Origin of the sequence: uncultured Cyclobacterium sp. (assembly GCF_963977555.1) — a bacterium.
Classification (GTDB): Bacteria; Bacteroidota; Bacteroidia; order Cytophagales; family Cyclobacteriaceae; genus Cyclobacterium.
In genome coordinates, this window is sequence record NZ_CAXBPD010000009.1 from 57,672 (window position 1) to 115,342 (window position 57,671).

General features: G+C 40.7%; 60 protein-coding genes and 2 pseudogenes (2 of these 62 cut by a window edge). 6 read left to right on the plus strand and 56 right to left on the minus strand.

Translation table 11 applies throughout. The features are described from left to right. The 45 genes and pseudogenes from AAC073_RS12815 to AAC073_RS13035 all read right to left on the minus strand — a co-directional run. On the minus strand, positions 1-552 hold the 5' portion of the coding sequence (locus AAC073_RS12815; RefSeq protein WP_339924233.1) for a zincin-like metallopeptidase domain-containing protein. Its footprint begins 474 nt before the window's first position; the window shows 552 of its 1,026 coding nt (coding positions 1-552); it begins with the start codon at positions 550-552; its stop codon lies off the left edge, out of view. Continuing rightward, positions 542-697: a hypothetical protein gene (locus AAC073_RS12820; RefSeq protein ID WP_339924234.1), complete on the minus strand. Its 156-nt coding sequence runs from the start codon at positions 695-697 to the stop codon at positions 542-544. The genes AAC073_RS12815 and AAC073_RS12820 overlap by 11 nt, the downstream gene beginning before the upstream one ends. A gap of 55 nt (positions 698-752) precedes the next feature. Beyond that, entirely contained in the window at positions 753-2,735 is a 1,983-nt protein-coding gene (locus AAC073_RS12825; protein ID WP_339924235.1) for a type IV secretion system DNA-binding domain-containing protein, read from the minus strand. A gap of 254 nt (positions 2,736-2,989) precedes the next feature. Further along, positions 2,990-3,832, minus strand: a complete 843-nt coding sequence (gene traN, locus AAC073_RS12830; protein WP_339924236.1) for a conjugative transposon protein TraN — start codon at positions 3,830-3,832, stop codon at positions 2,990-2,992. A gap of 13 nt (positions 3,833-3,845) precedes the next feature. Further along, positions 3,846-5,042 carry a conjugative transposon protein TraM gene (locus AAC073_RS12835; protein WP_339924237.1) on the minus strand — a complete coding sequence of 399 codons (1,197 nt, stop codon included), beginning with the start codon at positions 5,040-5,042 and terminating at the stop codon, positions 3,846-3,848. Continuing rightward, entirely contained in the window at positions 5,032-5,472 is a 441-nt protein-coding gene (locus tag AAC073_RS12840; RefSeq protein ID WP_339924238.1) for a hypothetical protein, read from the minus strand. The genes AAC073_RS12835 and AAC073_RS12840 overlap by 11 nt, the downstream gene beginning before the upstream one ends. After that, a complete protein-coding gene (gene traK / locus AAC073_RS12845) occupies positions 5,450-6,061 on the minus strand; it encodes a conjugative transposon protein TraK (RefSeq protein ID WP_339924239.1) in 612 nt (203 codons plus the stop codon). Before traK ends, AAC073_RS12840 begins: the two co-directional genes overlap by 23 nt. A gap of 11 nt (positions 6,062-6,072) precedes the next feature. Further along, entirely contained in the window at positions 6,073-7,245 is a 1,173-nt protein-coding gene (locus AAC073_RS12850) for a plasmid transfer protein (protein WP_339924240.1), read from the minus strand. Continuing rightward, positions 7,242-8,042 (minus strand): hypothetical protein, encoded by an 801-nt coding sequence (locus tag AAC073_RS12855; RefSeq protein WP_339924241.1) that lies wholly within the window; start codon positions 8,040-8,042, stop codon positions 7,242-7,244. The genes AAC073_RS12850 and AAC073_RS12855 overlap by 4 nt, the downstream gene beginning before the upstream one ends. After that, entirely contained in the window at positions 8,039-8,698 is a 660-nt protein-coding gene (locus AAC073_RS12860) for a hypothetical protein (protein ID WP_339924242.1), read from the minus strand. The genes AAC073_RS12855 and AAC073_RS12860 overlap by 4 nt, the downstream gene beginning before the upstream one ends. Continuing rightward, positions 8,695-9,342, minus strand: a complete 648-nt coding sequence (locus AAC073_RS12865; protein ID WP_339924243.1) for a hypothetical protein — start codon at positions 9,340-9,342, stop codon at positions 8,695-8,697. The genes AAC073_RS12860 and AAC073_RS12865 overlap by 4 nt, the downstream gene beginning before the upstream one ends. 3 nt (positions 9,343-9,345) lie before the next feature. Further along, positions 9,346-10,005 carry a hypothetical protein gene (locus AAC073_RS12870; protein ID WP_339924244.1) on the minus strand — a complete coding sequence of 220 codons (660 nt, stop codon included), beginning with the start codon at positions 10,003-10,005 and terminating at the stop codon, positions 9,346-9,348. A gap of 11 nt (positions 10,006-10,016) precedes the next feature. Continuing rightward, the gene (locus AAC073_RS12875) at positions 10,017-12,515 is read right to left on the minus strand and encodes a TraG family conjugative transposon ATPase (protein ID WP_339924245.1); all 2,499 of its coding nucleotides are present in this window, start codon (positions 12,513-12,515) and stop codon (positions 10,017-10,019) included. Positions 12,516-12,522: 7 nt separating this feature from the next. Then, positions 12,523-12,798: a DUF4133 domain-containing protein gene (locus tag AAC073_RS12880; protein ID WP_339711900.1), complete on the minus strand. Its 276-nt coding sequence runs from the start codon at positions 12,796-12,798 to the stop codon at positions 12,523-12,525. After that, the gene (locus AAC073_RS12885) at positions 12,798-13,103 is read right to left on the minus strand and encodes a DUF4134 domain-containing protein (protein ID WP_014021284.1); all 306 of its coding nucleotides are present in this window, start codon (positions 13,101-13,103) and stop codon (positions 12,798-12,800) included. Before AAC073_RS12885 ends, AAC073_RS12880 begins: the two co-directional genes overlap by 1 nt. Before the next feature lie 54 nt (positions 13,104-13,157). Further along, positions 13,158-13,478 (minus strand): DUF4134 family protein, encoded by a 321-nt coding sequence (locus AAC073_RS12890; RefSeq protein ID WP_339711902.1) that lies wholly within the window; start codon positions 13,476-13,478, stop codon positions 13,158-13,160. 1 nt (position 13,479) lies between these two features. Then, complete coding sequence (locus tag AAC073_RS12895) at positions 13,480-13,824, minus strand: hypothetical protein (RefSeq protein WP_014021282.1); 345 nt, start codon at positions 13,822-13,824, stop codon at positions 13,480-13,482. A gap of 1 nt (position 13,825) precedes the next feature. Continuing rightward, positions 13,826-14,146: a hypothetical protein gene (locus tag AAC073_RS12900; protein ID WP_014021281.1), complete on the minus strand. Its 321-nt coding sequence runs from the start codon at positions 14,144-14,146 to the stop codon at positions 13,826-13,828. A gap of 8 nt (positions 14,147-14,154) precedes the next feature. After that, entirely contained in the window at positions 14,155-14,799 is a 645-nt protein-coding gene (locus AAC073_RS12905) for a ParA family protein (RefSeq protein WP_339711906.1), read from the minus strand. Between the two features lie 12 nt (positions 14,800-14,811). Next, on the minus strand, positions 14,812-16,314 hold the full coding sequence (locus AAC073_RS12910; RefSeq protein ID WP_339711908.1) for a relaxase/mobilization nuclease domain-containing protein: 1,503 nt from the start codon (positions 16,312-16,314) through the stop codon (positions 14,812-14,814). Next, on the minus strand, positions 16,314-16,694 hold the full coding sequence (locus AAC073_RS12915; RefSeq protein ID WP_014022473.1) for a plasmid mobilization relaxosome protein MobC: 381 nt from the start codon (positions 16,692-16,694) through the stop codon (positions 16,314-16,316). Before AAC073_RS12915 ends, AAC073_RS12910 begins: the two co-directional genes overlap by 1 nt. 130 nt (positions 16,695-16,824) lie before the next feature. Further along, positions 16,825-17,163 (minus strand): transposase, encoded by a 339-nt coding sequence (locus AAC073_RS12920; protein ID WP_041934817.1) that lies wholly within the window; start codon positions 17,161-17,163, stop codon positions 16,825-16,827. Between the two features lie 60 nt (positions 17,164-17,223). Continuing rightward, positions 17,224-17,430: pseudogene (locus AAC073_RS12925) on the minus strand (transposase domain-containing protein); the annotation flags it as partial. 449 nt (positions 17,431-17,879) lie between these two features. Further along, positions 17,880-19,328 (minus strand): matrixin family metalloprotease, encoded by a 1,449-nt coding sequence (locus AAC073_RS12930; RefSeq protein ID WP_014022474.1) that lies wholly within the window; start codon positions 19,326-19,328, stop codon positions 17,880-17,882. Between the two features lie 3 nt (positions 19,329-19,331). Next, positions 19,332-19,709 carry a hypothetical protein gene (locus AAC073_RS12935; protein ID WP_014022475.1) on the minus strand — a complete coding sequence of 126 codons (378 nt, stop codon included), beginning with the start codon at positions 19,707-19,709 and terminating at the stop codon, positions 19,332-19,334. A 361-nt stretch (positions 19,710-20,070) separates the two neighbouring features. Then, the gene (locus AAC073_RS12940) at positions 20,071-20,376 is read right to left on the minus strand and encodes a hypothetical protein (RefSeq protein ID WP_339924246.1); all 306 of its coding nucleotides are present in this window, start codon (positions 20,374-20,376) and stop codon (positions 20,071-20,073) included. Between the two features lie 423 nt (positions 20,377-20,799). Next, positions 20,800-23,889, minus strand: coding sequence for an efflux RND transporter permease subunit (locus tag AAC073_RS12945; RefSeq protein WP_014022476.1), 3,090 nt, complete (start codon positions 23,887-23,889; stop codon positions 20,800-20,802). 12 nt (positions 23,890-23,901) lie between these two features. Continuing rightward, positions 23,902-25,413 carry an efflux RND transporter periplasmic adaptor subunit gene (locus tag AAC073_RS12950; RefSeq protein WP_339924247.1) on the minus strand — a complete coding sequence of 504 codons (1,512 nt, stop codon included), beginning with the start codon at positions 25,411-25,413 and terminating at the stop codon, positions 23,902-23,904. A 21-nt stretch (positions 25,414-25,434) separates the two neighbouring features. Beyond that, positions 25,435-25,656: a hypothetical protein gene (locus AAC073_RS12955; protein WP_339759084.1), complete on the minus strand. Its 222-nt coding sequence runs from the start codon at positions 25,654-25,656 to the stop codon at positions 25,435-25,437. A gap of 19 nt (positions 25,657-25,675) precedes the next feature. Then, the gene (locus tag AAC073_RS12960; RefSeq protein WP_339924248.1) at positions 25,676-26,860 is read right to left on the minus strand and encodes a TolC family protein; all 1,185 of its coding nucleotides are present in this window, start codon (positions 26,858-26,860) and stop codon (positions 25,676-25,678) included. 76 nt (positions 26,861-26,936) lie between these two features. After that, positions 26,937-27,386, minus strand: a complete 450-nt coding sequence (locus AAC073_RS12965; RefSeq protein ID WP_339924249.1) for a hypothetical protein — start codon at positions 27,384-27,386, stop codon at positions 26,937-26,939. 477 nt (positions 27,387-27,863) lie between these two features. Further along, the gene (locus AAC073_RS12970; RefSeq protein WP_339711923.1) at positions 27,864-28,151 is read right to left on the minus strand and encodes an STAS/SEC14 domain-containing protein; all 288 of its coding nucleotides are present in this window, start codon (positions 28,149-28,151) and stop codon (positions 27,864-27,866) included. Between the two features lie 87 nt (positions 28,152-28,238). Then, positions 28,239-28,412, minus strand: coding sequence for a hypothetical protein (locus AAC073_RS12975; RefSeq protein WP_339924250.1), 174 nt, complete (start codon positions 28,410-28,412; stop codon positions 28,239-28,241). 65 nt (positions 28,413-28,477) lie between these two features. Further along, positions 28,478-29,113, minus strand: a complete 636-nt coding sequence (locus AAC073_RS12980) for a cation diffusion facilitator family transporter (RefSeq protein ID WP_339924251.1) — start codon at positions 29,111-29,113, stop codon at positions 28,478-28,480. 157 nt (positions 29,114-29,270) lie between these two features. Next, positions 29,271-30,065: a cation diffusion facilitator family transporter gene (locus AAC073_RS12985; protein WP_339924252.1), complete on the minus strand. Its 795-nt coding sequence runs from the start codon at positions 30,063-30,065 to the stop codon at positions 29,271-29,273. A gap of 6 nt (positions 30,066-30,071) precedes the next feature. After that, positions 30,072-30,452: a DUF3703 domain-containing protein gene (locus tag AAC073_RS12990; protein ID WP_339924253.1), complete on the minus strand. Its 381-nt coding sequence runs from the start codon at positions 30,450-30,452 to the stop codon at positions 30,072-30,074. Between the two features lies 1 nt (position 30,453). Beyond that, positions 30,454-31,122: a class I SAM-dependent methyltransferase gene (locus AAC073_RS12995; RefSeq protein WP_339924254.1), complete on the minus strand. Its 669-nt coding sequence runs from the start codon at positions 31,120-31,122 to the stop codon at positions 30,454-30,456. 15 nt (positions 31,123-31,137) lie between these two features. Further along, the gene (locus AAC073_RS13000; RefSeq protein ID WP_339924255.1) at positions 31,138-33,639 is read right to left on the minus strand and encodes a heavy metal translocating P-type ATPase; all 2,502 of its coding nucleotides are present in this window, start codon (positions 33,637-33,639) and stop codon (positions 31,138-31,140) included. A gap of 7 nt (positions 33,640-33,646) precedes the next feature. Continuing rightward, a complete protein-coding gene (locus tag AAC073_RS13005; protein WP_339924256.1) occupies positions 33,647-34,069 on the minus strand; it encodes a transcriptional repressor in 423 nt (140 codons plus the stop codon). A 446-nt stretch (positions 34,070-34,515) separates the two neighbouring features. Next, positions 34,516-35,736 carry an efflux RND transporter periplasmic adaptor subunit gene (locus AAC073_RS13010; RefSeq protein WP_339924257.1) on the minus strand — a complete coding sequence of 407 codons (1,221 nt, stop codon included), beginning with the start codon at positions 35,734-35,736 and terminating at the stop codon, positions 34,516-34,518. Between the two features lie 47 nt (positions 35,737-35,783). After that, positions 35,784-40,196, minus strand: a complete 4,413-nt coding sequence (locus AAC073_RS13015) for a CusA/CzcA family heavy metal efflux RND transporter (protein ID WP_339711943.1) — start codon at positions 40,194-40,196, stop codon at positions 35,784-35,786. Between the two features lie 336 nt (positions 40,197-40,532). After that, complete coding sequence (locus tag AAC073_RS13020; RefSeq protein WP_339711945.1) at positions 40,533-40,850, minus strand: DUF6660 family protein; 318 nt, start codon at positions 40,848-40,850, stop codon at positions 40,533-40,535. A 110-nt stretch (positions 40,851-40,960) separates the two neighbouring features. Continuing rightward, positions 40,961-41,404, minus strand: coding sequence for a hypothetical protein (locus tag AAC073_RS13025; RefSeq protein ID WP_339711947.1), 444 nt, complete (start codon positions 41,402-41,404; stop codon positions 40,961-40,963). 225 nt (positions 41,405-41,629) lie between these two features. Next, the gene (locus AAC073_RS13030; protein ID WP_244874473.1) at positions 41,630-42,190 is read right to left on the minus strand and encodes a hypothetical protein; all 561 of its coding nucleotides are present in this window, start codon (positions 42,188-42,190) and stop codon (positions 41,630-41,632) included. After that, complete coding sequence (locus tag AAC073_RS13035) at positions 42,165-42,290, minus strand: Rieske 2Fe-2S domain-containing protein (protein WP_244874474.1); 126 nt, start codon at positions 42,288-42,290, stop codon at positions 42,165-42,167. The genes AAC073_RS13030 and AAC073_RS13035 overlap by 26 nt, the downstream gene beginning before the upstream one ends. A gap of 91 nt (positions 42,291-42,381) precedes the next feature. Here AAC073_RS13035 and AAC073_RS13040 point away from each other — a divergent pair, with 91 nt between their 5' ends. From AAC073_RS13040 to merA, 6 genes are all read left to right on the plus strand, one after another. Further along, positions 42,382-42,606 carry a hypothetical protein gene (locus AAC073_RS13040; protein ID WP_014022501.1) on the plus strand — a complete coding sequence of 75 codons (225 nt, stop codon included), beginning with the start codon at positions 42,382-42,384 and terminating at the stop codon, positions 42,604-42,606. 187 nt (positions 42,607-42,793) lie between these two features. Next, positions 42,794-43,150, plus strand: coding sequence for a cation-translocating P-type ATPase (locus AAC073_RS13045; RefSeq protein WP_041934822.1), 357 nt, complete (start codon positions 42,794-42,796; stop codon positions 43,148-43,150). 86 nt (positions 43,151-43,236) lie between these two features. Further along, positions 43,237-43,614 (plus strand): metalloregulator ArsR/SmtB family transcription factor, encoded by a 378-nt coding sequence (locus AAC073_RS13050; RefSeq protein WP_014022503.1) that lies wholly within the window; start codon positions 43,237-43,239, stop codon positions 43,612-43,614. Further along, positions 43,611-44,237 (plus strand): mercuric transport protein MerTP, encoded by a 627-nt coding sequence (merTP, locus tag AAC073_RS13055; protein WP_014022504.1) that lies wholly within the window; start codon positions 43,611-43,613, stop codon positions 44,235-44,237. Before AAC073_RS13050 ends, merTP begins: the two co-directional genes overlap by 4 nt. Positions 44,238-44,644: 407 nt before the next feature. Then, entirely contained in the window at positions 44,645-45,991 is a 1,347-nt protein-coding gene (locus tag AAC073_RS13060) for an NAD(P)/FAD-dependent oxidoreductase (protein ID WP_014022505.1), read from the plus strand. A 33-nt stretch (positions 45,992-46,024) separates the two neighbouring features. Further along, a complete protein-coding gene (gene merA, locus AAC073_RS13065; protein WP_339924258.1) occupies positions 46,025-47,677 on the plus strand; it encodes a mercury(II) reductase in 1,653 nt (550 codons plus the stop codon). A 186-nt stretch (positions 47,678-47,863) separates the two neighbouring features. Here the strand turns inward: merA and AAC073_RS13070 are convergent, their stop codons facing one another. The 11 genes and pseudogenes from AAC073_RS13070 to AAC073_RS13120 all read right to left on the minus strand — a co-directional run. After that, positions 47,864-48,025 (minus strand): efflux RND transporter permease subunit, encoded by a 162-nt coding sequence (locus AAC073_RS13070; RefSeq protein ID WP_316928104.1) that lies wholly within the window; start codon positions 48,023-48,025, stop codon positions 47,864-47,866. A 130-nt stretch (positions 48,026-48,155) separates the two neighbouring features. Then, positions 48,156-48,368: pseudogene (locus tag AAC073_RS13075) on the minus strand (hypothetical protein); the annotation flags it as partial. A 1,196-nt stretch (positions 48,369-49,564) separates the two neighbouring features. Beyond that, positions 49,565-49,774 (minus strand): heavy-metal-associated domain-containing protein, encoded by a 210-nt coding sequence (locus AAC073_RS13080; protein ID WP_339924259.1) that lies wholly within the window; start codon positions 49,772-49,774, stop codon positions 49,565-49,567. Positions 49,775-49,807: 33 nt separating this feature from the next. After that, positions 49,808-52,072, minus strand: coding sequence for a heavy metal translocating P-type ATPase (locus tag AAC073_RS13085; protein ID WP_339924260.1), 2,265 nt, complete (start codon positions 52,070-52,072; stop codon positions 49,808-49,810). Between the two features lie 139 nt (positions 52,073-52,211). After that, on the minus strand, positions 52,212-52,784 hold the full coding sequence (locus AAC073_RS13090) for a helix-turn-helix transcriptional regulator (RefSeq protein WP_339924261.1): 573 nt from the start codon (positions 52,782-52,784) through the stop codon (positions 52,212-52,214). 122 nt (positions 52,785-52,906) lie between these two features. Further along, positions 52,907-53,359 (minus strand): hypothetical protein, encoded by a 453-nt coding sequence (locus AAC073_RS13095; protein WP_339924262.1) that lies wholly within the window; start codon positions 53,357-53,359, stop codon positions 52,907-52,909. A gap of 155 nt (positions 53,360-53,514) precedes the next feature. Beyond that, positions 53,515-54,150 (minus strand): DUF2911 domain-containing protein, encoded by a 636-nt coding sequence (locus tag AAC073_RS13100; RefSeq protein ID WP_339924263.1) that lies wholly within the window; start codon positions 54,148-54,150, stop codon positions 53,515-53,517. Between the two features lie 5 nt (positions 54,151-54,155). Beyond that, positions 54,156-54,929 carry a DUF6503 family protein gene (locus tag AAC073_RS13105; protein ID WP_339924264.1) on the minus strand — a complete coding sequence of 258 codons (774 nt, stop codon included), beginning with the start codon at positions 54,927-54,929 and terminating at the stop codon, positions 54,156-54,158. Continuing rightward, positions 54,920-55,369 (minus strand): hypothetical protein, encoded by a 450-nt coding sequence (locus AAC073_RS13110; RefSeq protein ID WP_339924265.1) that lies wholly within the window; start codon positions 55,367-55,369, stop codon positions 54,920-54,922. Before AAC073_RS13110 ends, AAC073_RS13105 begins: the two co-directional genes overlap by 10 nt. A 25-nt stretch (positions 55,370-55,394) precedes the next feature. Then, a complete protein-coding gene (locus AAC073_RS13115; protein ID WP_339924266.1) occupies positions 55,395-56,447 on the minus strand; it encodes a class I fructose-bisphosphate aldolase in 1,053 nt (350 codons plus the stop codon). Between the two features lie 24 nt (positions 56,448-56,471). After that, positions 56,472-57,671, minus strand: the 3' portion of a protein-coding gene (locus AAC073_RS13120; RefSeq protein WP_339924267.1) for an MFS transporter. Its footprint extends 36 nt past the window's final position; 1,200 of the gene's 1,236 nt are visible here — the last part of the coding sequence; its start codon lies off the right edge, out of view; its stop codon occupies positions 56,472-56,474.

The following is a 57,671-nucleotide window of genomic DNA, read 5'->3' on the forward strand; positions in this document are numbered from 1 at the left end:
GGGTGAGTAATAGGCTCTATTTCCATGGACATGTGCAATGCTGGCACCGGTGTTTTTTACCAGGCTTTCTACCCTGTTTAGTTTTTCCCATTGGCTGATCTCTTGGCTTTTTGCTATCGGTGGTACCCCCTTGATCTGTTCGGCGTTAAAAACCCAGGCTTTGGTGACCATGGGAGGATTTAATGTACTACGTACTTTGACAGGCTTCCCGTTTTCATCCAATACCTGTTTGCCCTTCTCATCTTTTTTCGGATAAAACTGGTGGGTTTTGACAAAGTTGATGGCCATTCCTTTTGCGCCCTTTTGTACCTGCCAACCCTGTGACTGTGCTTGCTTGAATGTAGCCCATCTGGGATCTTCAAAGGGAGAAAAAAGTTGAAGGTATAAAGCGTTTAAACCTCTATAGGCTTTATCGGTGACTGCATTTTGCGGCTTATCAAATGCTGCTGTCGATTTTTCCCAAGGTAGTTGCCAGGGAGCCGTTCCTTCTTTCAGTTGGGCAATGATTTTCTCTGCTACAGCTTCGTGCATTTTTTGGATTTCAGCTGCCATTCTCGAGAGGATTAAAGGGTTCAACATGGTCTTCCGGGGGAAGTTCATCCTGTGCATCAACCTGATACATTCGGGCCTCCTCAGTTGTCAATTCAACTTGCTTTTCTGTCTCAAGGCGGTCCAGTTTTCTCATTAAAGACTGCATTGTTTTTCCTTCTTTTAAATTCACGAAATATGTGTTTTTTTAAAGTTTAATTTACTTAAGCAGATGCGGTATAGTAATCAATGATGTTCTCTACTTCTTCCCTGATCCGCATAAAATTCCGGGTCAGCACTTGTTCTTTTTTTCCTTTAAAGTCATAGCATTTCGGAATGGGTCGGTAATTTCTTTCCTCGTGTTTTATTTCCTGAGGATCAAGATTAACCCTGCAGTGAATATTGGAGGTTTTATAGCTGCCATTGAATTTACTAGCATCAGCCGCCAATAGCCCCACCAGCTCTCCTGTCTGCATACCGGCAATTTTTCCTGCTGGAATCAGGGGATCGTATTTTTCACTCAATGAAATGGAAGTTTTGGTACGGTCAATAGAAACACTTTCTCCCAGTTGTTTTCGTTTTCCAAACATCCGTTCAAGCCATTCTAATGTTTCCTTGTTCCGCACTGACCCGCTCAACACATTGCCGATTACGGCTGTCATGGTTGTGGCAGTATCCTTGCCCTGAAGTTGCTTGAGCTGAGGAAGTTCTTGCAAACCCAATAACACGGCTACCTTATTGCTTCTGGCGGTAGAAATCAAATTCTCCACCCGATGGATATAAAGGGTTGGTGCTTCATCTGCCACAATGGCTACTGGTAAATTGCCTTTGGTATTGATTAGCCGTGTCAGTCGGTTTACTATCACCGAATAACAGGTGGAATTGATGTTTTGAGTGGATGGGCTGTTGGCGAGCACCAATATGGCCGGAGATTTGGGATCTGAAATTTTCAGGTCGAAATCATCTCCGGAAAACACCCAAGCTGTTTCTTTAGTATTCAATCTTGATATAAAGATTTTCAAGGTACCCACTTGACCTTCCAACTGCTCAAAGGCTCTTTTTTCCAGGGCACTTCGAAAAGGACTCAGCAGGGATTCCAGCTCCGGCAATGTCGATAAACAGGTAAATATTTCTTCATAAGTCCTATTTAAAAAAGCAAGGAGGTGTGCAAAAGTGGAGTATTTACCTTCCTGATGCCTTGAAACAAAATAAATGGCTGAGGCCAAGAAATTGACAGCAGATTGGGTGAAAAACTTATCCGAACCGCCGGATGATTCCGTTTTCTGTAGAGATTCCACAATGGCTTCTGCAGTCTCTGAAGCATCTGCCAAGGTTTGAAGGTATTCACGTTTAAGAGGATTGATCCGCTTAGAATACTCTACCTGATCCATATTCACTACTAAAAATCTATGATTTTGGATTTTCCCTTGCTGCTTGGCCAATAAATAATGATGGTAAGCAATCTGTCCCAAATCCGGAAATTTAAAGTCATAAAGACACATGGTATAGCCTTTGGCTATCATTTGTCGGATGAAAGGATTTACCACACTGTATGACTTACCACTTCCCGGGGTTCCTATCAGCAGGGTACCTCTGAAAGGATTGACAATATTGATCCAACCATTCCGAATCCGCTTTTTATAATAAAACTGCATGGGTATATTGACCGAGTAGGGCGTATTAAGTTTCTCCTTCTCCTGCATAAAAGACTCTCCTTCAATGTTCCATTCATCTTTTCCAAGTCCACTCTTGATCAGTTTGGAAACATTGTCTAAGGAGGTATGGATCAATACCGTTCCCAGAAGGGATGAAAAGCCAAAGGCTAGATCAGGCCAGCTGGTATAAGGTAAGATAATAGAACTGGTTTCCAGGGAATAGAAATACAGTGAGCCAATGAAAAAGCCAAACCCTAAAATCAAAGGAAATACAATTTGCTTTTTGGGGTTTAGGTGCAATTCCTTTTTTGAAAGAGTGCCAATGGCTGCCAAAAAGAGGACCAATAATATGGCCAATTTACTGTAAAGAAGATTTTGATAAATAGGTAAATTCATCAACTTGTCTATAATGGGCACAAGCTGGATGCCTATTCCTTCCTCCAACAGCAACTTATGGCTATAGATAAAGAGAAATATTTCAAGGAAAACCATGCTGTAGACCATAAACTGGATCAATCCATGGAGCTTTTCCAATTGTCTTTTCTGTTCCATTTATTTCAGGTTTTTTGATAACATTAACTAGCATCACAATGGCCCGTTGCTCCTTTTTTAATAGGCGAAATCTGATTTCAGTTGCCAATTTCATTCACTATTATAAATCCCAAAACCGTATTAAGGGAGCTAAAATGCACCTAGCTTATCTAAAGTAAATTAAGGAATTGAAGGGCATGCAGTTCTTCCCTGGCTAGTGTTGCCCCATTTGGTCAAACCTCTAATAGATACTAATTACAGCGTGAGAGGAATTCCTATAAAGTGTCTGCATTTAATAGGTCGAAATAATCTATTTCAAGTATCAAAGTCCTTCCGGACAATTGTTTTTCGGTTAGTTCTATGGAAAGCACCTTGTTATTGGGGAAGGAGAATTTTTCCAACACATAAATGTTTCGGTACTTCCTTTTGAAGTTTTCCTTTTCAAAAAGGGTAAATACAGGCACCATTTCTATGGCCTGTACATTGGTAGCCTTGGCTATTTTTTTATCCTCCACTCTAAACCTGATCTGGTCAATATCAAATTTCAGATTGGTTTCGTTGGTATAGGTAATGTCTAGGAAAATGTAATCATCCAGGGTATGGATATGATTGACATTGCCAGTGATGCCATATTGGGAATTGTAAAGGCCAATTTCATTCTCTTTTCTCTTATAAGCATCCATTGAAAATTCTCTCAATTCATTTTGAGTAAGCGGTACCAGCCCAATACCTAAAGGACTCATGTTTTCAGGGGTGATTTCTAGCAATGTGGGCAAATCCTGATTGCCTGAAGCATATTGCACTTCATATTGGGCTATGAATTTTTGGCCGACAATGGTCACTACTCCAAGATTCTGCTTAGATTCCATATTGTCTGCTGCACTGATTTCCTGCATTTTAATACGGAAAACATTGTCCAAAGGCAAATCACCCACCAGTCCTTCGCTGGAAATATCTACATACTGTATCGGCTCGGGCGAATTAAAATGGAGGGTTATGTTTTCCCTGATGTAAAGTTTTTCTTTATTGGAATGGGAATCGTTTGCACCAATTTCCTGGGCAATTGTAGCAAAGCCCAATAGGTTGCAAAGGCACATTATTATGATTAATCTTTTCATATCATTATGGGTTTTAGTTTGAAAGAATGTCCGGGTTCAATTGTTCCGGATCAATAAGATAGATGACGGTGCCATATTTTAAGTTGGCCTTGTTTTGCCGGATCCGTTTGGACATGGCCTGGGAACTGGAAGTGAACACCTTTTGAAGTGCTGACAAGTACATTTGATTCATAGAGGAGGCTCCTTGGTTCATCTGAAGGTTAATCCCTCCTGTAACATTGCCTCCGAGGTCTTTTGAAAATTCCCTAAAGGAACTGGCAGGAACATAAAGCCCTTCCATGCCGTCTTGATCATAGATGTTCAATGCTATGGGTAAAATTTCATCTTCCACCATCACACTGCTGACAGTCAATTTCACTCTTTGTGCCTCATAGCCGCTGATCCAAGCATAGAGGTATGTCCCTTTAGGAAGTTTCCTTGCACCGATCTGTATATCTTCCAGTAAGCGAATCCTGATTCTTTCTCCCAAAGTACCTTTGCGGATTTCCTGATCAACGATTGCCTGGATGAAAGAACTTTGGGAAGTTTTTCTTACGGTATTGAAATGTTTATCCGTTTGGCCGGTCTTGGAAACCTTTAGCCTAGGTTTTTGGGGATTTTGAGTCTCCCTTTCAATTTTTTCTTCCGTATCTTGAAGTGCAGGATCATTGGCTTTTGAGATGGAATCCACAAGGGCCATTTGAGCCCGAAAAAGATCCATGGGATCTTCATACCTTGGCTCCTCATTGGTATCTTGTTGTCTTTCCATTTGGTTTAATGCCTGAAGAATAAGTTCATCTTCATCGGTATGGGCAGTGGGATTATTTTCGACTTCCAAATCAGGCGTTGGTCTCCTTTCTATTTGTGGACCAGGCTGATTAAGGGTGTTTTTTAAAGCCAAATCAATGGAATCCAGCATCCTTTTTTCTGCTTCATTGTATTGGGAAAGGATTTCATCTTCCTGTTCGACTTCAACCCTCATATTTTTGATGGCTGTGTACCCATCCGCTCTTTTGTACCTGGACCTGAATGCGTCGAGTTTGCCATCGATACCACGGTTTCGAACCTGATCAGAAACATTTCCTACACTTTCCTGCAGGTCTGCTTTTCCACTGTCATCTTCCTTTTCTTCTTCGCTATAAAAAGACTGCATGCCAAAATTCAGCAAAAGCATAAAGGGCAACAGTATAAGCGGCAAGATGTATTTTGGTTGTTTGAAGTCAATCTTCATGGTCTTTTGAGTTTAATTTTTGATACTTTTCAAGTTCAGAAATGGCATTCTCAAGAAAAATGCTGTCTTGTACATTAATTTTTTCCTGAGCAATTATTCTTTCTACTTCATGCTTTAGCTGCCCTATTCTCTTTGCCTTATTACCAATTTGAAAAAGCGCAGCAACTTCATCAGCTACTCCGGATCCCAGTACTTTAGCCTCCTCCATAAGTTGGTCTGCTTCCGGTTGTTGGGAACCCTTAAATGGCAGGATGATAAAAGTGAGCAGAGCAGAAACAATAAGGCTGAACACCATCCCCGAAAAGCATTGTTTGGGATACTTATCCAATATTTTACTTATACGTTTTCTTCCCCTTTCATGCAGGGTACTGAACTCCTTTCTTATTTCTGTAAAGAGCGTATTATTCTTAAAAGGTGTTTTTCGAAACATGGCTGAGGTCTTTATTTTCCAGTGTTTTCCAATTGGTGATCAAAACTCCATGGCTGTTGTTTTCTGACCTTGGGATATCCATCAAATACCCTTCTGTAATCAGGGACCTGGTGATTGTGGCACTTCTCCTTTCGATTTTCTGCTTGCCATAGAAAGTGAATTTATTGCTGGGTTCCAGGGCAATGGAATCCGTCTGTAGTGTCAGTACCGAACTGGAACTGAGAATGGAATTAAAATAGCCCCTTTCTTTCAGGTTGTTGTATTGCAGCACACCTGATTCATCTGCCAGGTACATGGCTTTTTTCATCTGGTATTCAATGTGCTTGTCATCTGGAGTCAGGGAGAAAAACAGGCTATGAAACAAGTCCACTGCCGCCCTGTATTCGGCAGGCCTGTTCATTTGCATATTTGTCTGTTTGGCCAGAATGGGAATATTGTTGTCCAGGATATAAATGGATTGCCTTGCATTAGATACTTGCTTGTAAGCAAAAAAGGAAACTCCCATACAAATTATAACGGCAGTAATAAAGCTCCCTAAGGACAAATAAGTAGCCAGTTTAATTTTCGATTCTATGTTTTTTATGATCATGGTATTGAAATTTATTTTCCTAAAATCCCTCTAACTGACATCCGGGAAGCCGTTCTGCTAAGAGTAGAACCTGTCCTTCCCATAGTGGCGGAAGCTGAGGTAATTCCCGAGGTACTGATGATCCAGGTGGAGATTGAGGGTACCGTGGTGATAGCGATTGCTCCAACCAAAAAACTTACGATGACCAAGCCAAAGGATAGAATGCCATTTCCTGCCATCCATGCCAATTTGGACAAAACCTCATCTCCACCGGAGGTATCCAGCAGAGCTTCATATTTCTGAATTTCTTGTAGAAAAGCATATTCCTGCATCAACCCACACACGTATAAAACCAGATAGGCAATGCCCACATACAGATTGACTGCTAAAAAACGGGCAATCCATGTGGTAAAAGCGTCCCGAAAGGCTGGTAACACGCCTACGGCCAATGAAAAGGGACCCAAAATCACCAGAATGGTTGAATAGATGATTTGAATGAAAAAGACAAAATAGACACAGATTCTTAAAATCCAGATGGCCAATAATTCCAGCAACTGGGTGACCAATAGTTGCATATTTGTCTGCATCCTTATTTTCATTTGTACCAGCGGGCCATATACATTGTCGGTAAAAAAGCCTTTAACTCCATCCACCATGACGGTACCCAAGCCTTTGTCTGCTTCCTCGGCTTGTTGGGATGCCAATTCAGTGGTTGCCTGGTATTCAACCATTTTGTCAGCCACCTGAATAATATACACCGCACGGTCTAGCCTCAAAGCATTGATCCGTTCGTTTTGGGTAGAAAACATGGCTTCTGTTTTTGCGGAAATCAGGTCTGTGGGAAAAGCAATTATCCTACAAAACATGCCCCACCACATGGTCAGCATTAATAAGCCAAAGGGTCTCAAAAGTGGCATGATTTCCATTTTCTTATCCCCCACCATCATTTCATAGGATTTAATTGAAAAGAAAATCAGCATAAAAATGCAGGCCAGAGCCTGGGCATCTTGTATAAATGGGCCAAAATGAGAATAGGCATAATCGCGCATTCCTTCAAAAAAGCGCATGACCCCTCGATCATATACACCATTTCCCTGTAGAAAGGAAATGGCTTCCTTGTACTCTTCTGGGGGAACTGGTACCTGGGCATTTGCCATCGGTAGCATCAAAAGGATTAAAATGAGTGTGGTTCCAGTTTTTTTCATCGCAGTATGATTCTTCTTTGTAAAATTCCCGAAAGGATTTCTTCCTCTTGATCTGCTTGTTCCAATAATTGTTCTTTGCTGTTTTGTCTTTTTTCCATGCTTTTCCGGAAAGTCAGCATTTTCTGTGATAGGGCCAATTTGTACTCCCAGTTGCTTTGGAGTTTCCTCAGGTCCAATAAAATCCTGTGGTACATAAGCATCCGCTGCCCTCTTTCCATATCCTGCGTTTTCGCAAACCCGTACCTTTCTTCAAGACTTTTCATCCTTTCCAGGTACCAGTCATAGGCACCATTTTGAAGCATATATTCCTTTACCTCTGTGGCACTGTTTTGGAATGCCTGAGTTTCAATTTTATCAAGCGGTTCGAGTTCTTTTTTGTAATAGAGTAAGTACAATGGGTCCGATCCCGACAAGGCACCGGATATGCGCTTTATCTCCCGAAGTGCCCTATTTTTAACCGTATCAGCCTGCTGTTTGTAATAATCTGAGGAGATTTTCATGGCAGCGGCCAATCCAAGTCTTTGGGTCTGCTCCCCGGAAGTAGAAAGAGGCCTTCTGTCCAGATCGGGATAGTCGGGATGCAAGGCCCAGGTTAAAAACCAATTGGAGTTCGTAGGAATACCAAGGAAGCGCTTAGGCCCGGGAAGAAAACGGTCCTCATCCCATTGCTTGAAGACCATTCTTTCCTGTTGTGCAACAACCGCTTTGTCTTGAATAGGAGTTTGTGCTATAGCTGTTGTCATATAAAACAGGAACAGGCCTGTGGTTAATATTTTAATTTTTCTTTTCTTATTCATCGCAGGCTTTGTTTATGGATAAGGATTTGATTGATTAGATTTAAATTCTGATCGATATCAGCCTGGTACGGATTAAGTCCTTTTATTACACCATTGATATTTGCCCAATACATGGATTTCTTCACTGCCAGAAGGTAACTTGCTATGAGGTCAATTTCATTTTGGATTTTCACCAACAACTGATCCCTCACATTGGGATTAATCAGTAAATTTTCTCCTTCCTTCAGAACAAATGCCGAAACCTCTGATACGAGTAAAAAACTTCTTTCCTTGGCTTGGCGAATATAGGTTTCTGCAAAAAGGAGTAGGACAGGATTCTTAGAAGCAATGGTCATGGTTTCATCGCTCAAGGAATAGATTCTTTGCAAAGTCTCCCCTATCTGTTTTACCTGAATAGCATCCTTCAGCCCTTCATTTACCTGACTCAGGGACCGGTAAATCATGGTTTCTACCAGTGCCAGACTGGACACATTCAAGCCAATGTCATCGGTATTTACCCGAATCCTTGTAAGGCTTTCCTGGTAACCAATTTCAGATACATTTCTAATGGCCGCATTTTCATTTACAATCAAAAAATGCTCACGGTCAAATACCACCGTTTGAGCAAACAACGGAAGGGAATTAGCCAAAAGAAATAAGATCAGAAGTTGTTTCATTTTTTTATTAGTTGAGCGTTTTCCAATATTTCATCTACTGTTGCTGAGCCTTCCAAAAGGAATTCAGGATAGGGACTCATTCCTGATTTCTGACGGATATAGGACTCCAAGCTTTGGGAGGTAGCCAGTGAGAGTCTATTGATGGACCTCAGCTCATGCAAAACGTGCTGCAATAACAAGCGCCTATCGGAAACCTTCATTTGATTGAGGTCCCCAATAGAAGCCATTAAGCCTATCAGGTAATTCATCAGGGAATAGGAATGCTTGACAAATAGCTTTTCTGTTTCCAGTGCCAGGGGAATTACCGAAGGATCACTTTGGCAATAAAAAACAATTTGCTCCTGATGGTCTATGATAGCTCTTAAAAGTGGATCTGCCGATACGGCAAGCCCAACAGCTTCCACCAAAAGTTGAAGCTTAGCAAAACGCTCCTGAACTGCCCGGTATTTTTCCTTGACCTGGCCCATAAGGTTTCTATTCACTTCTTCATTAATGGCATTTTTAGCTTGTTTGGCCTTTGCCTCGGATTGCTTTTCGTGTTCATTTTTGGAGTCTTCTACCAACTGGTGTAACAGGGCAATATTGACCTGTGCGGCTACAGGGAAAGAGAAGGAAAGTGCCAATATGATCAGAATGATTTTCATGGCTTATTGGTTAAGGGTTTCTCTTTTTCTAAGGATATCATCCATTATGGCAAGGTCCATTTCTATATAGCCTTGAAAAGGATTTAGTGAATTGAAAAGCCCCTTCATGCTTGCAAATTGCATGGAACGGTACATTCCATAAGAGTAAGACCTCAGGATCAGTAGTTCATTTAAAATGGTATTGAGGATTTTTGCCCTTTCCCCTGCATCCATTAGATTTTCCTTGCCTCCTTTCAGGGCAAATTGCTGTACTTCCAACGCCAATGCAGTAGCTCTTTGCTGGAACATTGTGGCATTCTGCTCTGCGAAAACAATAAATTCGGGATTTTCCTTGGCCAACTCCATGATGTCCCGGACATCTCCGGAAATGCCACTCGCAATTCGTGCAATCTCTCTCACATTGGCAAGGTTGGTAAGGATAGCACTCACTTCGGTCAATCCCGCATAAAGCTTTTCCTGTAGGGTATTCACCACGGTAAGTTTTCCAGTGACGGCTAGTTGACCTTTTTCTATTAAAGTCAGATTTTCATTGGTCTTATTGAGTTGGCTGTTAATCACGGCTGCATGGGTAGCCTGCGCTCCCGAAACAGCCGGATCAACATAGACTTGCGCCTTCAACCATCCGCTGGTGAAAATGAACAAAAGAAATGTCAAAGTTTTCATGGTATAATTGTTTAGTCAGTAAATTCTGTTTTTTCTCTATAAGGAATTCCCAATTGGTTGACCAGAGAAAAGAAACGGTTCAATTCCATTTTTGAATTTTCATAATCCCTTACAAAGTGATCCAAACCTTGCTGATAGCTACCAAAGCGATCTGTATAGATTTCCACAGCTGCCTTTTCCGGCTTTTCAGTGGTATAGGTCAAATACTGATGAAGGGATACTTCCACGCCATATACCTCTCCGCTGGCACCTCTTCGGATGTAAACCTCCTTGAATCTGCCCCGGCCTTCAGTGTTGTCAAACTGGTTGATGGTAAAAATCTTTTTCCTTTCATGCTCATTGATTGAAAGCAGGGAAGCGATTTCATTGTAATGGTCTTTGAATTTTGCCTGGTCCAGCAAAATAATGGTATCCGAATTGTTCACAATGCTGTCTTTTACCACTGTGTTTCCTATGATGTCCCCCAACTCCTGGGTCACTACAATGGCTTCTCCCCAAAATTTTCGGACTGTCTTGTATAGGTATAGAATATAATTGGCCATGAGTGGTGAGGCGATCGCTTTCCAGGCTTCTTCAATGATCAGTGCCTTCCGCTGCTTGCTCCGAAACCGCATTTTTTGAATGAATACATCCATGATGATCAAGGTGACAATAGGGAACAGCACCTTGTGCTCTTTGATGGAATCTATTTCAAAAACGATAAATGCTTCTCCAAACAAGGACTGATCTACCTCTTCATTCAATAGGCTACCATACTCCCCTCCTTTGTAAAATTTCTTGAGCACAAACCTGAATTCATCTATATTGAAAGGAATATTTTCCTTTTGAATCAATTCAGGAATGAATGTCAGTGCAAATTCATAAAAGCTATTAAAACAAGGGCGGTCAATTTTTGACAACTCATCAAAATACACCTGATAATAAGCTGAAATGGTATTGGAGATTACATCCGATTCTACCTGGGAGATCTTGCCATCCGCAGACTTCCACAATACACTAATTAAGGTAAGCAGGGCATCCTTTTTTTCGATGTTGTATTCTTCCCTGGTAATGGCAAAGGGATTGGTGGTAATGGGATCCTTTTCTGAATAGGTAATGTATTTGCCTCCATAATAGGCACAAAGACCGGAATAGGAATGACCAGTATCCACGATAACCACGTCCATCAGCCACCTTGGTGTTTCACTTTTATTGTACATGCAGTACTGTTCTACCAGCGCATTCATGAAAAATGATTTACCTGAACCAGAGGGCCCCAGGACAAATTTATTCCTGTTATTGATCCGGTTGGTCTGCATGGGCAAGTCTGCGGGATCAATCTTTACCGGAATACCTTGTCGATCCGTTAGCCTGATTTGAAAATTACTGATTTCATCCTCACTCATGGATTCCTTGAAGAAGAAGCACAAAGCTGCATCTGAGGTGGTCAGAAAATAATCGTAAGGTTTCAGTTCTGAAGTGTTGCAGGGCAAAACGGTCCTGAACAATTCCAGTTGGTTGTAAGCATTTTTTGACGGTATGATCCCCTGCTGAAAAAGGGAAGACTCAATAAAATTGGAGGTTCCCTGAATCAACTCTTTTTCTCCGGACACCAGAATGTTAAAATGAGAATTGACCAACAACTGATTGTTTCTAGCGATGTCTTCCAATAATTGGTCAATGTCTTCCACACACATATTGTTGGCCGAATCAGGAATTCCTGAATGTCTTTTTCGTTTTAGTTCCAACTTCCTTTGGGTGCTGGTCTGTGGAACAATTTCAATCACCTGATTATAAATAATGGTTTTAAAATGCGGAACAGAAAACAAAAACCCCATATTATCGATCGGAAAACCTTTCAAACTTTCCTTGTCTGACCTTTCCATATGGGTATCCACCACTTGGGGCAGGTCGATGGTGTCTGTGTTGACCAAACTGATAGAGCGGACTGCTGTATCCCCCATTTCAAGCTGTTCATCTCCTGCAAGCAGATTGTTCAGGCAAAGCTCTTTATCATAAAAATTCATTGAAAGAATCTGCCTGATGTACCGATTGATCTGATTTTGATTCAGCGCATTTACAGGTAACTGGCTTCGAACAAAGAGGTCTGCTACTTTGTCTATGGTTTGTGTGAAATCATTTATCTGTTTCTGGCTGTAAGTGTAAAAACCGGGTTTTGCTTTTCTTGTAATCACCAAAAGCGTCTGATGGGAGGTATAAACCCTTCCTCTAAAATGCTCATCGTATTTCCTTTGCAGGTATTCTCCAGTGGATTTAGGGTTGAATTTTTTTCTGCTCAGAATGTCCTGTTTTTGTACAATGTATCCTTCCCCAAGAATTTTGATCGCATTGACATAAAGTTGGTGAAAGTTGTCATAGTTTCCCGGATCAGCAGCATACTGCAGGACCGGGTTTTTCACTTCCAGAACTACCCCAAATTCACCTTTTTCATTGTATAGAATATCGTATCCATTGCTATGATCTATCCCGATATAGGGTAACTTAAAGGCTGTCTTTTTGCGTTTAGGCATAATTAATTCACTTAAGGTCTGTAGGGTGTAGAAACACACCTTGATTTCGTGTTTTATTGTGCAGGCCTTTTTTCTGTTGTAGGCTGGTAAAATAAAGGCCACCTATAATAGTACCGATGGTCAGCAATCCCCCGAAAACCATGTTGGTAAAGCTTCCGATCCCCCCTCCCAGGACAAGGCCCATCACCAGAGAAGCAATGCCCCAGCCGATGAATTTTCCTTGAAACCCTTTGTACATCAGTGGTTTTTGGAGTCCTTTATAAATGGGAAATCGTTTGCTCATCAAACACCGAAAAAGGCCTTAATAACTACGCTCACCAACACCATAAACAAGCAGGAGCCTCCCCAGCCCATCAGCTCTTTGTTGATGTCCTGGTCTCCGCTATTCCATTTGATATAGACCCTTACCCCGCCAATGATCCCTACTACTGCACCAATGACCAGACAGAGAGAGGCCACGGGATCTACATAACCTATGAGAGAAGATTCTGCGGCTGTAATGCCTTGTACTCCCTGAGCATTTGCCTGAACCAGTCCAATGACTGCCATAGCAAGGGTTCCGATAGCTTTTTTGTTGTTTTTGTTCATGATTAGTTGATTTAAATGGATTGTATATTATGGTTTAAAATTGATTGGTCTTTATTAGGCTATGGGTACCTGGTAAAGGGCACTTAGGAAGACTCCCAATACAGAAAGAAATATACAGGCCCCAAACCATCCTGCTACCTCAATATCGATGTTTCGCTTGCCCATTTGCCAGTTGTTATATATCCTCAATCCACCCAATAGGCCAAAGAGGGCACCCAGTATCAGCACCGCTCGAGAGAGTGCCCGAAAGTTCTGGGCCATTAGGTTTTTTCCTTCGTTGATCTCGGATAGGCCCGGAGGTGTTTGGGCTGTCACTTTCAAACAGATGACAGAAATAATTAAGGTTACCATCAGTATGAGGAACAAGTTTTTCATTTCAGTAAACAAGATTTTTCTTCACCTCTATCATTTCATCCTGTGCCAGTCTAAACAGTTCTGTCATGCTGCTTACTCCTCCTGAGGATACATTGACATTTTCTCCATAGAGTTTCCATTGCTGGTTTTCCTCATCCGAGCTTTTAGTTGCTGGTGAAGAAATATCATTTTTAACTACCTCTTCATCGATAATGGTAGTTTGGGTTTCTTCCGGCAACTCCATCAGTTCCTGATTGCTCATTTCAAAAGAACCCTTTTGGAGCTTTAGCAGGTCAAGCACCACCAATACCCCATAATAAAGCAGGTATCCAGATGCCAAAAATTTTATAAATTCAGTCCAGTTCATGTTAGAGTTTTTTAAATGATTTTCTGATTTCGTCTATCAGTTCCGGATGGTCCTGAAAGAAGCGGGTCAAAAGAAAATTGATAAAGCGTGTTACATCCACGGAAAATACCGGATACATCACTTTCAGAATTTCTTCACTTTTCTCATCGATTTTGATCAGTCGCTTTTTGTCACCATCAATTTTTAGGTCCCTGACCTGCTCCAATAAAAGGTCTATATCACTACTCAAGGCTGTGGGTTTGGTCTGTTTGTTTGCAGGACGCTTTCTTTCCTTTCTGTTCTTTTTCACCGATGTATGACCATTGGGGCGGAAATTGCTCATCAGCGTTTTTATGTAATCATCTTGTGCCATGCCGGGTCTATGTATTCGTTATAAATGGATTCAAAAACAGGTTCGATCACCTCTACGATATTCGAAGGAATGTCATAGGTAGTGATCCGCTGGAAGTCTATCCTTTCAGTGATACTACTGGTGACTGCTCCGAAATTTTTCAGTGCATCCTGAACCGATTTCATGGTTTCGTATTTCACACTGCTCCGCACCCTATTGGGAATAAATATGATTTTGGCATTCGGATTAATTTTTTTGATTACAAAGGAAAACTCGATGGTAGAGGACACGGAGTATTCGTCATAACTGAAGGGACATAGGATGAGGTCCGAATTTTGGAATACCGGAACAAGTTCATCATCATCCATTTTACCCGCCAGGTCAATGATGCTGACCTGATTTTCTTTTTTGGTGTCCTTTTTTTGTATGGCATTAAATTGAGACAATTCGGCAGCCTCTACGGGGTACAATGGCGTGTTTTCAATCACTTCTGCCGCCTGGGCCTTGTTGTAAAGCGACCGTTGAAAGTCCATGTCATAGACCTTTACCGCTTTGTTTTTGGCCAGGGTTAGGTAGTTGGAAAATAGCACCGAAAGGGTACTTTTACCGACTCCTCCTTTTTGGTTTGCGAATAGGATTATCATATGCATTGGTTTTTATCTGATGCTTCTCTTTTTGTTGTCTTTATCTTTGTTTCTTCTCCTTCCATGCATTGCTTCGTCGTCCACATCCTGATGGATGTCCAGGTTAAAAGTGGTAAGTGGGACCACTGTCTCCCGGATTGGTTCGGCATACTCATTACCCGAAGCGTTGGGTAAGACGTTTTCGCTGTCCGCTTGTATAGGTAATTGCAATCTTGAATCAGAATCTGATCCTATATAAGCTGCTTGTTCTGTCCCATTTCGGAGAGGGATTTCCCAAAGTCTGGCAAATCTGTTGTATTCTTTATTTTGCAGAATGGCTTCTAGTCGAATAAAAATTCGCTCTTGAGTGTCCAGTAAAAACAAGCGCTTTTCGTTTACCAGTAGGTGTAATTTGAATTCCTCAAGGCCCATTTGGAGGTTGGGATAATCTTCCAAAACAGAGAGTAATTTCAACCGGTAAGCCGTATTTTCCGGAAAACGTTTGATTCGAAAAAGGGTATCTGAAGCGCCTGTAATTCTTTTATAAGCTGAAATATCTGATGGAAAAAGGAAATTGATTACTTTAACTTTATCTCTTGTTTCTTCCTGAGTCAGGTTTTTAAGCGGATAGATTTCACCTCCCTTAAAGATGATTTTCCTGCTATGGTCGATAATCGTATAACCATAAGGTGTCTTGCCATTCCTGCCATGAAACACCAGTTCTATCCCAAATTTTTCCTTGAGAAAGTCGGCCATTTCTGACCGGTAACCCTTTGGTTTACCAAGGCGATTGCCTTTCAGCGGTTCAAATATTGGAACAGGTTTGCTGCAGTAAACCTTCCTGTACTTTTCAAATAAGGCATGGAGCTGCTTTTTCCTTGCCTTGTCAATGGTATTGGCATTGGTCTTGTGCTTAATTTCCTTTAGGGAAAGTTCGCCTTGTAGCAAACCAAATTTATACAGGAACAATTTATCTTCTTTTTCCTGAAGGTTATATCCCCGAGTTTCAAGGTATAACTTGGCCTGGTTGAGGGTGGAAAAGGAAAATGATTTTAACTGATCCAGTATCTTCCTGCATTCCTGCGCCGGATTCCGTTCCATGATCTCCAGCATGCATTTTTGCGCCCTGATTCTTTCCATGCTGTCGTTAATCTTTTTGCCATCCTTGCCGATTCTGGAAGAGACCATATGGACATGGTTGTTTTTTGTATCTCCATGGAATACGATCAGGAAAGGATTATTGCCATAGCCCATTTTTTCCAACCACTTCTCTGCCATTTTGGTAAGTTCCTTCTTGTTGTATTCTCGTTCCTTGCAAGAAATCATGGCATGGAATTGTTTGGTTTGTACCCTGGTATTCCGGTTAGAATGGACTTTTAGAAAAGTTTTCATTTCAGCAGGACTTACTTTTTGGGCCGATTGCAGGTAACCGAAATTTTTGAATTTCATCAGCTCACCTTTACCGGACTGCATTTTGTTGGTGTTGTAGGACACCCCTTTGAAAGTACTGGTAGAGGATAGGATTTTGACTGTCATCAGCTGATGGATTTATAGATTTTTCGGAAAGTCCTGTTCATGTCCTCCTGAAAGTCAAGGTGCCGGTTTAGAAGCGTATTAAATCTTACAAATACCTTAGGGTCCAGGTCACTTACCTTGGAATATTGATTGGCATGCCTGGCCAGTTGATTGATATTGTTGTTTACCCGGCCCTGTTCGGCTGCAAGGTCAGACAGGGTATTAAGCAATTTATCTGTCTTGATAATGGATGCATCTCCCTGGATTTTCCGGATCAGGTTCCTGAGCGTATCGCTTCTGGAAATCCCTGCACTCCCAGCAAAATCATCCAGGAATTTTGCCTCCTGCGCTTTAAGCCTAAAGGTGATTTTGTGTGTTTTATTTTCCTGGGTATCTTTCATATTTTTCAGGTTATCTGGTTCTTGCTAATTACTGACAGACCCAAAGAGAAGGAAAAAATATAAGGAAGGAAATACGTAAAAAGGGCTATTTTACGCGGATACGTAGGTATGCGTATATAAGAGTGGAGGTTTATGTAGGTATATGTACATTGACTGCTTGGTTCCTGTCAATTACCATGTTAGCTGCCAGGGTATTTAAACGCTCTCTTTCCAAAACTTCTTCCAGTTTCTTTAACCTACGGGCCATAATTTCTGGTGTATCAATTAGTGGATTTTGGTGCTTTTTAGGGGATTGGTCCATAATGGGTGATTTGGATTCTGGTCCAAATTTAGGGAGCCACTGGCTAACGGAAGCAGAAACCGCTAAATTAAATTTAACAGCGGTGGTTCTCATGCTGTCATCAGAGTTCAGATAATGCCGAACAACCTTTTTTTTAAAATCGTCCGAATAGTGCTTTACTATTTTCATGGTTTAAAAGTATCCGTCCGAGGAACCCAAGCTAGGAATTAGTGTAGGGAATGTTTATAGTCAGGCCTTAATTCTATATTCCTCCCAGTCCAAGGGAAGGAGCTGGTAGAGAACTTTTTGTTTGTGGGACTGGATCCTTTCAAAGACATCTTTCAGCCACTCAAACTCATTGACATTGTTATTCTTGCAGCTGGCCATGAAAGAATACATGCCTGCAGCCATTTCTGCTGCCTTATGCGATCCTGAAAACAGGTAAGCTTTTCGTCCTGTCTTATGTAAGGCTTTTCATAACCTGGGGCGGAAAAACTACCTGTTCACAATCTGCCAAAAGCACGGTGTAAATCCCCATGATCGGCTGCTCGAAGTGCATCGAAAACTCAACGACCTCAACTATGAAGGTAGATTCTCCGACCTGCTGCCCCACAGGTGGAAACATCACCACGTGAACCCAAGCTAATTATTAATAGGAGGTTGGCCGTTTGCTTACGGTTTTTTCTCGATGCATACCCTCCAGGCACCGCAAAAATTCATCAACCAGCGGATCCGTGTCAAAAACAAACCACAAAACAACCCGGAGGAGGCTAATATCAACCTTTCCTCGGTGGTTACTTATTCGTTTTCCAAGAGAGTCAAGCTATCATTGGATAACTCTTGGCGAGTGGTGTCTGGGATCAAATTCTGGAGGCCGGCCAATCAAAGGTTTTTACTGTTATTTTCTATTCTATTTTAATTTTTTTCACTTGATACCTGTCACCGATGGAATAAGTCACATGATAAATACCGGGCTGAAGATCGGAAACATCTATGGTAACTTCACAGCTGTCTACTGAAATGCTCTTTCGCAGAGTATTTTGGGAATCCATAACTAGAATTTCCCCTTTGATATTTTCTTCAGTTTCACTCCTGAGATGAAGTATATCATTGACAGGATTGGGATAGGCAGTCACACTGTTGTCCTCAATCCCAAAACAGGCCATAGGATAGAGGGAGACGGTGCCCCTTGGTCCCTCGCAGGCATCAGGACCATTGGAAACATTGCAATGCACGGAAATGTAACCGCTGCTGCCCACATTAATATCTATGGACTGTGTGCCCTGTCCACTTAGAATGGTGCCGCCATTGACCGTCCAGTCATAATCCACTTGAGTGATATTGGCAACAACGGTAACTACTTGGTTTGGGCTAACACAAGTAGGATATTGATAGAAATCAAAGTCTGGATATTCCGGTCCTACTTGGATTTCCCTGGTAATTTCCGTATTAGCACATCCCGTTCCCTGTAAGGTATAGGTCAAGGTAGCCGTCCCTGAAACAGTCATAGGATTTACAAGATTTAGGTTTGCTGTTGTTCCTGTGCCGGAACTATTTGTGAAAATATGGGATGGGCTGACCGTCCATGCAACTGATATACCAGCTGGTACATCCTGAATCGTATATGACCCGCTGGAACAAAGAGCATCAGGGCCATCAACCAATTCCCCACTATTAGGTAAACCATAAAGATTTTGTATCCCAGCTATATCATCTTGTGTCAAAAACCGATGAGACCCATTTTGTATCCAAAGAGCATGACCACCTGCCATCAATGCAGTATTTACATTAGAATGATCCAAACCTATGGCATGGCCGATTTCATGGGCAGCAAAAGTAACCAAATCCATAGGTTGGTTATCATTACTTGTTTCAGCTATGGTCCAATCTTCGCTTTCATCAAAATGTATATCTCCAGCAAGGGGGTTAGTGGTTTCACCAATAAGTGCGTGAGCATACACCCCATTAGGTCCATCAAATGGAGCCCCATCTCCATGGTTCCACGATCTCCAAGAAATAACTATGTCTGCATTGTTAGCATTACATACCTCTAAAAAAGCTATATCAGTTTCTGCTTGCCATATATCAAATGCATCTCTTACCCCATCTTCTTCAAGATCCCCGCTAATATCTGGGGTCCCATTATCAAAAAAATACGTAATAATTCGGTCTTCCCATACATTATTCCCATTTCCAATAATAACATATTTAGGATTTATGACGTTTTCGTTGGATTTCTTTTTATCCGGCTTCCCATCAAGAAAGACCATATCAGAATCAGAATTCTGAATGGTTTGGCTGAATACACTAACCGAGCATAAAAGCATGATGAGAATAAAGTAAAACTTTTCCATAATTTAATCCTTAATGATTTCAATACTATCAATATGTAAATAATAATTTTCCTGAGCTACAGTGATAAGGTTAAGCTCATCACAATCTTCTTTTAAATCACCACTTACCACAACTAGCATTCCTTCACTTTTAAATTCTTCAGGTAAATTGCAAATATATCCAAGTATATGCATATCAGGTGATTCACCAGTACTTATATAATACATTTGGTTCCTGTTGTCCAACAATACCATTCCCTCTTTGTCTACCCACTGTTTGATGGTTTTTCTTCCGGGGTCACATGCGGCCAGTTCACAATTTGTAGGCTCTTCTTCTTCGCAACCAAACCCCAAGAGGCTTAATAGTCCACCTAGAAATAAGAGTATTTTGAATTTTTTCATATTATTCTAAATTTTAAGAATTGGTAATAATTTTTGGATTAGAAAATTAGAAAATGCTGATCTAAGTCCCGGAATTATTTAAGTTGACCTCGTGAGAAATACCAAATTTTGATTGAACACCATCCTATTTTCATATTTGAAAAAAATTATTGAGCCACACTTTCCTTTAAGACTAAATGTTAACAATTTTTATTCCTAATACTTAATTTTCCCACATTTTCTTAAAAAATAAAGTGAATTATTGACAAACGGTACATCGGGGAGGGAAATTTTATTTCAAGGATCCAAAATGACCCCGGCTAGGTGTAGTTTATGCCTTCGTGAGCTGGGTGTAGGTTTGCAAAACACCCTTCTATTATTTTTAATTTGCAATTGGAATTGGACGGAATTGCCAATGATCCACGGCTATCAAACCTTCTAATCCAGCATAATTTCTTGCACTCGAACACATGTAGTCCTTTGGTTTTTCCACGATTCCTGCCCTTACCGGATTCTCATGTATATAATTCATTCTACTTTCAATCATTTCAGTTCGATAAAGTTCGATAGCATGGTTTTCATGTGTCCAAAATTGCATCTCCCCAGTTCTTTTATTAAATATCGCATGATAGGCAAAAATTATCTTCAACCATTCCTTTCTGCTTTCCTGAGGGTTTTCAATTATCATTTTTAGCAATTTCTTGCTTGTAAATTTCTTAAAATCACGCACCCATCCTCATTATTTCGCATCTATTTGTTGAACAACCAAGTGAAGGTGATTGGTCATGATGACATAACCAAAGAGGAAAAGTCCTTTTTCCTTTTTACAATAAGCCAGATTTTCCAAGATAAAATCTCTATAGACTTTTCTTGAAAACATAGCTACCCATCCCGCACCTGGGATGTGAAAAAATAGTGCATTTCATCGGCTCTTATTCAGAAAACATCCCACGATCTTCAGTCTATAATTCATAGGCTGAAAACTGAAGACCAATACGTCAAATTGAACAGGATAACTTGTCAGATCATCTCCTTCTTCCTTAGAAATTTAAATAAAATAAACCCCAGGGAATTTCCCTGAGGTGTTATGATTAAAGAAATTAATGAATTATTAAACAATAGATTTTCGCTTGTTTACTAACTCATACACACATGGTATGACAAATAGATTAAGTAAAGTGGCAGAAAGCAATCCTCCCAAAATTACGACCGCCATAGGGCTCTGAATCTCATTTCCGGCCTCTCCTCCTTTGAGTGCTAATGGAATCAAAGCCAGACCTGTAGTAAATGCTGTCATCAGAATTGGGTTAAGCCGATCCATGGCACCTTCAAGCAGGAGTTCGTCTCCGCCTTTCCCTTCTTTCCTAAGATCTTCATAACGTGAAACAAGTAGAATTCCGTTTCTTGTTGCGATTCCGAATAAACTGATAAAACCAATTGTAGCTGCGATGCTAATTACTCCGGAGGTAAAATAGACGATCAGAATTCCTCCAATCAGAGCCAAAGGTAAATTAAGTAATACCACAAAGGAAAGCTTGATGTCCTGAAACTCGTAATACAGCAAAAGGAAAATAATCAGAATAGCCATACCTGCTGTGATTAACAGTAGCTGAGATGCTTTGGCCTCACTCTCAAACTGTCCGTCATATTCTACCCGATATCCATCAGGGAGCTGAATCTCATCTCCGATGATTTGCTGGATATCATTGACAACACTTCGAAGATCCCTTCCTTGAACATTTGCTGCAATTACAATTTTTCGTTGCACGTTTTCTCTACTTATGGTATTTGGGCTACTTACAGAGCTTATATTTGCGAGCTGATCGAGCGGTATCTGGCCTCCGCCGGGAAGAGAAATCAATGCCTGTTCGATGCTTGCTCTTGTACTTCTGGATTCAGCTCTGAACCTTACAACTAGGTCAAAATACTGTTGTCCTTCATAAATTTCACCTGCTTTTTCACCTGCAAAGGCAATATCAACCTGCTCCATCAATTGATACACTGTCATCCCGTTGGCTGCCAGTAATTGACGATTCGGAGTGATCCTCAGTTGAGGAACCTCTACTTGCTGATCTACAGCAACATCAGCTATCCCTTCAATTGGTTTGATGCTCGTTTCGATATTTTTGCCTAGTTCAAACAATCGCTGTAGGTCAGACCCAAAGACTTTGACAGCAATGTTGGCCCTTGTACCAGAGAGCATGTGATCAATCCGGTGCGCAATGGGTTGGCCAAGTGTTATACTTGCGCCTGGAACTACACTCAGTTTGGTTCGCACCTCTTCGAAAAACTCCTCTTTGGATTTATCAGAAAGTACAAACGGAACGTCGATTTCAGCGGCATTTACACCCTGAGCATGCTCATCCAGCTCTGCCCGACCCGTTCTTCTGGTAACAACGTCTACCTCGGGCATGTCCAAAAGCAACTGCTCTACCAGCAATCCTGTCTTGTTACTTTCCACCAAGGACATTCCGGGAATACCTACGACACTGATCACTAACGAGCCCTCGTTAAACTCTGGAAGGAAGCTTCGCCCAAGCTGTGCGAAAAGGATTAAGCTTAGTATAAATGCCCCAGCTGTTAGACCGATGATCCATTTGGGGATTTCCAGTGCTCTTCGTAAGAATCCTGAATAATGCTTCTGTAACCAACGTTCTACTTTGGTTCCTTCAGCTTGCTTCTCAAGTACCTTACTATTTTTCAGCAAGTAAGAACAAAGTACAGGCGTCACCGTCACCGCTACGATCAATGAAGTCAATACCGAGGTAATAAAAGCAATTCCCAGAGGTTGTAATAACCGTCCTTCCATACCACTTAAAAAGAAAAGTGGAATAAATGAAACGATGATAATCAGCGTAGCAATAATGATCGAGCTCCTAATTTCGACCGAAGCATCCTGAACTACTTGAAGTACTGACTGCCTCTCTTCAACAGGCTTACGTACATTCTCTCTCAATCTCTTGAAAACATTCTCCACATCAATAATCGCATCATCCACCAAAGCACCTATGGCAATGGCCATACCCCCCAGACTCATGGTATTGATTGTATAGCCTAAAAGCTTAAGTACAATTACAGATACCAGCAGGGAAATTGGGATGGCAAATAATGAGATTACCGTAGTGCGCCAATTCATCAAGAAGATAAAAAGCACAAGCACCACGAAAAATGCACCCTCAAGTAAAGTTTGGTTCAGATTAGAAATAGAAGCATCAATAAAATTTGATTGCCTAAAGATCTCGCTTTTGATTTCCACACCTGCCGGAAGCGTATTTTGCAAATCCGCGATTGCCTCATCTAGGCTTTCCGTAAGCTCCAGGGTGTTTACATCCGGTTGCTTAGATACAGTTAAAATCACAGCCGAAGATGCATTCAAAGAACCGTCTCCGATTTTGTCCGCTGCCCCGATCTGCACGGTCGCAACATCCTTTATTTTGATGGATTGTCCGTTTACTTGTTTCAATACTGCCTCTTCCAAGTCTTCCACAGCATATGCCCTGCCACTTCCTTTGATGATGTATTGATTTCCAAATTCATTCATTACGCCTCCCGGAGCATTCATATTGGAAGCCCTTACTTTTTCCAATAATTCCCCCAGCGTTACATCGTAATATTTTAGCTTTTCAGGGTTGGCGAAAACTTGATATTGCTTATAATCACCGCCTATCACTACCACATTTGCTATCCCTCCAATGGATTTAATCCGTGGGCGGATGGTCCAATCAGCTAGGGTCCGTAACTCCATGGGAGAAAGGCTATCCGAGGTCACTCCCAAAAGCATGATTTCACCCATTATAGATGAGATAGGTGCCATTGTCGGAGTACTTACTCCCTCGGGTAAATTTTCTTGAACCATAGGAATTCGTTCACTCACAATCTGCCGGGCACGATAGATATCGGTACCCCAGTCAAATTCTACCCACACGATCGATATTCCCGCAGCCGATGAAGAACGAATTCTTCTGACATTGGGAGATCCGTTCATTGCGGTCTCCAACTGGTAAGTAACCAGTTTTTCTACTTCTTCTGATTCCATCCCATGTGCTTCCGTCAAGATCGTCACAGTCGGTGCCGTCAGATCAGGAAACACATCCACATTCATCGTCCGTGCAAGATACAAGCCTGTGACACTTAGTACCACAGCACCAAAGAGCACCAATAATCTATTGTGAAGTGAAATAGATAATATTTTATTTAGCATAGCCCCGATTCATTAATGTTCATGGCCGTGTGCTGGTGCCTGTCCAGACATTGAAGCCATTTTCACCTGATATGCACCACGTGTAACTACCACTTCACCCAGCTGCACGCCTTCTAAAATCTCCACTTCCTCTCCATTTCTTCTCCCAATGCCTACTGGTCTCCTTTCAAAACTTTCTCCTGACAGTTCCACGATCACAGAATAATTACCATAATCTTCCAGTAAAGCTGATTGAGGAATAACTGCTGCCAGTTTGGGGTGTCCAAAAGCTAGTTGAACCTCTGTGAAACTACCTTCAGGCATTTCTACTACATCGTTGATTTCCGCAAATACTGACAGCAGGGGCTGATCACTTTCCACCTCTTTTCCTACAGACAAGACCTTTCCGGTAGTGGCTTTCAGACCAGACCAATGGTCAGATCTGGTTTGATAGTAGATGTCATGGATATTCTGGAGCTGAGTAGCATAGGATGGACTTATCTGGACTTCCAGAAGGCTGGTTTTATGGCTGGTAATTGTCACCAGACTCGCACCCTCAGAAACAAACGATCCATTATCCACAGCTATTGATTTTACATAGCCTTCAAATGGAGCCAGGATTTGCTTGCCTCCTGAGGAATATCCTGCGTTAAGGGTTTCATATGTTGACTTGGCCACTAAATACTTCTGCTCCACCAGCTCAAATTCTGCCTTGGGTACAATCTTGGATTCAAACAATTGCTTCTTTCGCTCATATTCCTGGCTTGCCTGCTCATAGGCCGCTCTGGCTTTCTGGATCTCTGCAGAAAGGTTATTTGAGGTCAATTCCGCACTGCTGACAGACATGAGTACTTGGCCTTTTTGTACTTTCATCCCTTCGTTAAGATTATTGCTACTGAAGTTGATTTTCCCTGAGTTGGGCGCAATAAGGGTCTGGTAATCCGAAGGGGAAACCTTCCATCTTCCTGAAGTAGGGATGGTTTGGTAGATCTCCTTTTCTACAACTTTCGCAGTCTGAAAATCTATTTTCCAAGCCTGTTCTTTAAGAAAGGTGATAGAACCATCATCTGTTTCTGCCGTGTTCAAATCGTTTGCAGCATCTTCCATGGAAGCGTAGACTGTCACACCCTGAATCACTATTTTATCTGTAATTGAAGGAGTCTCGAGCTCAAATACCAGTTGATAGATCCCAGCTTCCCTTGGTTGTAAAGAAGGTTTGAATATTCCAGGGGAATCGGGGGCATCAACCGAATTTCTTATACCGTTTTCCCCCTTGATCAGACTGACCGTCAATGAACCCTCGCGGACTGGCTGATGCCTATCCATAATTGTAAAATGAGCGGCAAATCGACTGGTCCCACCTACAACCAAGGCAGGAAATTCCACGAACAATTCCGTTTTATCCGTCCACACTGTAGCATCTACAGATGGGAATTCTTCTATTTCCACCGCATGCCCACCATTTGCATCATGGGCATGATCCTCCTCTTCCTTTGCCTGACATGAGGCAAGGACGAGGGAAACCATTAAAATAATATATCGCATAATCTATATCCTATGAGAAGATTAATGGTCAGAATGGGTAGTCCCGTCATCGTGGGTATGCTCCGTAGTATCTTTCTCTACCTTGAATTCTTCCTGGTGATGATCTGCATCTTCTGCTTCATGCGAATGACCGTGGGCTTCTACTGAAGTATGCTCGTGTCCATGCTCATCGTTCGTTCTTTTGTTGCCACATGAAACTAAAACCATCAATAGTAGTGCGAATAGAATATTTGAGATTTTCATAATTTTTGTAGTTTGAATGTTATAATTGATGTTTTAATAATTCGGCTTTGGATTGAACTAACTTGTTTTCCATTTCCAGCATGGAATCCAAAGCCTTTTGATAGAATTGCAATTCGATGTAGTACTGGATAAAGGAAAGTTCGCCCAATTCAAATGCCTGAAGCAATAATTCTTCGCTGCCCAAAGATTGAAGAGTGGACTGGTATTCCTGGTATTTTTTCAGCAGCACTTGATATACCTCATATTCACCTAAAAATTCAGTGTGCATCACATCTGTTTTAACCTGGGTAAATGATTTCTGGTAATCATATTTTGCTTCTGCTGCCTTAACGGTATTTCTGCTACTCCATAAAGGGATGGAAACTCCTCCATATATACCTGAATATGTAGATCCTGAAACGCCTTGGTAATTATATCCCGCTGTCAAATTGGGAAGGGACTTGTTTTTGGAAAGTTTGATCTGCTGCTTAGCAACCTTTTCCTGGTCCAGAAGTATCTTCAATTCAGGATCAACCTGCATTTTCTCCTGCCATAGATTTTCAGGATCATCGACGATTAATGACCCTACATAGTCGTTCGGAGCAAAATCCAATTCCTTTCCACCATTCATATTTTTAAGCTGGATCATTATTTTTTTGAGATCCGAGCCTATAATATCAAGTTTAAACTGCTCTTGAATCCATGCTATTTTGGCTTTGTTGAGGTCGAGGACGCCGACTTGCTCTTGCTCAAATAGCTCATTAGTCTGATCAAATATCTTCTTAGACTGCAAGACTCTAACCTTTTCTATTTCCTCCTTTTTGTTCAAGAATATCAGGTCATTCAAGAGTTTCAAAGCAGGCAATAAAACATCTTGTCGTTTCAACTGGTATTCCATAGCATTTTGCGCCTCCTGCATATCGATGAGGGTGCCTCGTGTGCTGTATACTGTGGGTAACTCAAATGACTGCGTTACCTGAAACTCAGTGTAATCTCCCGAGGCATGGTGTCCAAAAGGAAGGTAATATGCTCCCCCCTGTAGATCAGGAAGGTTGTTTGATGCTTTCTGCGATAGCTTTTTACTCTCCAAAAAGGATGAAAAAGCTTTTAGTGTGGGATTGTTTTCTTCGATTTGCTGCAAAGCATCCATGGGATCAGGAGACTGAGCCACGGCTACAAACGAAAACAACCACACGCAAAAAGCGAGTACATTATTTTTTAACATGAAGTTGAATTTAGAATGAATCAATAGTTCTCAATGAAATCAGTTCATTGACTTTGATAGGTTATCAAAGATTGATTTATCCTAAAGTTGGAGGCCCTCGAAGCGGTGAGGAAGTATAGTAATAAAAGTTATTGAGATCAGGTAAAAAAGGAATACCCGTTTTTTTTGAGAGTATAATATCAAGCGGAATTTTCTGCCCGTCCTGTTTTGCAATAAAAAAGTTAGTTTTCTTGTTTTGATTTTGCTCCTTTACACATTTCTCAACTACCAAATTATTGTCAACCAATTGATGTGCGTGGGCGTGGTTGGTTAATAAAAAAGAAATAAAATCGAAAGGATTGTGTTTGGAGGGATTTTGGTTGTTATGGTGTTGACCTTCTTCTTGATGTGAATGATGCGTGCCATTATTCAAATCATGACTATGAGACTCATGATGATGATGAAAATGTGGGAATGAGTTGTGCATCATCATGACTAGCATAATGAGTAACATAAAAGCGCCCCCTATTTTTCTTAATTTTTTCATCAGTTATCAAAAGTATAAATTTTGATTGGTATTTCATATTTTTTAAAATTTTTAAGGAAAGTAATCGGTTTGAAGAATCAAGTCAGACAATTTTAAAAATTATAGATGATTGTTTTCCAAACAGTTCTTTAGTAAGCCATTGCAAATGACTTATAACGGATTACAACTTTAAAGGTAGTTAAAATACAAATGGGGATAATGGCTACTTCACCTTATTGGGGAAAATAAGGCTTATAGGACAGCAGAGAAATTAACACTTTTGGCATTCTATCTCTACAATCTTTGTGGTGGCAAAATAATAGGTAAAGGAATTACTTATCCCCCTTGACAGGAAGGTGTAAATCAATCTATAATGTTAAAATTACCTAAAGCAAGGGCTGTAATAGTTACTTAATTTAAAGGCGAACCACATAGGTTTCTATATTCAGAAATATTTTTCCATTTGCTGTACATAGGTTATTATTGACTGAATGTTTTTTACTGAGTAATCCATTCCTTTGCCTTATCTTTTTTATCCAGATCAAAATAGCGAATCTCTGCGCTGGTAAATGGTTTCATGAATTGAGTAATCCAATCCTGCCATTTCTTTTCACCTACCATAGCTATCTTTTCATAATCATCGGCATGCGACATATCCATTTTCAAATCCTGCCAGAAAGCATTGAGTTTCCAACCTGAGAAATTCTCCATTTCAAAATACCACCGTACTTTTTTCCCACGATTCACAATGTTATGAATCAAAGGATGGATTTTCTGGATATCCAATTCTGTGAGTTTATCCTCAGCCTTAGTAGCTATTATATTGTTTTTTTGTGAATTTAAGTATCTGTAACATAGTGGTCTATAGTTAAGTTATAATTTTCTATTTTTCATTTCAGCTTTCGCAATTGCCCGGTCAATAGCTTCTGCCTTTGTGCATTTATCATAGACGTAGAATTCTTCGGCATATTTTAAGGCCAGCTTCCGGATATCCTCATCCAATGCATTGAGACGGTGCTTATATTTGTTGAATAAGTGCTTTGTCATTTTATTACTTTAAATTTAAAATGCCGACTTACTTTTCTATTTTCTTTCTTTACCCGCAAATTTTCTTATTTTTTTGGATCATTTGATATTTTTCTTCCATTCTTAAATGCTTCCCATCCTTCTTTAAGAGCATAGGGCACAATTAGAAAGGCCGCAACAGGATCGGCCCACCACCAATCTAAATAGCGAACAGCAAGCAAACCACTCAAAACCGCAATGGTTTGATAAAGGCATACAAAAGTATCCTTGGAATCTGCAATAAGCTCTTTACTATCCAGCTTTTTGCCATATCGATATTTATACCAAATGAGAATAGGATTTACTACTAAGGAAATGACAAGAATAATTACTCCTGTTGTACTCCAGGAAGGAATTTTCTGAGCTAATAATTTTGAAATAGAATCGTAAGTAATAAACAAACTCACCAGCAAAAAGGAAGTGGCAATAACAAAAAAGGTAATCTTTTCCCGCTTCCGTACCTGTTGTTCCTTAATCTCCTTAATTTCACCGTGCAAGCGCCACCATAAGGTACTTGCCGATACTACTTCAATTACACTGTCTAATCCCCAACCAATTAATGCAGCACTGCCGGATGTGAAACCTGCGATCAGAGACACTATTACTTCACCTGTATCATAAATAATATTGTAAATTTGAACTTTACGAGCCTTTTTGAGGTATTTTTCCCTTTGCTTCTCCATAAATATGTTGTTTGTATCAACTCTTATTCTTGTTTTCCCAGCTTTTTTATTTTATCAAAATTTCGGATTTCAGCATCGACCATCAACGCTTCCCATCCTTTTCGCCAATAACAGCAGCTTCATTAAAGTGGAGTTTTTCTATAACAGGAATACTTTTTCATTTAGCTAATTTAAAAATCCTTACAGCCCCACGCATCACAAAGGTGAAAACTATCCCTCCAATTGATAGATCAGGCCATTTGCTATCCAACCAATAAACCAGCACACCAGCCAGGATCACTCCACCATTTACAATAATGTCATTGGAAGTAAATATGGCGCTGGCCTGCATGTGGGCTTCATCGCTTTTGGCTTTATTGATCATCCAAAGCGAAATCAGGTTGCCGATAAGGGCCAGTACTGATATAATAATCATCCATTGAAACAGCGGTAATTCGCTTTCGCTGAAAAACCTGCGCAATACTTCTGAAAAGCCTAAGAGTGCCAATGCCATTTGAAAATACCCACTGATTTTGGCTACTTTTTTCTTTCGAGACATTGCTGCACCAACAGCAAATAAGCTCAGGCCGTAGACAATGGAATCTGCCAACATATCCAAGGAATCGGCCACCAAGCCCATAGAGCGGGAAATCCACCCTGTAGTCATCTCTACTACAAAAAACCCGAAATTGATACCCAGCACCCACCAAAGTATTTTTCGCTGTTTAGATTCGTCAGCAGCCAATGGCAGCTCAGCTTCATCTTCCGTATTTTCCAATCGCTCATTGAGTTTGAGTTCACTGAGGGCTTGATGGATTTTTTCAACTTCTTCGGTGTGGTATACCTCCAGTTTACGATTGGGGATGTCAAAAGAAAGCTGATTTACCTCATTATATGGCTCCAGCTTCATACGAATCATCTGCTCCTCGGAGGGGCAGTCCATTTTTGTTATTATGAATGTGGATTTTTTCATCTTTTTCTATTCCCTTGGTCTTACTCCAGCTTTTTTGAAAATCTCTAATAACACTTCTGAAATTGGAAGCGATTTTAAGGGTGGAATATTTGCTCCGCCAGTATTACCTATCGGTATTTTTCCAACAAACGATTTAACACCTCCAACGAGGAGTCTTGGAATTTGCCCAAAGACTTCCTTGATGTCTTTAATATGGATTCCAAACAGTAGCATTTTCCAGTGTACATAGCTATGTTGCCAAGGATAAGCCTGACCAATTATATGGGCACGTTCTAAGTGATTCCATGCCCTTTGAAGTTGTCCTGCAGCAAAATACCTTTTGTATGCCATTAATTCTTGTTCGAAATATGGCTTTAACTTTTTGGGTATGGTGGTATATAATTTCATATTATTTATATGGTTTGTAACCAGATGCCACAAATACTCCATCAAAAATCCCGAACCACTTAAGGTCAAAATTCACAATATTAGACTCCAAGTATTGCCACAATGGCCTTTCAACTTCTCCTTTCACGATCCATTTAATCAACTTACCTAACAACCTAGGTTTTTCTAAGTACCAATCTAAAATTACAATTTGGCCTCCTGGTTTTAGACCTCCAATCACATTTTCAATAATGTTTTTCCAATCATGAAGTCCATAGAGTCCTAAGTCGCAAAATACAGCGTCAACTTTATTTGCCTCCTTGGAGCTTGAGTGTTCGTTTAGCCATTTTTGATCGATCTTGGTGGCGTTTTCTGATATCAGCTCAATGTTAGTCCAGTTATTTTTCTCAATTTTTCGCTTTGCTTGGGTTAGCATTCCCTCTGATAGGTCAATTCCGATAATCAACCCCGAATTTTTTAAATAAGATTGAAAATATTCGAAATTCACACCTGTGCCACAGGGTAAGTTCAAAACAGTTTGACCGTTTTCTAATTTGAGTTTTGTAATGGCATACTTTCTAGCTTTTCTATAATACCAATTGGAGATGATATCGTAAAAGTTCGAAATATTATCGTAGTAACGGATGGCTTTATCTTGCTCCGCTTTGGTTCCGTTCATTTTAATGTCCATGTATTTCTTCGATTGCTATTTACGATAAGCCAACAATCTTAGCGCATTAAAGACTACCACCAAGGTGGAACCTTCATGAATCAACACGGCAGGTCCGATGGTTGCAATCCCTGAAATAGTCAGTGGTATTAAAATACCTACTATTCCCAAACTCACCCAGAGGTTTTGCTTGATAATGCCTTTGGCCTTTCTACTTAAACCGATAGCAAAAGGCAAGGTTTCCAGCTTATCGGCCATCAGGGCTATGTCGGCTGTTTCCAGGGCTACATCACTGCCTGCTGCTCCCATGGCAATGCCTACCGTGCTGTTCGCCATGGCCGGGGCATCATTCACGCCATCACCTACCATGGCTACTTTGGATTCTTTCTCCTTAAGTTCTTTAATGGCTTTAACCTTTTCTTCCGGCAACAGGCTGCCCCAGGCATCCGTGAGGCCAATCTCTTTGGCTACTGCATCGGCTACTTTCTGATTATCACCCGTAAGCATAATCATGCGCTTGATGCCAATTTTTTTCAGTTCGGCCAGAGTTGCCTTTGCTGATTCACGAGGTGTGTCCATCAGGGCTATCGTACCGATGTATAATGCGTTCCTGCGGATAAGCATGGTCGTGTTGCCACCTCCTTCGAGTTCCCTTACTTGTTCTTCTATTTCTTTGGAAGGTTTGTCTTCATCCAGGTCGACAAACAGGTCAAGGTTTCCTATGTAGATTTTATCACTTCCCAAGGATGCTTTGATCCCTTTCCCCAACACGGCTTCAAGATCACTTGCTTCTGGAATGACTGTATCATTTAACCGCTCTTTCCCATCCCTCACTACCGCTTTTGCCAGCGGGTGGTCACTTAGGTTTTCCACCGCCACCGCTATTTTTAAGAGTTCATTTTCACTCACGTTCCCAAGAGGCACTACTTTGGTGAGTTTAGGTTTTCCCTCGGTTAGCGTTCCGGTTTTGTCGAAGGCCAGAGCTGTCAAAACGCCCAGATCTTCCAACGGCCGTCCACCTTTTATAAGCACACCACCTTTTGCAGCGCGGGCAACCCCACTCAAAACAGCGCTAGGCGTGGAGATCGCCAACGCACATGGACTTGCAGCAACCAGTACGGCCATCGCGCGGTAAAAACTATCACTAAATGTTTCGTTGATTACCAAAAAAGCACCTAGCAATAGTACAACCAGGGCCAGTACAGAAGGCACGAAGTATTTCTCAAACTTATCAGTAAGAAGTTGGGTAGGCGATTTTTGGGTCTGGGCTTCATTGACCAACTTTACCAAACGGGAAAGAGTTGAGTCACTGGCTTCTTTAATTACTTTTATTTCTAAAGTACTGTTTCCATTAATGGTTCCTGAAAATACCCGATTTTCTGGTTTAATGTCATTTGTTTTTGACCATTCTTTTTCAGGATCATCAACAGGCAATTTATCTACCGGTACACTTTCCCCGGTAATAGGCGCCTGGTTTACGCTACTTCGACCATCTACCACCACACCATCAGCAGAAATTTTGCTATTGGGCTTCACTACTATGATGTCTCCAATGCTCAGTTCTTCTATACCCACTTCTTCGGTTTTTCGATTTCTCTTGAGCAAGGCCGTTTTAGGGGCCAGTTCCGCCAAAGCGGCAATGGATTTCCTTGCTTTGCTCATGGCGTAATGTTCCAGTGCATGTCCCATGCTAAAAAGGAAGAGTAGCAAAGCACCCTCAGCCCATTCGCCTAAAATAGCTGCTCCAATGGCCGCCACCAACATGAGAAAGTCAATTTCAAAACCACCTTTGGCGACTGTTTGAATCGCCTCTTTGGCAGTGAAATACCCTCCAAAGAAATATGCAACAACATATAATGTTAAGCTCACCCAAGAAGAGATAGCTTCCACATAAGAAAGCCCAAAGCCAATGCCCAACAATGCTCCACAGATAATGGAAAAGATCAGCTCAGTATTTTTGCCAAAAATCCCTCCATGCGAATGTTCATGATCTTCACCTTCCCCATGATCATGGCGGTCTTTTTCTTCATTTTGTTGCACTTGATCATCGTCTTCAGCAGTCTTTCTTATGTACTGTTCGACTTCTACTTCTTTGGTAATAATGTCTAGGCCTTCTTTATGTAAGGATTTAAGGATTTCCGCTTCATCTATCTTTGCAGTTTCAAATTCTAATCCGATCATACCAGAAGCAGACACTGAGGACTGTAAAACTCCATTTAATCTATTGAGTGCTTCTTCAATTTTTCTGGCATGACGGGTATGACGAATTCCTTCTACCTCAATTAACCTGTGACCGTATTTATCAATAATGGAAGCACCTGTACGTTTAGCTAATTTTTGAATCTGATCAATAGAGATTACCTCAGGATCGTAGTGAAAGCAGAGTTGGGGCACACCGTTATCCAATTCATCAGCCACATGGACTTTTTCAAGTCCGTCTTTCCCTTTAAGTTGCTTTATTAGCGTTTCTACACATTGATCCTTCTTGTCCAGCACTTTGGGAAGAATGAGTGGTATTTTTATTTGTAATTTTTTCATAATCATTCTATTTATTTTCTGAGCAATTACCACAAACACCTTTTACAACTAAATTAGCCTCTTCAGGAATATGATTTGGAGGTAACTCTACTTCGGGAATTTTATAACTGGTCAAGCATTTGGTTTGTCCGCATATTCTGCAATGAAAGTGCAGGTGTAAGTCTCTTTCTATTTCACAATTACATCCCTCTTCACACATCGCATACTTGGGCACACCAGTACCATCATCAATACTATGTATCATGCCATTTTCTTCAAAAACTTTTAACGTTCTGTATATAGTAGTCCGGTCCGATTTCTCAAAGTCCTGATATAAATCGGTCAGACTAACTGCTGCTTCCTTACCCATGAGGCACTCAAATACCAACAACCGCATAGTAGTGGGTTTGATATTGTGAGCCATTAAGCTTTGTTCTAATTCCTTTATCATTTGCTTTAAATTATTCTTTAATAGAATCACATGTCTTCATACTATATGCATCAACCAATTTGGAGAAGTAAATAATACCATCACCTGCTTCAGGTTTTTGAGATTTTTCTCAAAATAAATACACATCTTTATCCATTCCTTCATTTTTGATACTTTTGCCCAGATTATATTTTCGGGTTATCGGTAAAATAAAAGTCTAATGAAGGAGAAGTATTTCTTTGCTGGTTCGCATAGGCTCCTCCCCTATTAAATAGCCTTATCATCGCAACCTGCATCGCCTTGTGAGCCACCAACTATTTGTACTTTTTCGACAAGTACCACTTTAATCTCTTGATTTTAATAGTTGTTATAATTTTTAATCAATTAATGAAGATAATAACCGCCAAAAGCAGCTAGCAAAAGTGGTCTAGGTGTAGCTCCCTGCCAACTGACTTTTGCCAACTCATTTAATGACTATGAGAAGTCTGGCTTTTCTTCATTTCGGAGATCAAATAGTAGGCATTATTCCATGCCACCTGAGTATCGTCTGTAAGTGGCTCCAATAATTTGATCTCTACCCAACCATCTTCGGTGATACCTGTGCGCACTTCTATGGCTTTAAACGCCCATTCGGTCTTTCCATCTTCTTCATGTGCTTCTGCCATAAAAATATAGGGCTTGCCCTCTTCTTCTATGATGGCACTTTCTGGTAATGCCTTTACAGAGTTATTATCTCCTATTCTTATTTTTCCATTGATATACATCCCCGGAATGAGGAAGTCTTCTTTATTTTTTATTTCTGCATGCACGTGAACCGCTTTTGGATTCTGTTCAAATTGCTTGCCCACTGAATAAATCTCTGCAGTAAGCGTTGAGCCCGGAACTGATTCTACAGTAAAAGATATAGTTTGTCCTTTCTTTACCTTATATACATCCTTTTCAAATACCATCAGGTCGGCATGGATATGATCGGTATTTACAATCATAAACATTTTGGTTTGTGGTTCTACATATTGCCCAAGTTGTACTTCCACTTTTTCAATGTACCCATCAATTGGGCTCACAACAGGTACATATTGATAGATATCTCCAGTCTGTACTTTCTCCACATTCAGGCTGAGTTGCCTTAGCTGTGCTTCATAGCCTTTCACTTCTCCTTTCATGGCCTGATAATTGGCCTGAATTTGCTGATAGGTTTTTCCAGAACCCACTTCCTCTTCGTACAACCTTTTCTGTCGTTGGTTTTCCTTTTCCAGAAACTGTAACTGACTGTATGCCCGCACATAATTTGTCTGAAGTTTGCTTAGGTTTGGGTGCGACAAATAAGCCAATACCTGACCTTTGTTTACTTGATCACCCTCAATTACTTTGATGGAAGTAACATTAGCACCCAATATGGCGGTAACAGTAGCTTCGTGTTGTGGTGGCACCTCCAATTGGCCGTTAGCTTCTACAATTCCTGAAAGTGGTCGAGTGGGCAGGGTATCCAATTTAATACCCAAACTTTCAAATTTCAACTCTGAGAGGTGCAACTCAGCCATACCTTCTCCACCTTCGTATCCAGCCTCTCCCTCAATATGTTCTTCACCAGAAGTCTTTCCAAGGTTACCAGCGGACTTGCTACCACAGGCTGTAAATACCGATGCCATTAATATTAGTGCCACTATATATATTATTTGCTTTTTCATTTCTTATAATATTTATCTGAACTTATTATTGACTTTCAATTTCATCATTAGTTTGTTGTTTTTAAGTAGTATTCCAGCTGGTAGCGACTGTCCAGATAATTACCGAAGGCATTCCAGGAGTCTACCTCTACGCGAATGGCATCCCGGATATTTTGCAGGAATGTTACGTAATCTATAGCGCCTTCCCTGTAAGCAAAAATAGCCCCATCCCGTTGCTCTTGAGCCAGTGGAAGTGCTTCATCACGGTAGTAATTCCATGAATTTAGCCATTTCAGATATTGTTCTCTCATGTTCTGATAGGCGGTATTCAGTTCCAAATGATTTTGTCTGAGGTTTTGCCCGGCAATATCCCGCTGGATTTTGGCCGACTGTGTTCTTCCAAGCTCAGGACCGAAAAACAAGGGGATTCTAATGCCTACCTGATACTGATAAAATCCCGATTGCCCAGCAATTTGCTGTCTACCATACTGCCCCTGCAATTGTGGCAAAAACTGTGATCGTCTCTCTTTTATGGTAGCTTCAGCCACATCTAGTCGTTGTTTCGACAGGTTCAATAAAGGATGATTCATCAATGAATCAGCTACATAATTGAGTGGCTTGTCTAATTGATTGGTGGGGACATCAGATACAGTAAATAATGTGTCGTTAGCAAACCAAAGGTTGAGGCGCTGCAAAGCACTCAGGTAATCCCGATAAGCTTGCTCTTTTTGTATCTGTACCTGATTGGCTTGGTTGGAAGTAGCTAAGTATTCCAATTTAGAAGTAGCTTCCGTTTCCAATCGAATCCTGGCAGCTCTTTCAATATCTGCAAATATCGAATCCAACTGTTGATAAACCTTGTAGTTGTTTTTAGTGGCATAAACCATACCCCAAGCCTGGCTTACTTCCCTCTCAAGTTCAATGATTGAGAGGTCAAGTGACTTCTCTGCCAGTGTAATCCTTTCTTTTTGCAATTTCACCCGTGGGGCTATTCCAAAGATATCTATCTGTTGTTGTTGAATTCCAAATTGTGTATAAATACCATCAGAGCCATTGCCTACCTCTTCCTTTCCGGTAAAGACCTGTGTATTCCCAAAATCCCAGGCGGTTTTCTTCAAAACTTCCTGGTTTTCTATCTCCAGTCTTGCCGATTGGATTTTAGGGAAGCTTTCTACCGCACGTTTTCTGGCCTGGTCCAGTGTGATAGTTGGCAAACCGACCTGTGACTGTTGCTGCTGTTGCGCATTCGCCACAGTGGGTAGCTCGAATAAGCCTCCACAAACAATCAGGGCAATGATCACATTGGCATTTGGTCTTTTCAGGCTTTTTCTTTTGTCACTTCTGCTTTCCACAAAAGTGTAAAGTACCGGAAGCACCACCAATGTGAGCAGTGTAGCCGTAAGCATTCCCCCAATCACTACCGTAGCTAAGGGGCGCTGCACTTCCGCTCCTGCAGATCCTGAAAAAGCCATCGGCAAGAAACCGAATATATCTGTAGTAGCCGTAAGCATGATCGGCCTGATCCTTTCTTTGGTTCCGTTAAAAATACGGTCACGGATACTGGTAACTCCTTCTTCTTTTAGTGAGTTGAAGCGGTTGATCAATACCAGTCCGTTTAATACAGCTACTCCAAATAGCACTATAAAGCCCACACCTGCCGAAATACTGAATGGCATATCCCTTAACCATAAGGCAAAAATTCCACCAATGGCTGCCAAAGGAATGGCGATGTAAATCATAATAGATTGTGAAAATGACTGTAAGGCAAAATACAGAAGCACAAATATCAGAAACAAGGCTATGGGTACTACAATGGTTAATCTGCTTTTAGCCCGCTCAAGATTTTCAAACTCACCTCCATAAGTGATGTAATAGCCCGGAGGTAGGTCTAGCTGTGCATCCAGTTTTTCCTGTATGTCGTTTACTACAGATTCTACATCACGGCCCCTAGTATTGACACCGACATAGGTCCTGCGATATGTATTATCACGTGAAATCTGCATGGGGCCAGGCATATAGCTGATATCGGCTACTTCTTTGACAGGAACCTGCGTGCCGTCCGGAAGGTCAATATATAAGGTTCGTAAATCGTCTATACTTATACGGTGGGCTTCATCAAAGCGGATCACCAGATCAAATCGTTTTTCTCCTTCAAAGATGACCCCAGCCACCCCTCCTGCAAAAGCGGAGCTCACATATTCGTTCAACTTTTGAATGTCCAATCCGTATTGTGCTATTTTATCACGATTGTAACGAACAGTCATTTGTGGCAAGCCAGATGTTCTTTCAGGGTTTACATCGCCAGCGCCTGGTACCGTTTGTATGATCTCTGCCATTTCCTGTACTTTGGCGGCTAGGATTTCCAAATCCTCGCCATATAACTTCACAGCAATATCTTCCCTGACTCCTTCAAGCAACTCATTAAACCGCAATTCCACGGGTTGGGTAAATACTAAATTCACCCCAGTTAATTGTTCTTCCAGCTTTTCTTTAATTGCTTCAATCAGGTCCTCCTTACTTTCAGCAGTAATCCATTTTTCTTTATCTTTTTCCAGTATCAGGTACATATCGGCTAAATCCATTGGCATTGGATCAGTCGGGATATCAGCCACACCGATCCGGGCAGTAACTGTTTTGATTTCAGGAAAATTATCTATTAGCAGGATTTCTATTTTTTTAGATACCTCTAGTGATTCGCTCAGCGAACTGCCCGGCCTAATCAACGCTTGCATGGCAATGTCTCCTTCGTCCAACTGTGGCACAAATTCTCCACCCATTCGAGAAAAAATAAACCCGGCGGCTATAAGAAGTACAATTCCTAAAATGATGACGAGTGCTTTTAACTTTAAAGCACCTTTAAGTAATGGCAAATAGACCCATTCTATGCCACCTATGATTTTGTCACTTACTTTTTCTAACCATCTTTCAAACTTTCCAAACCAGTTTTTTTTGTTCTCGATGGGCTTCATTAATAAGGCCGACATCATAGGCACGTACGTCAGACAAAGAAAGATGGCGCCAATCATGGCAAAGCCAAAGGTGTAAGCCATGGGCTGAAACATTTTACCTTCAACTCCGGTAAGAAAAAGGATAGGGGCGAAAACGATCAGAATGATTATTTGTCCAAAAAATGCCGAGCTCATCATGGTACTACCTGCGTCATAAGCCACTTCGTCCATTACACCCTGATTAAATTTGATTTTACCGGAGCGGATTTTTTTTTGAATTTCATATACAGTACCTTCAATAATAATGACCGCACCATCAATAATGATCCCAAAGTCAATGGCACCCAGGCTCATGAGGTTGGCCCAAACATTGAATTGCTTCATCAGGATGAAGGCAAATAATAGGGAAAGGGGAATAGTGGTAGCAGTGATAATTCCGCCTCGCAAACTACCTAGCAGGATTACCAGCGCAAAAATTACAATCAAAGCCCCTTCGAGCAGGTTTTGCTTTACGGTATCGGTTGTCCTTGCTATCAGATCACTTCGGTCAATAATAGGCGTAATTTGTAAACCTTCAGGAAGTGACTTCTGCACTTCTACCATACGATCTTTAACATTCTGAATTACAGCATTTGGATTGGCACCTTTCAGCATCATGATAATTCCTCCCACAGCTTCTTTTCCGTCTTGAGTGAAAGCACCATAGCGCACCTGACTACCGAAATGAACTTTCTGAGCTACATCTCCTACCGTAACTGGAATTCCATTTTCATTTTTAATGACGATTTTCCTGATATCATCGAGTGAGCGTATCAATCCTTCACCACGGATGAAATTCGACATCCTATTTTTCTCAATATATGCTCCGCCCGTATTGACATTGTTTCTGGCTAAGGCTTCATATACCTGAGAGATGCTCACATCCATTGCATTGAGTTTCTCAGGGTTAATAGCTACTTCATATTGTTTAATGTATCCTCCAAAGGAGTTTACTTCTACGACACCATCCAGTAAAGTCAATTGTCTTTTTACAATCCAATCCTGGATAGTACGCAGCTCCATGGGAGAATATAGTGAATCATAACCCTCCTGCGGCTGAATAGTATACTCGTAAATCTGACCTAATCCGGTAGAAATGGGACCCATGGATGGGCTTCCGAATTTTTCCGGGATAGTTTCTTTTAATTCGATGAGTTTTTCCTGAACCAATTGCCGGGGCAGATAGGTACCCATATCGTCTTCAAAAACGATGGTGACCACCGACAGCCCAAACCTTGAAATGGAACGGATTTCATCTACACCAGGCAGGTTACCCATAGATAATTCTACCGGGTAGGTCACAAACTGCTCTATATCTTCAGTTGCCAGGTTAGGGGATACTGTAATTACCTGCACCTGATTGTTGGTAATGTCAGGCACAGAGCCCAGGTTGACCGTGTACATGGAGTAGATACCCACTCCAATGAGAGCCAGCGTAAGCAGGCCCACGATGAATTTATTCCTTATTGAAAAAGAAATGATTTTATTGATCATAAGAATTACTAATTATTTGATAGGGAAAATATTGTAGTGAAAAAGCCTGACCATAGTAGTTAGTAAGGTAGTAATAAGGAGAATTGCACAAATCAGCACAATGAAAACCCATTTCAAAACTATTTAGGCAGTGATTTACTACTTCCTCTTTTCCCCTTATTCTATTTGTTCTTATTCAGTTTTTTCAAGCTCTATAAATAGAATTGAATATAGAGAAAGGGTTGCCTTTGAAGAAAGGCAAATGAAGTGGTGTTTAGGGAATTGTTCAAAAAAGTCATGGACCCCAGTAAACTTTACCGATCTGCCACACTTATTCCTGCTAAACATTGAATATTATTATTGTGGGGGTTTTAGAAAACCAATGGTTTCAGCACTTCTAAAATCCTGAAAGCAAGCAGTCCAAAAAATGGGTAGTTTTAACGGATGAGTAATGACTACCCCTGGTGAGGATACAACATGTACATGACAACAATGACAAACGCAAAACGGCGAACAACCATCCCAGCCACTTTCCTGCGAGTGGTTATGATTGCCATCATTACTTGAAAAGGCCGTAATAGTATCTTTGGTATTATCATATGGTAAAGTATCAGCACATACTACACCAGTCAGGGCCATGAAGTAAAAACTTAATATGTAGCATGCGATTTTCATTTAATACAAATATACATAATTATGTAATGCATAGGAATTGCAAAGTTGTATTTTCAGGTTAACGTATGTTTTCTTCGGATTGTTTGCACTTACATAGTTAAAACAGATTGTTAAAAATAGCTGGATATTCCTATCAGTAAGCCTGCTGTTTTGGCTGCCGGATTGCCCAACAAGTCTGTCTCCCACTTATACCAATAATTGGCACGAATTACAGTTTGAGATGAGGGTCTGAAGATAATGGCAGGCACTATGGCCTGTACATCATCATGTATATTTCCTCCGGTCTCCACAAACGAGCCAACATTATAATCCACATGCTCCAGCCGCAAAGCCAGGTTGAGTATCGCATGGTCCCATCCAAGTATTTTCCGTTTTAAAATGGTGTAAACAAAGTCGACAAACCCGCCTTGCTGCTGAGTGCCAAACTGCTGTGAATAGGATTCGGGAACTTCGATGAATGCCCATACCCATTCCCCTGTGATATTGACTCTTTTGATAGCGGAAGTATTGAAATCTACAGCTACCACGTCCAATCGCCTCTTTTCATCTAGCACAAGTCCGTCTTCTTCCTATTTATTATATACATCAACCATCCATGACAGACCTATTTCCCCGATTTTCCGATGACGAATTGCGGTTTTTAGTGTAATTAGGGGAACAGCATTGAAGTTTTCTTCAAAACGATCTACATTTTCCTAGGCAGCGGGAAGCCAGGTACGGCCTACACTGTTGGCAATTATTTGAGAATCGAAACCATTGTTAACATAAGCCTCATAAGCCTAAACCCATTGTTTCTGATGGGGCTTACCGTGCAAACCAAAGCCTACATTGCTGAAAGTAGCCGGGATGATGGTAGTAGCCATTATAGGCCGATCTACAAATTCCCACTTCGGCCCGTCATGGTTTTGGTTAAATGCGCCTATTGGGTTAATGATAATTCCGCCTCTTAGGTTCAGCACAGGATGGAGTTCAAAATCCAGGGCGGCAAACTCAATGTTGATCTCCTTGGTACCTTCTTCAAACTCAATTTCAGAAAGGAATTTGATCCGTTCTTTGATGGTGGAGGATATAAACAGGGTCATTCTTGGAATTTTGAAAGAGACACCTTCCGTAATACCATCTGTCACAAAATACTGGGCGTGTGCTTCAATATAGCCACCCAACGCAACCGGAAAGCTGCCAGTCTGCAAAAACGGACGATTATAGACCGCATCCATGTTCATTTGGATGGCAGTTGTATCATTATTTACCCGCTGTGCCATAACGGAAGCTCCTATTCCCATAAGAATAAGAAGTAATAGTGGATTGAGATTTTTATAAATGGATGTAGATGTATTCATGATCTGTGGTTATGTTAAATGTTTGAAGATTAGTTTCTGCCGGGCCTTCTACTACATTTCCTTTTGCATCATACTCACTACCATGGCATGGGCATACCAAGTAATTAGGTTTCGCATTGACTTCACACCCCTAGTGGGTACATTCTATCCAGAGTGCGAAATATTCATCCGGGTTGATTTTGTACAAGACTATGGGAAAGGTCAATGATGCTGCCGTTACAAGCACCACTTCCAGAGGTATTCCCCGATCACTGGTAAATTCATTCATTGAAAACCTTAACTTATTATCACTTATCACGGCACTCACTTTACAAATGGAAGTGCAGCCTGAAAACTCCTATGGTCAAGCGAAAACAAAAATAATTGAAAATAAATTTGGAGACCACCCCTATACCGACCCCATCTTTGTAGAGTAATCAATTTTAATCATTAAAATCTTAAAAAGATGAACCGACAAATTGAAGTATTTACAGCTGGATGTCCAATATGTGAACCAGTAGTAAAAATGGTAAAAGAAATGTCTTGCGAGTCTTGCGAAATAACAGTATATTATACCATTGAGCAATGTGACTCTAAAGTATGCATTGACAAAATGAAAGGGTTATGAGAGGCGAACAATTTGTTGATGTATTGACCAAAGACATATTGGTTGGTGAAGTTGTAGAAGTTAGGCCAGGTGAAAGGATACCTTTGGATGGTGAGGTTTTGGATGGTGCTGGAAGTGTTGATGAAGCAAGTTTTACAGGTGAAAGCACACCTGCAAATAAAGAAGTTGGTGCAACTGTAATTGGTGGTACTTTAAATCTTGACGGTGCATTGCAAATTAAAGTTTCCAAAATCGGGGAAGATAGTTTCATGAACCAGGTAGTTAGTTTAATGAGCCGTATTGCCGAGAAGAAACCACCTGTTGAATTACTGGCCGATAAGCTAATGAACAATTTCGGGCCCGCTGTATTCTAAAAATTCATTAATAAATTTAAGTATTTGCTTAAATAAGAAAACTATTCTTAATTGTAATGCGTTATTAATCCGAAAACAGGAAAACTATGGAAAACAACCAATCGTGTATCAGAGTGTTTGCCGACAAGGTGCAAATAGACAATTGTCGGGAAATGCTTCAAACAAACGACAAAGTATTCAGTCAATTGAGTGGGCTATTGGCCTTGGCAGGAAACGAAGTGAGGTTGAAAATCTTATTTCTTTTGGAAGAAGAAAAAGAACTTTGCCCTTGCGACCTTTCAGACATTCTCGGAATGAGTATCCCCGCCGTTTCTCAACATCTCAGAAAACTAAAAGACAAAAATGTAATTGAAGGAAGAAGAGATGGACAAACTATTTTCTATTCTTTAAGACAAGAGCAACTGCCTTTACTACAACCATTTTTTAAACATATTATCAATAACTCAAAAAAAGAAACAGTATGAAAAAGAAAAATAACGGACTTGTTGGAGCTGGAGTGCTTTCGGCAGTAGCAGCATCACTTTGCTGCATAACACCTGTTTTGGCTCTGATTTCAGGAGCATCAGGTGTAGCGTCTACATTTTCGTGGATGGAACCAGCAAGACCTTATCTTATTGGCATTACCGTTTTGGTATTGGGTTTTGCTTGGTATCAGAAACTCAAACCGCGAACCGCCGAAGGAATTCAATGCGATTGCGAAACTACCCGTTCCGCAGGCGACAAAGAGGAGAAAAAACCTTTTATGCAGACCAAAACATTTTTAGGAATTGTAACGGTGTTTGCAGCTTTAATGCTCACTTTTCCAAGCTATGCACATATTTTCTATCCTTTAAATGACAACAAGGAAGTTGTAATGGTCAATGCTTCAGACATTCAAACGGTGACTTTGGAGGTAAAAGGAATGACTTGCAACGGATGTGCTTCGCACGTAGAAAATGATGTTAACAGGCTACCAGGTATTTTAAATGTAGATGTAGTTTATGAAGAAGCAACTGCCAAAGTAGAATTTGATAAATCAAAAGTAAGTTTGGTTCAAATTGAAGAAGTCATCAATGGCACAGGTTATAAAGTGGTCGGCAAGAAATAGTGTTTTTTTGTGCACTGTATTTAAGAATTTAATTAAATAATTACATAATGAACAATGAATTTGATTTTATGGAGCGTTTTGTTCCTCATTGGAATTGCTCAGATCAAAGCTTAATGTTGCCAATCAACTGCCAGTAAAGCACAAACCGAAAATGCAACACAACAAGAAGGTAAAACAGTGAAAATCAAGATCACGGAAATGACCTGTGCGGGTTTATCCAGCCACATTTCAAATGCCATCTAAGAAGTTGAGGGTATTTTGGAACATAAGTCGGAATACCCAAGCGATTTGGCGACTTTCCAATACGACTCGGAAAAAACCAGCTCTGATGCTATCATTAAAGTGATAGAGAAAACTGGATATAAGGTCTAAATCATGAGGAAAAATCAAAAACAGGAGAAACAGCTATGAAGAAGTTTGATGTATTTGTATTAGGGTCGGGAATGGCAGGCATGAACATTGCCAACATTTGTGCCGGAAAAGGACTGAAAGTTGGTATCACGGATGAACTGCCTTATGGAGGAACTTGTGCTCTCCGAGGTTGTGACCCAAAAAAAATAATGCTTGGTGCTACTGAAGCTAAGGATTTTGCACAACGCCTTCACGAAAAACAAATTGCTGAAGTGCCCGCTAAACATTGGGAAGCAGCGATGAAATCTAAACAGGAGTTTGTAGATGCAATGCCCCCTAAAATTGAAAAAGGCTATAAACACAATGGAATTGAAACCTTTCACAAATCGGCTAAATTTATTTCAGAAAATCAACTGCAAGTAGGTGATGAAACAATAGAGGCAGAAAAAATCGTGATAGCTACAGGCGCAAAGCCAAAGGTATTGGGAATCCCGGGCGAGGAGCACACGCTGACCAGTACCGACTTTCTGGATTTTGATAAACTTCCCAAATCGATAGTTTTTATAGGTGGTGGCTATATCGCCTTTGAATTTGCGCATATGGCGGCCCGCTTTGGTAGCGAAGTCATCATCCTGCATCGTAGTGAACGTCCTTTAGAAAACTTTGATCCATTTATTGTGGAGCAATTGACGGAGGCCACCAAAAAATTAAACATTAGGGTGGTGTTGAATACCAATGTAACAGCCGTTGAAAAATCGGGAAATTCTTATTTGGTAACAGGCAAGAATGAAAACGGAGAACAAAACTGGGAGGCGGAAGCAGTGATCAATTCAGCCGGACGACCACCGGCAATTTTTGATCTGGATCTGGAAAAAGCAAATATCGCTTTCAGTAGAAAAGGGATTGAAGTAAATGAGTATTTGCAAAGCAATACCAATCCTAAGATATACGCTGCCGGTGATGCTGCCAATACCGAGGGAATTCCTCTTACCCCTGTAGCTGTCATGGAAGGTCATATAGTTGCTTCTAACATAATAAAGGGTAACACCAAAAAGCCAAATTATACAGGTATTCCCACTGTGGTATTTACCTTACCCACGATGGCATCTGTGGGGTTGTCTGAGGAAAGAGCAACGGAACAAGGCATCAACTTTACGGTGAAGAAAAAAGCAGTTCCGGATTGGTTTACAGGCAAAAGAATTAATGAGAAAACCTATGCGTATAAAACCTTAATAGAAAAGGAAACCGGAAAAATCCTGGGGGCACATATCATTGGACCGCACTCTGAAGAGGTGATTAATCTTTTTGCCATAGCCATAAAAACAGGATTAACTTCCAGAGATATTAAAACGATGATATTTACTTATCCGTCAGCAAGTTCTGATATCGTTTATATGGTTTAGCCATTAAAAATTTCAAAAGCTTAGGTAATAATTATGAACGAAGAAAACATAAAACTGGATATCACAGGCATGACCTGCGACCAATGTGCCACAAGCATTGAAAAGCTACTTGCTGAAAACAAAGGGGTACAAGAAGCCAAAGTAAGCTATTCTAAAGCTACTTGTGAATGCTCTTTTGATCCTTCAAAAACGACTAAGGAAAAAATAATCAATATCATCAACAGTACTAAAAACTACGGAGTAAAAGTTGAAATACTAGAAAATGAAAATAGTAGTTACACCCAATTTGACATCATAATAATCGGTGGTGGCTCGGCAGCCTTTTCAGCTGCTATAAAAGCTGAAAGTTTAGGACTTTCAACCTTAATGGTAAATGACGGTTTGGACTTTGGAGGTACTTGCGTAAATGTGGGCTGTGTGCCTTCCAAAAATCTAATTCGTGCAGGCGAAACGGCTTATCATGCTACTCATTCTAACTTTGAAGGCATTCGGCCGAAAGGAGTGAATATTGATTTTGCTCAAGTCATCAAGGACAAGAAAAAAATGGTTGCTACACTGCAAGAGAAAAAATATTTGGATGTGGTGAGCGATTTTAAAAACCTGACCATGTTAAAAGGTTGGGCAAGGTTCATAGACAACCAAACAATTGAAGTGGATGGGGAAAGGTACAAAGCAATCAAATTTTTAATTGCCACAGGCGCTACTACCAACATTCCTAATATTGAAGGATTGGACAAAATCGACTATTTGACCAATGTTTCCCTTTTTGACTTGGAAGAGAAACCAGTAAGTCTGACCATCATGGGAGCAGGTTATATCGGTTTGGAAATTGCAATGGCTTACAATCGATTAGGGGTAAAAGTTCGTGTCATAGAATTCACCGACAGAGTATTGCGAACACAAACACCAGACATCAGCGAAGCATTGGAAAGCCAAATGCGAAAAGAAGGCATTGAAATGTTACCCAATTTCAGAGCGGTAAAGTTTGAAAAACAAGGCAACGTAACCACAATACATTGCAAATGTCCTGACGGTTCATTCACTAAATTTGTTGAAAAAGGAAAGGTAGTAATTGCAACAGGAACCAACCCCCATTCAAGCCAATTAGGGTTAGACAATATTGGTTTGGACCTCACCAAACATGGACATATCGCAGTAAATGAAAAAATGGAAACCAATCTATCCAACATCTATGCAGCAGGAGACGTAGCCAATACGCCCACATTTGTTTATACCGCTGCCTTTGAAGGAAAAATTGCCGTTGAAAACGCTTTCACAGGAACAGAGAATAAAGCAGATTATTCTTCCTTGCCATGGGTGGTATTTACCGATCCACAGGTGGCAGGTGCGGGTATGGACGAAGCTCAGGCCAAAGCGAACGGTATTCCATTTGAAGTTTCTAAATTGGAACTCAAAGACGTACCAAGAGCAATAGCAGCGAATGACACTAGGGGATTTATCAAACTCATTCGCAACAGCGAAACTGATAAATTGATTGGGGCAAGAATAGTCGCTCCCGAAGGCGGAGAATTGATTCAACAATTGAGTATGGCAATCAAATACGGAATTACCGTGAAAGATTTGGCAGACAGTTTTTACCCTTACCTGACTTTGGGAGAAGGTATCAAATTAGCAGCAATAACTTTTGGAAAAGACGTATCTAAATTAAGTTGCTGTACCAGTTAGTCCGACCCGAAGAACCTGATTTAAAAAAGCAGCGAAAGCTAACTGCTTAACCAATCTTATCAGAAAATCTGTCTTTTCTAAAAACAACATCTCACCAGTATTTTATGGAAAATTAATTACTAGATGATTTATAAAATAAACTCCAGCGAATTTCCCTGAGGTATTTTGATTAAAGAAATTATTGAATTATTGAACAATAGATTTTCGCTTGTTTACCAACTCATACAGACATAGAATTACGATCAGATTTAGCAAGGTTTTTGCAAGTAAGCCTCCTAATATAACAATAGCCATTGGGCTCTGAATCTCATTTCCAGCCTCTCCATCTTTTAGTGCCAAGGGAATCAATGCCTGCTAGATAGTTAATGCTCTCGTTAGAATAGGATTGAGACGATCCATTGCCCCTTTAAGCAAGGGTTCAGAACCCTCTTCCCCATCCTTTCAGGTCTTCATATCTAGATACGAGAAGTTTTCCATTTCAAGTTGCAATATCAAATACGCTGATAAAACTAATGGTAGTAGCAATACTGATGACACCTAAAGTAAAGTAGACAATCAGAATTCCACCAATGAGTGCTAAAGGTAAACTAAGCAACACCACCAAGAGAAGCTTGATCTCTTGAAACTCGTAATACAGCAACAGGACAATTATTAAAACGGCCATACCTGCATTGGTTAATAGTAATTGAGAAGCTTTATGCTCACTCTTAAATTGTCCGTCATATTCTACACGATACCTATCAGGAACTGGATTTGATCTCCTATGATTTGTTGAATATCATTGACAACACTTCTAAGGTCTCTACCTTGTACATTTGCGGCAATTACAATTTCACAGTGAACGTTTTCTTGGCTTCTTGACAAAGGGCTAATAGATTCTTTAGCTATCGACAGTTATATTAACAACGAAGAGTCTGTATTGATAAATGAAGCCACTGGTTGTGGAAAAGCTTTATTGCTTCAGAATTGGGACATCAGGCTTGTGATAGGGGAACAAAGTCATCTTCTTTAATGGTCAGAAACTTATTTAACATACAAAAATGGCACGCTTGAAAGAAACCATATACCAGCTTCTAAACAAAATACCCTAAACCTATTTGCTTGTCCTATAAAATTCTGGGTTGACCCATATGGATGAACAACACCAAATGGATCTGAAGGAAATAATAGAAGAAAGGCATATACAAAATCCTACAATATATAGTGAGTCAATTACCATTAGGAAGTTTGTTTGATTCACATAAAGTGAAGCCACTATTGCTGATGCAATTTTGTATCGGTTGATACATTTCTCTCAAAGAATTGAACTCAAAAGTGAAAGTCTTAAAAAATTAAAGGAATTTTGTCAAACTGGCCTTTTTTCGTTACAAAAATATAAGTGGGGGCAATATCACCGTTGGAGGAGTCAACATCAGTATTTTCAATACAGCAATATTAAAGCACTCTCTATTTTTCTAGTTTCTTCATTAGAAACAAAAATAGCACCGAGTCGTAACCCGATGCTATCTAAATTTATTCTTAAAATCTGTAACATCTATTCAGGACTAGTCATTTTGAAAAATTATATGAATAGCTCTTTCAATGGTGGGATGTTAGATTTTCGGAAAAAAATCCAAAAGAAGTCACTTTTGGCAAGCTAATAATTCTACATCAAGAATCAAGGCAAAACTCAGAAACACCAGCCAGTAATGGTTGGCCTAGATCGTCCTATTAAAATTAGCCGCGATAACACAACTTTGTCTGATTTTTCAGTATGGAAATCGAGCTGCTATACACGTTTATAAATTAAAACATAATGAATATAAACTTAATGAATTATCGATGCCCGCCTAAAAGCCTTTCTGGGAGGATATTGAGAATTAGTGGCAGATGAGTCTTTAAGTTGCCCTATATAGCCTCAGCATTAAAACCCGCTTTCTGCACTGTTTTCTTTACTTCTTCGGCATTCAATTTTGACGTCTCCACTGTAAGCACACGGTTTTCACTCTTAAGGTTAACGTCCCATTTTTCAATCTCCTTTTCCTCATTCAGAAATGGGGTCACTTTTGACAAACACCCACCGCAATTGATATTAGTTTTAAATTTTAAAGTATTCATGATTTGTCTATTTAAAGTTTGAAAATTTAAATTTTAAATTTTAGTTGTTTTCAGTCGTAAACTATTGGCTACTACCGATACCGAACTGAAGGCCATGGCCATACCGGCAATCATAGGGTCAAGTAAAAAGCCATTGATAGGGTATAAAAGACCGGCAGCAATTGGGATGCCAATGATGTTGTAAATAAACGCCCAAAAAAGGTTTTGACATATTCCCAAAACCGTCTTTCTAGAGAGGTTCAACGCTTTAGGTATGGACTGCAGATCTGAAGTGATTAAGGTTATTTTAGCCACATCCATTGCAATATCAGATCCATGGCCCATTGCGATACTCACATCGGCTTGAGCCAGGGCCTGTGAGTCATTGATACCATCTCCAACCATTGCCACAATCATTCCTTTGGCTTGTAACTCCTTTACAAAATCAGCTTTGTCCGAAGGCAAAACTTCTGCTTTGAAGTGCTGAAGTCCTACCTGTTTTGCTACCGCAGCAGCCGTCTGCTGATTATCCCCAGTAAGCATATATACGTCAATATTTCTGTTCTGAAGGGTCTCAATAGCTTTCTTAGATGTTTCTTTGATCTTATCGGCAATGGCTAGCACTGCTAATGCCTGATTTTTATTAGCAAAAAAGACCACTGTTTTGGCTTCTTCACGCAGTGCTTTTGCTTTTTTATCCAGATCACCACTGATGGTTACTTTATTCTCAGCTAATAATTTTTGATTACCAACATAGAACATGGTACCCTCAACATCTATTGCCTGAACTCCACGACCGGTAACGCTATTGAACTGAGAGATACTTGCGGATTTAATACCTTCGTCTTTTAACCTCTGCACTACGGCCTCTGCCAGCGGGTGTTCGGATTGCGATTCAACCTCCAGCAGTATAGGCTTGAGTTTCTCCGCTTGGTCTTTGCTTTCCCAAATCACGTCAGTTACCACAGGTCTTCCTTCCGTGATGGTACCTGTTTTATCTAACACAACCGCATTTACTTTATGACCTAACTCCAAACTTTCGGCATCCTTAATCAGAATATTATTCTCTGCTCCCTTTCCCACACCTACCATAATAGCCGTTGGGGTAGCCAGCCCCAAAGCACAGGGACAGGCAATCACCAGCACGGCTACCGAAGTAAGCAAGGCATGGGTAAAGGCATCATCTCCACCTACCAACATCCAGGTGATAAAGGTCACGATGGAAATAGCCATGACTACCGGTACAAATATTCCTGCTATTTTATCTACCAGCTTTTGCACCGGGGCCTTACTTCCCTGGGCTTCTTGCACCATTTTGATTATTTGGGCAAGCAAAGTTTCACCGGCTACTTTTTCAGCCGTAAAGCGAAAGCTACCTTTCTGGTTGACCGTCCCTGCAAATACTTTTTCACCTTTGGTTTTCTCCACCGGTATGGGTTCTCCTGTAATCATGCTTTCATCCACAAAAGAATTTCCCTCGGCCACTTCACCATCTACAGGTATCTTCTCCCCCGGACGAACCAAAATGGTATAACCCACCTCAACCGAGGCAATGGGCATTTCCACTTCCTCTCCATCCACGATCACTTTCAATGTTTTGGGCTGTAAACCCATTAGTTTTTTGATGGCAGAAGAAGTATTGGATTTTGCTTTTTCCTCCAATACTTTTCCCAGTGAGATGAAAGTGATGATTACGGTAGCCGCTTCATAATACACATGTGGATGTATGCCCCTATTGTGCCAAAACTCAGGAAATAAGGTATTGAACAAGCTGAAAATGAATGCAATCCCCGTACTCAGGGCCACCAACGTATCCATGTTAGCCTTCCCGTGCCTGGCTTGTTTATAGGCATTAATGAAAAAACTTCTGCCAAACCAGAATAAAACCGGAATGGTAAATGCCAGAGAAATCCATCTGCCCGGCATCCAGTCCATGTAGAACATGCCCAGAATGAATACCGGTAGCGTTAATATAGCAGACCAAATGGTGCGTCTTTTTACTTCCTGGTAATGCTTTTCCTGAAGCTCCTGCTGCGCTTCTGATGGATTTTCAGCGTCTACAATCAAATCATAACCAACTGACTGTAGCGCCTTACGCAAATCCTCTGAGGTGAGTGAATCGTTATATTCTACTAATACCGAACTATTAGCGAAATTGACACTTGCCTTGGCCACACCTTCAGTATGGGTAAGGATGGACTCCACGCTGGAGGCACATGAGGCGCAAGTCATCCCCGTTACAGGAAAGGATTTTTTTAGTGTCTTGTCCATCTTTTTAGATGGTCTTCTTTTTGGTTCAATAATATCTATGGCTTCCATATATCATTTTTTAATCTATATGTTCTGAGATGAACAATACAAATTTCGGAAGTGCAAAAGGAATAAGTACTATAGGATTTGCTGAAGGTTTTACAAAATTGTCAGTATGCCGAGCACACGGGATTTGAATATTGAATAATTATATGTTATCCAATGTGTTTCTTTTTCTATCAATAGTACTTTTAAACTGAGAAGGTGTCATACCAGTGACTTTTTTAAATTGACTACTTAAATGTGCCGAACTGCTGTATCCTAACTGAAAGGCGATTTGGCTCAGTGTAAGTTCATCATAGATCAGCAATTCCTTAATGCGTTCAATTTTTTGGCGAATAATATATTGCTCCAGGGTGATACTTTCTACAGAAGAAAAAAGCATGCCGAGATATTTATAGTCATAGTTGAGTTGGTCAGCGATAAAATCAGCCCATTTCACATCTAAAACTTCCTGTGAATGATGAATCTTTTGAACAATCAAATTTTTCATCTGCTCTATCAGTCTGCTTTTGCGATCATCTATAAGCGAAAAACCTACTGTTTCCAGCCCTTCATTTAACCTGCTATTTTCCTCATCCCCTAATCCTTCTTTGAGTTCAATCTCACCCAATTCCACATTTTGAAAGGGTATCTCCAATTCTTCCATGAGTTGCTTAACCGCTGTTATACAGCGCGGGCAAACCATATTTTTCACGTGTAATTTTCTGCTCTCTATCATCTCAATATTGTAATGGCACTTGAATAAATAAACACTATTTTAAGCGATATGATTTATAAAATCCGGTGTTTGATGTATGAAATTATGAGACTACATTTAAATGCAGCCACTCTGAATTTTGTTTATCGGGTATCTCTGGTAGAAATAATTTTGTGTGTGATAATAAAACTCAGTATTGGATTTACCACAATCGCCAAAAAAGGAGAAAGCCCTACCTCCAAAACTGGTACAATAGGCATCTTTTCATTGTAACTCCAGAAATTAAGTTCAATAGCTACCCATTCCGCTACGAATGCAAACAAACCAGCTATTAGAAGTACAGTAACAATTGTTTTGAAATTGAAATTACGAATCCAACACCTATCTTTAAGTACCACAGCCACAAGGCCATATATGATAAATTTAAGTACCACATCCCCGATGGTGCATCCTAGAAAATAGATGCTTTTCATAAAGTAATTATACTCTTCATATAGGCCTGCATGAAGGTTTTCCCAGATAAAATTTAGCACAAAGGCTATCAGGGAAATCCAAATTATCAGACTTTTACGTGTAGGATTATGGGGTTCATTCATAAAAAAATCAGGATCAACCTGCATATAAGGCTGACCCTGATGCTTAAATATCTCACAAAAATAAACCTACAGAAAATATCCCATGACCCTGTACCTCCATAATGAGCGATATCAGGATAAGCGTGTATGTGATTTTGAAGTTCATTTCAGGGTGTTTATTCGTTTACCTTAAAGTCGAAGCTAATGCGCACCTTTTCCCATTCCAGTGAGATTTGTCCTCCATCATCATCTTTTGCTACGGTATAAGTCAGCTCTTCTTTTACTTCGGGCAGCTCTTCCGGTGATACGGAAAATCTCATCACATCCTTATCAGCTGAGTACTCGTCCGCACCGTGCTGGTCCCAGTTTTTGTTAAGTATGATCGTCCATTCTGCCTTTCCGGGAATGGTAAAAAAGGCATATTTCCCTTTTGGGAGTTCCTGCCCATTGATGAGCAGCTCTTTGTTTGTGTCCAGCCAGGTGGCCTTATGTGCCCCTGAAACCCATATTTCATCGTAGGCCACCAGTCCACCAAAAATAACCCGGCCTCTAACACGTGGAGAGGAGTAATCGATATGCACATGAGCGTCATTTATCATGGCCATGGCACTGGTATGAGGGCTTTTAGGCTTCCCTTCACTTTCACTTGCTCCTTCTTTAGCCATATCATGCCCCTCATGTTCATCAGAAGCTTTTGAGGCTGGGTGTTCATGGGCATCATCATGGCCCTCTTTTTGGGAATCAGAAGTTTGACTTGTGCATCCGGAAAAAATGAACGCGGCTATTGTAAGAGTGTAGATTAGTTTTTTCATAGGTTTTAATTGTTATTTAGTTTAACGATTACATTTTTCAAATCAATATCTGAGAGCTTCTCAAGCTTATCTTGCTGATAGTACTCATCTATTTCTGAAAGCTTGAATTCAACACCTTTTTTGGGTTTGTAATTGAAGTAATCCTGGATTTGGATACCATTGATATCCCTGGGATTGGTTGCTTCCCGGAAGCGAATACCACCACCATTGGTTTGGTATTCATAAGCAAAATAGTCCAGAATGTAGTCCTCACTATCGAACCAATAGATAAATACATCCTCGAAATCTTCTCCGCCCCCCTCTTGTCTAAATGTTACTTGAATTTTATGATATTCTTTGTCAAGAACATTGACTTTGCCGAGATAATTTTTGATTACCGAAGCGTCATTTAGCCTGTAGGGTAAAAATGCGAAGTAGATGACGGAATTTACCGAATTAGCGTAGGCATTTTGCCTTGCTGCCACAAGTTCCTGCACTTTACCGTTGATGTAGCGTGTAAGGCCATTATTGGTAAGCACGTCAAGGGTTTCTGTTCCGGTGCTGTCGATATGGAGACGGGTGCATTCAAACTGATTTTCATTCATTTTATAACTATAGGATCTGTCCCTAAAATCAAAGGCTGCTTCCGCATTAGCTAATAAATGAAGATTGCTTCTGGCAATGGCAGAGTCTACTACTGCCTGTGCCTTAGGGTCAGTTGTTGTGCTAGCTGATGGATTACAGCCGACAAAGAGTAGGCCCAGAAGAATGCCTAAATAGCTGTTGTACTTTATTTGCATCCTCTTGAAAATTGCAGGTGAACGATCTTCCGCATATCTTCCTCTACCTGCATGGAAAGGGTTACCAATCCGGCAGAATTAATTTGCTGGCCTTGCATCTCGCCCTTAATCAAATAATTGCCTTGCAATAATGCCATCTCTTTGTTGACCAGAGATTCAGCAACTTCAACAGAGAATGTCATCTCCTGCATCTCCTCAATTTCTTTTCCCAAATGACCGTCTCTGTAGTGCTCCCAGGAATCATCAACCGATCCCTGTTCGTATATCTTAGCTTTGGAAGAAAAAACCGCGTTCAACGAATCCAGATTTTTATCGTTTACTGAACTGACAAACAAGTCCAGCACTTCGTTGGCTGTATTTTTGGGTTTGACTGAATCATTGCAAGAAATCATTAGTACTGATAAAGCCAAAATAGCGGTGGTAAATGTTTTTTTCATCATAGATTATTGGGTTAGTTATAAATATTTAAGCAATAGTGATTTTTTCATCCAGGTAAACCTGCTGGATCAGATTAAGCAGTTCAACACCTTCGTTTCTAGGTCTTTGAAATGCTTTTCTTCCTGAGATAAGGCCCATTCCTCCGGCTCGTTTATTAATAACAGCCGTTTTTACAGCTTCAGCATAGTCCGAATCACCGGATGATGCCCCTCCCGAGTTGATCAGGCCTATCTTGCCCATGTAACAGTTGGCTACCTGGTAGCGGCACAGATCAATTGGATGATCCGAAGTATATTTCTCATACATTTCTTTAGAAGTCTTACCAAAATCCAAAGCCTTAAAACCGCCATTTGTTTCAGGCACCTTTTGTTTGATAATATCTGCCTGAATGGTCACTCCCAGATGGTTGGCCTGGCCTGTGAGGTCAGCGGCTGTATGGTAATCCTTGTCCTTGGTTTTGAAGGCTTCATTTCGGGTATAACACCACAAGATAGTGGCCATCCCTAATTCATGGGCATAAGCAAAGGCTTCTGAAATTTCACGGATCTGCCGGTTTGACTCTGCCGACCCAAAGTATACGGTAGCCCCAATGGCGCAAGCCCCCATATTCCAGGCATCCTTTACCGTTCCAAATAAAATCTGGTCATGCTTGTTGGGATAGGTTAGAAGCTCATTATGGTTGATTTTTACGATATAAGGAATTTTATGCGCATACTTTCGGGCGTTAAGCCCTAATACACCAAAGGTAGAGGCTACACCGTTACAACCTGCTTCCAAACCAAGCTGTACAATATTCTCCGGGTCAAAGTAGTCCGGATTGGGGCCAAAAGCACTCCCAGCGGAATGTTCAATACCCTGATCTACCGGAAGAATTGACAAGTAGCCCGTGCCTGCCAGGTTACCACTATTATACAATCTTGATAGTGAATTAAGCACCTGCGGATTTCTGTTTGTATTCAGAAAAACCTGATCCAGATAATCCGGTCCGGGTATGGTAAGCCTTGTTTTGTCAAAGGTTTTGCAGCTGTACTCTAACAGGTATTCAGCCTGATCTCCTAAATATTCATTTATCTTTTTCATATCCATTCTATTTACAGTTGACAATTATTGACGTTTTGTACTTGTAGATTTTAACCTCGGGACGACCAGAACGGTTACAAGTAGTAATACTGTTCCGATGATCGGGTATGGCCAGGATTTGCCAAAGGTGTACAACCAAATACCCAAAATAGGCCCCAGTACCTGACCGATGCTATTAACAGATGTTTGTAGCGAAAGATTAGCTCCGGTATGATTTTTATCAATGAAAGAAATCATAGCGATAAGATTTGGCGTAACCATGGCTCCTCCTACCGCAAAAACGATGATCATAGCGTAGACAAACAAGTTGTGTATCCAGAAAGAAAAAGCGAACATGGCCAATGAGGCTATTGCAAAGCCGATAAATAGTTGTGTGTTTATAGACAATTTTTTCTCATCAAGACTGGCAAAGAGGGGCTGTAGTGCCGCCATGATCAAACCACAAAGCATAAAGCCCAGGCCTATCTGTGAAGTAGTAAAAGTAAGGACATCCTTAGCGTATACGGAAAAGACCGTTTCAAAAAAGGTAACTGCTAATTGAATAACCAACGACATCAGTAACAGTAATATAAAATCTAATCTGATGCTCAATCTTGATTGCTGTACTTCTTGTAGAATATCAAGGTTACGTCTTTCGGGATTTTTCAACCATCCGATGGTTAGAAACAAAATCAATACCCCTAATAATGCCACCGCAAGGAAAGGAACGCTGAATTTATCTAGCAGTAAATGCCCGAAGCTGGTATTAAAATGCAGGTTGGTTTGAGCGAGATAACCACCGATCATCGGCCCGGCTATCACTCCCGTACTTACAGCCACCCCGGACCATGCCAAGACTTTCCTTCGCTGCATGCTGTTGGTAATGTCACTGAGGTAAGCATTACCAACGGGGATAACCGAAGATGAGAAGATCCCTCCAAGGATACGGGCCATGTACAGCATGGTTAAAGAAGTAGCCAGGCCGGTTAATGCCTGCATAACAACAAAACCTGTCAGTCCCATAATGATGAGTAGTTTACGACCGAAACGGTCGGATAACTTACCCCAAACTACCGCAAATAATAGTTGAAAAAATGGGTATATGCTGGTAAGGATACCAATGTGATAGTTGATATCCTCATCCGCCACTACACCGGACTTTAAAGCAAGTCTTTCCGTATAGTAGGGTAAAACGGGCAGCAGTACGCCATACCCGCTCATAACCACAAAAATACTCAACAGGAC

Coding starts and splice junctions, on each gene's coding strand:
- AAC073_RS12915 (WP_014022473.1), bottom strand. CDS start 16,694: ATGAAAGATACCCAGGAAAATAAAACACACAAAATCACCTTTAGGCTT.
- AAC073_RS12960 (WP_339924248.1), bottom strand. CDS start 26,860: ATGTTAAAAAATAATGTACTCGCTTTTTGCGTGTGGTTGTTTTCGTTT.
- AAC073_RS13045 (WP_041934822.1), top strand. CDS start 42,794: ATGAGAGGCGAACAATTTGTTGATGTATTGACCAAAGACATATTGGTT.
- AAC073_RS13080 (WP_339924259.1), bottom strand. CDS start 49,774: ATGAATACTTTAAAATTTAAAACTAATATCAATTGCGGTGGGTGTTTG.
- AAC073_RS13050 (WP_014022503.1), top strand. CDS start 43,237: ATGGAAAACAACCAATCGTGTATCAGAGTGTTTGCCGACAAGGTGCAA.
- AAC073_RS12835 (WP_339924237.1), bottom strand. CDS start 5,042: ATGAAGATTGACTTCAAACAACCAAAATACATCTTGCCGCTTATACTG.
- AAC073_RS12820 (WP_339924234.1), bottom strand. CDS start 697: ATGCAGTCTTTAATGAGAAAACTGGACCGCCTTGAGACAGAAAAGCAA.
- AAC073_RS12890 (WP_339711902.1), bottom strand. CDS start 13,478: ATGAAAAACTTGTTCCTCATACTGATGGTAACCTTAATTATTTCTGTC.
- AAC073_RS13015 (WP_339711943.1), bottom strand. CDS start 40,196: ATGATCAATAAAATCATTTCTTTTTCAATAAGGAATAAATTCATCGTG.
- AAC073_RS12995 (WP_339924254.1), bottom strand. CDS start 31,122: ATGGACATTAAAATGAACGGAACCAAAGCGGAGCAAGATAAAGCCATC.
- AAC073_RS12945 (WP_014022476.1), bottom strand. CDS start 23,889: ATGCTAAATAAAATATTATCTATTTCACTTCACAATAGATTATTGGTG.
- AAC073_RS12980 (WP_339924251.1), bottom strand. CDS start 29,113: ATGGAGAAGCAAAGGGAAAAATACCTCAAAAAGGCTCGTAAAGTTCAA.
- AAC073_RS12885 (WP_014021284.1), bottom strand. CDS start 13,103: ATGAACAAAAACAACAAAAAAGCTATCGGAACCCTTGCTATGGCAGTC.
- AAC073_RS12930 (WP_014022474.1), bottom strand. CDS start 19,328: ATGGAAAAGTTTTACTTTATTCTCATCATGCTTTTATGCTCGGTTAGT.
- AAC073_RS13085 (WP_339924260.1), bottom strand. CDS start 52,072: ATGGAAGCCATAGATATTATTGAACCAAAAAGAAGACCATCTAAAAAG.
- AAC073_RS12905 (WP_339711906.1), bottom strand. CDS start 14,799: ATGATAATCCTATTCGCAAACCAAAAAGGAGGAGTCGGTAAAAGTACC.
- AAC073_RS13090 (WP_339924261.1), bottom strand. CDS start 52,784: ATGATAGAGAGCAGAAAATTACACGTGAAAAATATGGTTTGCCCGCGC.
- AAC073_RS12900 (WP_014021281.1), bottom strand. CDS start 14,146: ATGAGCAATTTCCGCCCCAATGGTCATACATCGGTGAAAAAGAACAGA.
- AAC073_RS13010 (WP_339924257.1), bottom strand. CDS start 35,736: ATGAAAAAGCAAATAATATATATAGTGGCACTAATATTAATGGCATCG.
- AAC073_RS12940 (WP_339924246.1), bottom strand. CDS start 20,376: ATGATAATTGAAAACCCTCAGGAAAGCAGAAAGGAATGGTTGAAGATA.
- AAC073_RS13060 (WP_014022505.1), top strand. CDS start 44,645: ATGAAGAAGTTTGATGTATTTGTATTAGGGTCGGGAATGGCAGGCATG.
- AAC073_RS13005 (WP_339924256.1), bottom strand. CDS start 34,069: ATGATAAAGGAATTAGAACAAAGCTTAATGGCTCACAATATCAAACCC.
- AAC073_RS12850 (WP_339924240.1), bottom strand. CDS start 7,245: ATGAAAAAAACTGGAACCACACTCATTTTAATCCTTTTGATGCTACCG.
- AAC073_RS12855 (WP_339924241.1), bottom strand. CDS start 8,042: ATGAATAAGAAAAGAAAAATTAAAATATTAACCACAGGCCTGTTCCTG.
- AAC073_RS13105 (WP_339924264.1), bottom strand. CDS start 54,929: ATGCAAATAAAGTACAACAGCTATTTAGGCATTCTTCTGGGCCTACTC.
- AAC073_RS12950 (WP_339924247.1), bottom strand. CDS start 25,413: ATGCGATATATTATTTTAATGGTTTCCCTCGTCCTTGCCTCATGTCAG.
- AAC073_RS12985 (WP_339924252.1), bottom strand. CDS start 30,065: ATGAAAAAATCCACATTCATAATAACAAAAATGGACTGCCCCTCCGAG.
- merA (WP_339924258.1), top strand. CDS start 46,025: ATGAACGAAGAAAACATAAAACTGGATATCACAGGCATGACCTGCGAC.
- AAC073_RS13030 (WP_244874473.1), bottom strand. CDS start 42,190: ATGAATACATCTACATCCATTTATAAAAATCTCAATCCACTATTACTT.
- traN (WP_339924236.1), bottom strand. CDS start 3,832: ATGAAAAGATTAATCATAATAATGTGCCTTTGCAACCTATTGGGCTTT.
- AAC073_RS12860 (WP_339924242.1), bottom strand. CDS start 8,698: ATGAAACAACTTCTGATCTTATTTCTTTTGGCTAATTCCCTTCCGTTG.
- AAC073_RS13000 (WP_339924255.1), bottom strand. CDS start 33,639: ATGAAAAAATTACAAATAAAAATACCACTCATTCTTCCCAAAGTGCTG.
- AAC073_RS12895 (WP_014021282.1), bottom strand. CDS start 13,824: ATGAACTGGACTGAATTTATAAAATTTTTGGCATCTGGATACCTGCTT.
- AAC073_RS12955 (WP_339759084.1), bottom strand. CDS start 25,656: ATGAAAATCTCAAATATTCTATTCGCACTACTATTGATGGTTTTAGTT.
- AAC073_RS12935 (WP_014022475.1), bottom strand. CDS start 19,709: ATGAAAAAATTCAAAATACTCTTATTTCTAGGTGGACTATTAAGCCTC.
- AAC073_RS13095 (WP_339924262.1), bottom strand. CDS start 53,359: ATGAATGAACCCCATAATCCTACACGTAAAAGTCTGATAATTTGGATT.
- AAC073_RS12870 (WP_339924244.1), bottom strand. CDS start 10,005: ATGAAAACTTTGACATTTCTTTTGTTCATTTTCACCAGCGGATGGTTG.
- AAC073_RS13100 (WP_339924263.1), bottom strand. CDS start 54,150: ATGAAAAAACTAATCTACACTCTTACAATAGCCGCGTTCATTTTTTCC.
- AAC073_RS12920 (WP_041934817.1), bottom strand. CDS start 17,163: ATGAAAATAGTAAAGCACTATTCGGACGATTTTAAAAAAAAGGTTGTT.
- AAC073_RS12825 (WP_339924235.1), bottom strand. CDS start 2,735: ATGGAACAGAAAAGACAATTGGAAAAGCTCCATGGATTGATCCAGTTT.
- AAC073_RS13110 (WP_339924265.1), bottom strand. CDS start 55,369: ATGATGAAAAAAACATTTACCACCGCTATTTTGGCTTTATCAGTACTA.
- AAC073_RS12840 (WP_339924238.1), bottom strand. CDS start 5,472: ATGTTTCGAAAAACACCTTTTAAGAATAATACGCTCTTTACAGAAATA.
- AAC073_RS13115 (WP_339924266.1), bottom strand. CDS start 56,447: ATGAAAAAGATAAATGAATATTTAGGAGATCAGGCTGAATACCTGTTA.
- AAC073_RS13020 (WP_339711945.1), bottom strand. CDS start 40,850: ATGAAAATCGCATGCTACATATTAAGTTTTTACTTCATGGCCCTGACT.
- AAC073_RS12880 (WP_339711900.1), bottom strand. CDS start 12,798: ATGAGCAAACGATTTCCCATTTATAAAGGACTCCAAAAACCACTGATG.
- AAC073_RS12990 (WP_339924253.1), bottom strand. CDS start 30,452: ATGAAATTATATACCACCATACCCAAAAAGTTAAAGCCATATTTCGAA.
- AAC073_RS12865 (WP_339924243.1), bottom strand. CDS start 9,342: ATGAAAATCATTCTGATCATATTGGCACTTTCCTTCTCTTTCCCTGTA.
- AAC073_RS12910 (WP_339711908.1), bottom strand. CDS start 16,314: ATGACAGTCAAAATCCTATCCTCTACCAGTACTTTCAAAGGGGTGTCC.
- AAC073_RS13040 (WP_014022501.1), top strand. CDS start 42,382: ATGGGAAAGGTCAATGATGCTGCCGTTACAAGCACCACTTCCAGAGGT.
- merTP (WP_014022504.1), top strand. CDS start 43,611: ATGAAAAAGAAAAATAACGGACTTGTTGGAGCTGGAGTGCTTTCGGCA.
- AAC073_RS12965 (WP_339924249.1), bottom strand. CDS start 27,386: ATGAAAAAATTAAGAAAAATAGGGGGCGCTTTTATGTTACTCATTATG.
- AAC073_RS12975 (WP_339924250.1), bottom strand. CDS start 28,412: ATGACAAAGCACTTATTCAACAAATATAAGCACCGTCTCAATGCATTG.
- AAC073_RS12875 (WP_339924245.1), bottom strand. CDS start 12,515: ATGCCTAAACGCAAAAAGACAGCCTTTAAGTTACCCTATATCGGGATA.
- traK (WP_339924239.1), bottom strand. CDS start 6,061: ATGATCATAAAAAACATAGAATCGAAAATTAAACTGGCTACTTATTTG.